We start from the raw sequence: 57,031 nt of genomic DNA, 5'->3' as shown, positions 1-57,031 counted from the left end.
TGATCGCGCTGCCGGGCCTTCGCCCGGTCCACGAGGCCGGTCTGGCTCGGTCGGGTGGTCGACTGGCAGGCCGGCGGCGAGCCAGGCTTCGAACCCACCGATCACGTCGGCGATGTGCACAAGGCCGATCTGGCGAAGTGAGTGCGCCGCCAGGCTGGACGAGTAGCCGCTCTGGCACACGATGATCCATCGAACCTCCCAGTCGACCGCTTCGGGGATCCGTGCGTCGCTGCCGGGATCCAGGCGCCACTCCAGGTGGTTGCGTTCGATGACTATGGCGCCTGGCACCTCGCCGTCACCGCGCCGCAGAGACTCCGGCCGAATGTCGACGAGGTATGTCGCCCGCTCATGCGCTGCTGCTGCAGCGGCGGCCGGGTCCAGCCGGCAGAGCTCGGCCCGGACGTGGGCCAGCGTCTCCTCGATCCCCATCTCGCCCCCACAAGTCGACCGTCACTCTCCTGCGTTCGCCCCGTAGTCGACCTTCAGCCCACGATCCTACGGACGCCCCCTCTACGCCACCCCGTCATACAATGTTTCCTTCCACCTGGCGGCGTCCAGGCGGTGCCTGGCTAGGGTCGTCCGCGGTGGAGTCGTTTGCGGCGTCGGGCTATGTGTCCGAAGGGGATTGGTCCACGACTCGGCGGTGGACGTCGTCGACGCGGCGGGTGAGGTTGGCGCGGTCCAGCAGCTGGAGTAGTGGTACGGCCACGCGGCGGCTGGTGCCGAGCGCCCTCCGTACGTCGCTGACGGTGAACGGCTGCGGAAGTTCGGCGAGCCGCTGCACAGCGATGTCGGGGGCCTCGGGGGCGAGGTAGACGCCGTCGCCCACGTGCAGGAGCGCCCCGATACGGACCGCCGCGGCGAGCTTCGCCTGCGTCAGACCCAGTGACGCGAGCCGGTCGGCGTCGGGTGCCGCGAACGGGGTCGTCGACAGGTCGACGCGGATCGTCTCGACCGCCGACGCGACCTCCGGTGGGAGGAAGTCGCGGTTCGGTGCCCGCAGCACCCGGCCCTCCATGGCAGCCAGGGGTGGCGTCACCAGCGCGTCGACGAGTCGGCGGTCGGGCAGGTCGAGCCGCTGGCGGGCGGCCTCGAAGGGCAGGCCCCGTTCCAGCGGATGGCTGGCCGCGTATGAGTCGACCTCGGCGGCGAGCCGTGCTAGCAGCTCGTCGCGGTACTCCGGGTCGAGTAGCCAATCGCCGACGACCGGGGCCACGCCCGCCGGCGCCGGGCAGCCCATCCGGCGCAGGTCGGCAACGGTGACGATCCGGCGTCGGCGCAACTCGGACACCGGGTCCGGTTGTCCGGTCATCGCTGCCAGCTCGGCTCGTCGCAGAGCGCCGTCGCCGCGGCGAACCAGCTCTGGCGGTCGTACGTCGAGCACGGTGGCGCCGACGATTCGTCTGCTGCCCGGGTCGCGCAGTAGCAGCCGGTCCCCGATCTGCAACGGCAGCGGCGTTACGAGAGTCAGCCGGGCGAGGTCCGCGCCGAAGGGTCGCACCCGGGCCGCGACGGCAGCCGATCCGATGTGAAGGAGTACCTGGTGCGGCAGCTGCCCAGAGGTCCGCACATCGACCAGACTGGTCGTGTCCCAGGCCTCAGGCGTGAGCAGCGCGCTGCCGCGCCGGATCTGGCTCACGGGCAGATGCCGCAGGTTGACGGCAACCCTGGCCACGGCTTGCACCGAGGGCACGTGGGTCTTCAGGGACTCGACGCCGCGGACGTGCGAACGGTGCTCCCCGGGCGCGATCGTGAGGGTGTCGCCGGCGGAGATCGCCCCCGCGGTAAGCGTACCGGTCACCACAGTGCCGGCACCGCGGATCGTGAACGCCCGATCCACCCAGAGCCGCACCGCACGCTCCCGATCGGGTGGCGGCAGGGCTGCGATCAACCGCGACAGCGCGGCCCGAAGGTCGTCCATACCAGCACCGGTTGTTGCGCTCACGCAGACCGTCTCGATCCCGCTCAGGGACGTCGTCGCGAGCTCGTGACGAGCGGCGGCCAGCGCGGATGCAGGCGCGGCGAGGTCGCAGCGGCTGATGACCATTACCCCGTACCGGACGCCGAGAGCGTTGAGCGCGGCGAGGTGCTCAGTGGATTGTGCCTTCCAGCCCTCGTCGGCGGCGACGACGAACATGACGGCCGGAGCGGGTCCGATGCCGGCGAGCATGTTGCCGATGAACCGCTCATGGCCGGGTACGTCGACGAACGCGACCGGATGCCCCGATTCCAGGGTCGTCCAGGCGAACCCGAGGTCGATGGTCATGCCGCGTCGGTGCTCCTCGGCCCAGCGGTCCGGCTCCATCCCGGTCAGCGCGCGGACCAGGGTGGACTTTCCGTGGTCGACATGGCCGGCGGTCGCGATGACGTGCATGTCAGGCCTGTCCGGCGGCGCGGGTGATCGCGTCGTGCAACACGTGGTCCAGCTCGGGTGGGACACTTCGCAGGTCGAGCAGGAGCCGTCCAGCGTGCATCCGTCCGATGACGGCGGGGTCGTGGGTCCGGAGTACCTCCGCGTACTCGCCCGGCACGCTCAACGCCGTACTAGCCAGCACTAGTCCTGGCGCGCCGCCGCCTCCGGTACTGGCCTGGCTCGGCACAGCTCGTACGTCGAGGTCTAGCGCGGTAAGGCCGACCAGCAAGGAACTGGCGCGTGCCTCGAGCTCGTCGGCGCTCGCGTGCAGCATGCGCGAGATCGGGGAGGTCGGCCCCCTCAGGGTCGCTTCCAGCGCGGCGAGGGTCAGCTTGTCGACACGCATGGCCCGGGCGAGCGGATGGCGACGCAGCCGCTCCACGTAGGTGCGATCACCAAGCAAGAAGCCGCACTGCGGTCCGCCGAGCAGCTTGTCCCCGCTGGCGGTGATCAGCGTGGCGCCATCAGCAAGTGTCGTCACGGCGTCGGGCTCGTCCGGCAGCGAGGGGTCCGGCGCGAGCAGACCGGATCCGATGTCGACCACGAGGGGTACGTCCAAGGAAGCGAGCTCTCGCACCGAAGCCTCGGCGGTGAACCCCCTCACTACGAAGTTCGACGGGTGCACCTTCAACACGAAACCGGTCTGCGGTCCGACGGCCTCGGCGTAGTCGCGGAGCGTCGTACGGTTCGTGGTCCCGACCTCGCACAGGCGCGCACCGGTGGATGTCAGCAGGTCGGGGATGCGGAACCCGTCGCCGATCTCCACCATCTCGCCCCGGCTCAGTACGATGTCCCGGCCCGCCGCGAGCGCCGTCGCGGCGAGCGCCAAGGCGGCCGCGTTGTTGTTCACCACATGCACATCTCCTGCCGCCGGCACGGCCGCCGCGAGAGCCTTCAGAACCTGTCGGCCGCGGCGAGCCCGCAGACCGCTGTCCACGTCGAACTCGACGTCGACGCATCCCGCTGCCCCCACCACCGCGTCGACGGCGGCCGCGGACAGCGGCGCCCGGCCGAGATTTGTGTGCAGCAACACCCCGGTCGCGTTCACGACCGGACGCATGCCGCTCGCGCGGGGTGGCAGCTCCGCCACGACGACGTCAGCCACCTGCTCGGGCGTGATCTCACCCCGGCGCGCCCGGTCCTGGACCTCGTTCACCAGCTGCCTGACCAGTGCCCGCCCCAGCCGTTCCTGCGCGTCGGCCAACCGCGGGTCCGCCAACAGACCGTCGACCCGCGGGATCCGGCGTCGTTCGTCGACCACTCCTCGACGGTACGGCGGCGCGCCCGTCTCGTCATCGACTCACGAAAGATGGCGGAGGCGGACGGGAATCGAACCCGCCGGACCGAGATCCTCGGTCCCGAACGGTTTTGAAGACCGCGGGGGCCACCAGACACCCTGACGCCTCCGCTCGCCAGCATAGGACGACCCGAAGCGGCAGGGCGATGGGTCGCGGCCGGCGTCTCCGTATACATCCTGGCAAGGTGCGGCTCTACGCTGTGGGCACTGCTTCGCCAGCGGGGAGGGTGTGACATGACGACCGGCGCGGGCACCTACCGGCTGACTCACTACGCTCACGGTGGCGGCTGCGCCTGCAAGATCCCACCCGGCGAATTGGAGCTGGTCGTTGCCGACCTGCTCGGCGGCCCCCTGGATGACGACCTGCTGGTCGGCCTCGCGGGCGGCGACGATGCGGCCGTCGTACGGCTGACCGCCGACCTGGCCGTCGTCGCCACCGCAGACTTCTTCACTCCGGTGGTCGACGACCCCTACGACTGGGGGCGCATCGCCGCTGCGAACGCACTCTCGGATGTTTACGCCATGGGCGGGAGGCCGCTGGTCGGGGTGAATCTGTTGGCGTGGCCGCGGGATGTGCTGCCGTTCGAGCTTGCCAAGGAGGTTCTGCGCGGCGGGCTCGCCGTCGCCCGCGAGGCCCGTTGCCACGTCGGCGGTGGACACAGCATCGACGACCCGGAGCCGAAGTACGGGATGGCGGTCACGGGCGTTGTGGACCCCGCCCGGCTGCTGCGCAACGACGCGGGAGTGGCGGGAGACCCGCTGTCGTTGAGCAAGCCACTCGGGTTGGGCGTGCTCAACAACCGGCACAAGCAGACCGGCGAAGTGTTCCCGCAGGCGGTCGAGACGATGGCCGCGCTCAATGAGCTCGCCTCGCAGGCGGCATTGGCCGCCGGCGCTCGCTGCGCGACCGACATCACCGGCTTCGGACTCCTGGGCCATCTCGTCAAGCTCGTCCGGGCCAGTGGTGTGACGGCGGTCATCGATGCCACCGCAGTGCCCTACCTGGACGGGGCCCGCAAGTCGGCGGCCGCCGGCTACATCAGCGGCGGCACCCGTCGCAACCTCGCGTGGGTCGTACCAAGCACTGACTTCGGATCACTACCCGAGGTCGAGCAACTACTGCTCGCCGACGCGCAGACGTCGGGCGGACTGCTGGTCGCCGCAGAGCTCCCGGGCTGCCCGATCATCGGTGAACTAGTCGAGCGGACTGAGTACGACGTCGTGATGCGCGGCTGAGCGCCCCGCCATCGCGGGCCGTGAAATCGCGACGGCATCGACGCTGGCGCGGGTTCTGGGGCGGGCGTATGGTCAAAACGAGCGACGGAGGGGGTGGCTGCGATGTTGCCGAGAACCGCTGGAGGAACCGCGATGCCGGACCGGACGCCGCGTCAGCGCCAGGGGCTGGCCAGACGTCATTTCATGGCCGGTGCCGCCGGACTCACCGGCACCGCCGTCGGCGGAGGCTGGCTGGTCGGCGCGCCCGCTGCATCCGCACAGCCGGCGCAGCATCGTCACCTCTCGACCGCTGCGGCGCGACCTATCCCAGGTGGCTTCCAGATCACCCCGGGAGGCGAGGTCTTCCATGTGTTCCTCCCCGGCGAGGGGGAGCCCAGCACGATCACCAACTTCAAGGGGAACGTCGCGGCAGCGATTATCGACGGGCGGGGAACCGGCGCCAACGCGGCCCACGCCTTCGAGGTCGACGTCCGGTTCATGGACGGCACGTTCATCGGCCTCGACGGCCGGCAGAGCGTCGGCACGTTCGCCTTCTATTGAGTCGACGTCTTCGAGGGGTCGGTCGACCCCACCTTCGCAACCCAGACCCACGACTTCAACCCCGGGATCTCCGCCGCTGGGTTGTTCTGGACGACGCGAGCGCACCCTGACAACGTGTCGGCCGACACCGCGCGCGGCCGCGCGACGTTGGTGGTGCAGGACGTGATCCTGCCTGACTTCCACGACACCATTGCCTCACTGCAGCACAAGCCTCCGATCGCGATCGGCACCTTGGCGATGAAGGTGAACTGGGAGGGCGGCGGCGAACGCGTTCGGGTCGACGACAACGAGAAGGATGTCGGCGGAACCTTTGTACGAGGCCCAGCCTCGGTCTGGTTCCACGTCGAAAGCGACGACGGATTCAGCTACACATCGGACCGGCACGGGCAGCAGACCGTCGTCGCCGAGGTGTGGAGCGAACGTAACGGCGTCTTCCACCGTTGATGCCATCGAAACCAACTGTGCTACCCAACGCCCGCAGCGTGTCCGCGGATCGCCTCGACTGCGGCATATGCCGACGTTCAGCTGAGGGCGCGTTGGCAGGTGCCTCGTCTGCCTTGCCGGGCGTTCAGACTGCGGGCTGGCCGTGATGCGTCATGACGCGCAAGATCGCTTGCAGGTGATCGGCCGGGTTGGCGCCGAGCTCAAAGGCGACGGACACGTGCCCGGCAGGACTGGGGATGATCAGCTGGTGGAAGTGGCCGTACCCGACGATGAGATAGCGCAGCCCGCCGCAGTCGATGTTGCCGCGCTGGGTGGTCAGGTGAGCAGGGTGGGGTTGACCAGGAGCTCCTCGTACAGGTCGCTGTCGCTGCTGGAGGCGTTGTGCAGATCAGGCCGCGATCGCATCTGCACTCGCTGACCGTGAGCGGCCGCGACGTAGCGAATTTCCGGCGAGATTGCGAGGACATCATCATGCAGATCGCTCATCGACTTCCCTCCGGTGGCCCGCTCGGACGGTGGTATTGGGGCTGCGGCGCCGGCGTGGCCGTCCCCGCCGCACCGAACACGATAATCTGCGTGCCCCTCCACGCGGCCGATGAAGCGGGCTGCGGCAAACAATCGGCGTTTGGTGCGGCTCTCGAGCCGAAGCGCACGACCACAGATGACGATCACCGCCACTGACCGGAGATACAGGGCAGCGAATACGTGTGCGGACGCGCAACGCCCGCTCATCGGCTACTTGTCTTATTGCCCCATGACCGGTGCTCGGCCAGGCTCGGTCTAGGCGTCCGGGCTGTCGCTCTCTTTTCGGCTGCCCTCGCGGTTTGTGTGGCTCTCATTTGGCCTGCGCTGTCCCCGACGCCGCCCCAGGGCGGGGAGAGGCTCAAGGGATTGCTCGGCTCGAAGTAGCGTTGCCCTCCCTCCCTTGCTCGACGACCCGATGGGAACGAACGACGGGAGGCGCACATGCCTGCACCGGCCAGATCCGCGGTGGTGATCGGAATGGATCCGCCCAAGCGGTCGGCCACGATCGAGGTGATGACCGGCGACGAGCAGGTGGTCGGTGGCCGGAGGTTCGCTACCGACCCAGCCGGCTATCGAGCGATGCTCACCTACGCCCAGCAGTGGCTGACCGGGTCTGGGCAGTGGAGGGATACCAGGGCAATCGGCAGACACGTCGGGATCCGCCTGGTCCGTAACGGCGAGGACGTCGTCGATGTCCCGCGGGAGTTCTTCTGGACGATGTTCAGGCGCCGCAGTTCGGTCTCGAGACCGTTGCGGCCGCCTTTCCCCGCCCGACAGCCGGGTCGTGTAGACCATCGCGTTGTCGGTGAGCGTGGAGGCCGGGATCCCCTGCTGGGTAACGGTTTCGCGGAAGGTCGCGACCACGATAGGCCCGGTGATGCGGGCGTGGGCGGTGACCGACAGGGCGCACCGAGAGTGGTCGTCCAGCCAGGTGATGATCTCCACATCGACACCGGGCCGACCGGTGGGGTGGTGAGGCTGTAGTGGGTGAAGTCGGACTACCAGCACTCGTTCGGTTGCTCGGCGGCGAACCGCAAGTACGACGACCGCGGCCGCTCGGCCGGATCCGGTGTCACCGCGCCGGCCCGGGTCAGGATCCGGTGGATCGTCGCCCGCGACAACCTGACCTGGTGATGGTGCAGCAGGTGCCACCAAGCGTGTCCGCGCCCGCGTCCAGCCCGGAGTCTCCGAGTTGCTTGCGCAGGGTTAGTACCAGCTCCACCGTGGCCGCCGGGGTCGCGCGCGGTGAGGTCTTCGGGCGTCGCGACCGCGGCTCGAGCGCCGCCTCACCTTCGGCCAGGTACCGGGCCTTCAGCTTGTGACCCAGGCCCTGTGCACGCCGTAGCGCACAGCGACCTCAGACGCCGACTGCCCCTCGACGAACAAGGCCGCGATGACCGACCGAGCCTTCGACATGCCCGACCATCCGGCCACCCCAGCCTGTCACAGAGGGAGGTCCTGGCGGTTGCTTGAACTGCTTCCAGCTGGACACCCCTTTACGCACCTCAATCAGCGCGACAGGATGGGCAACGATGAGAGCCCATGAGTGCTGCACGATGAGCGAATTGCTTACTAGCAAAGATTTCGCTCGTCAGTGACATACAACGATCACCCTGGGCTGGAAATCAGCGGGTTCGGGGTTCGAGTCCCTGGCGGCGCACAACAGCCCAGGTCAGAGCGTTGGCCTGGGCTTTGCTGTGTCTCGGACGCACCACTTACGCACCACTTTGCCGGTGTATCACCGAGCGCGAGTGGCGGCGACCACGACGGCCACGTCCGCCCAGTCTCCGGCTTCGGCAAGACCAAGGGCGACCGAGCGCTCGCTACTGAAGACGCTCCAAGACCGCGCAAACACCGGCCAGTCCGGCGACCTGCCGCGATGAACACGCCCTTTCGCTGCTTCTCGACTCGGCTCCGGCTTGACGGCCGTCGGTCAGGTCGCCTGCTTCAATGCGTCGGCGATGACGGCGGCGGTACGCTGTGGAGCCTCGTCCGGGATGAGGAACACCGCGCCGGGGATCGTCACCAGGGTCACGTTCGGAGCCGCGTCGAGTGCGGCGCGCTCGGCGTCGGTGAGGCCGCCATCCCCCTTCTCTTCGGCGTGCACGACCCACACGGGGCTGCCCGATGCAACCAGCTCGGCGGCGAAGGTCCGGTCCGCGGCGATGTAGTCGAGGTACTCGCCGCACACTCGGACCGCATCGCTCGCCCTGTTCTGCTTGAAGTCTTCGATCAGCTCTTTCTTGTGCTCCTCCGATGTCTTGGCGGATCGGGCCATCAGCGGCATCAGACGGAACAGGATGGCCATCGGCCACCTGCCCACCTTCTGTGACGCCCGTACCACGTAACGGAAGAACGTGGACTCGTCCGGGGTCGTCAGGCTGAGACCGAGCAGCACGACCGGGCCCTGGAAATGTCCTGACAGCACCATGTCCAACGCGACCGAGGCGCCGTAGGAGAACCCCACGACCACGTCGCAGGCGTTCTCTCTGGCCAGCTCCCCGGCCCTGCGAGCTATGGCGGGGATTGACACGTCTGCGGATACGGGCGCGCCAGCCATGCCCGGCAGCGTCGTGGCCACCAGGCGGACACCGGACAGCGCCGGCTCCGCCATCACCAGATCGAACGACCGCGCCGCGCAGGCGCCGCCCGGCAACAACAGGACCGACCGATCGGCATCCAGCGGCCCGACGATCAACCGCTCCCAGGCCTCCCGCATCGCCACCCCGCCCGCCCTAAGGACGGTGCCGTCCGTGCTCGTCTCGTACTGCATGTGATCGCCTCGAAATCGTTCGCTCATAGGACGCAAGCGTCGCAGCGAGGCGCACCGCCCGCATGAGGCGATCACCTCATCTTTCAGCGCCCTTCGAAGCTGCCGACGAGCGCGTGCTGCATCGCGAAGTGCGTTGCAGCCGCCCGGCTCGAGACGCCGATCTTCAGGTAGATGTTCTGGATGTGGTTGGACACCGTCTTCGGTGTGACCACCAGGCGCTCGGCAATCTGCCGACTCGAATAGCCGCGCGCGAGCAGACCCAGGACCTCGACCTCCCGGGCCGTGAGGCCTGCCGGCCACTCGCGCCGGGCGCTGACCCGGTGCCCGGCCGCCTTGAGCACGGAGTTCACTGCGTCCCCGTCGAGGCGCCCGGCCCGCACTTCGGAGCGCAGCTCGGCGGCCGCCTCGCTCTCGGGCATGGCGGCGCGGTGGGCGCGGGGCTCGGTCATCGCGTGGTAGACGTCGGCGACGGCCAGCAGCCGGTCGGCGGGCGTCAGCTGCGCCGCGTCGATGCCGCGGGGATACCCCGAGCCGTCGAGCCGCTCGTGATGATTTGCGGCCAGCTCGCGACTGCGGGCCAGCGCCGGAACGCCGGCGAGCATACGACTGGTCAGGTAGGGGTGCAGCCGGGTGTGCTCCAGCTCTGCGGGTGTCAGCGGCCCCGCTTTGTCCCAGATCGCGTTGGAGATGCCGAGCCGGCCCAGGTCGTGGATGAATCCGGCGCGGTGCAACGCAGACAGTTCGTCGTCCGCAAGCCCGGATATCCGGCCCGCCTCCCGCGCAAGGTTGGCCACGCCGCGCGAGTGCCCCGACATCCACGGCGACTTCATGTCGACGAGATCAGCCATCGCCCCGAGCACGGCATCGAGATCATCGCCGCCCACGAAGAGCGTGAGCGACGGCTCGGCACCGATCACGTCCTCCCAGCAACTGGAGGCGGCATCGATGCCGGCCACGAGTTCCTCGGCCTCGGTGATGAACAGGTCGGCCAGCGCTGGGTCGAAACTCCTCCCGCGTTGCTTGCGCGCGTACTCGCGGGCGGCGTCAAGGCCGCGGCGGCGGTACGCCACCTCGGTAAGGTCAGCGAGCTGGACGATGCGGGCGGGCAGCGAGACCTCTTCGCCCATCAGCTTCCGCGGCCCACCCTTGCCGTCCCACTGCTCGTAGGTCTCGCGCAACGCCCGGCAGGTGGCGTCGTCGAGCCCGATCCGCGCCGCGAACTGGCTCGCGAGCCTGGTGTGCGTGTCGTACATGCTCTTGAGCAGCGCGACGCCCTGGCCGGGGAACGCCGCCATTTTCCGCGCCCGCGCCAAGCCGCGCTCGCTCGCCCCGATCATGCGCACGAACTCGAAGACGTGGGGTTCGTAGGCGCCGTGTTTGACGACGATGTCATCGCCGAACCACTCGGCCTGCTCGTGGGCGTCGGCGTGACAGTAGACGTTGGCGAGCAAGCCCGTGTAATAAGTCGCCACACGGTCGCGCTCTACTACGCCGATGCGATCGGCGATCCGCAGCGCGATCACCGTCTGGCGCAGGCAGTGCTCCATCGGCTCGCCGCGGCCAAGGTCAGTGGCCAAGGACAGAGTCGCCACGAGCTCTGCGAGCCTTACGCTCCCCCGATCCACAACTGCCGCCACCGCCCCAGTCTAGATCTGCCCACCTCGATGCGCCTCGCGCGGAAATAGGCCCCGGGCTGAACGCCGGCCGGGACCGCCGCGCTGGTCTGACGCCGGTTCAGGCCGGATCACGCGCTGGCCGGCGGGACGAGCTCATTCCAGCCAGAAGGGCGCGACGCTCGATTGCAGCGGCCAGACCGCGCAAGCAAGGACACCAGCGTCGACTGTCAGGGCTTCAACAGCTGAGTTCCCGGCACAACGACCTGGACGCAGCGCTACCGGTGCGCGAGATTCGTCGGTGGTTCAGGCCGTGGCACCGCCTGGTGTCTCCGCGAGCTGGCGCATCAGCGCAGCGATGTCTTCGAGGTGCCAGGTCTCGGTAATGAAGCCGTCGTGGACTCGGTAGATGTCGATGTAGGCGAACTCGGCGGAGCGACCGGTCGGTGGTGAGCCGAAGAAGGTGCCGGTGTGCGTCCCGGTGATGCGGCCGTAGCCGACCACGCCGTCGTCGTCGGAGATGACGTGGTCGATGCTGATGCGGAGGTCGGGAAAGCCTCGACGGTACGACGCGACGGCGTACAGCAATCCGTCGATCCCCGGGGCGGCGCCGGGCGGGAGGGTGTGGTCGATGAGGTCGGGCTGGACGAGTTTTCGGAGTGTGGTGTCGTCACCGGCCTCGAACGCGGCGATGAACTGGCGCAGTAGGTCTTCGTTGTCTTGGTTCATGGTGAGCCCTTTGGCTGGTTGCAGATTCCTGGGTGGTCACGGTGCGCGGTCCGCGCGGCGCGCGGTGATCAGCCAGGCCGCCGCAGCAGCGTCAGGGTCGAGGTCTCGGACGGTCCAGGCAAGCAGATCGCGAAGTATCGCAAACCTTCGTCGGCCGCCCACTGCTCGCCCTGGTCACCGTTCCACGCTGCGAACTGCTCCACGTTGCCTGCGTCAACCGCAGTCAGGTGCTGATCACCTTGGTTCCCGATGGTGGTCATCGAGGCCTCGCCACGATACTCTCAATAGGACTATTCCTGGATACTCCTAAGGAGACTATGTGTCAAGGGTGGAGGGAACACCTGCACTGACGACCACGTCGTTCGCGGTCCTCGGTCTGCTCGCGATCCAGCCGTGGACGACCTACGAACTGGCGGTTCAGATGGAGCGGACCTTGAACCGCAGCTGGCCGCGGGCGCGCAGCCGGCTCTACGAGGAGCCCAAGAAACTGGTCGCGCACGGACTAGCGGTGGCGACCAAGGAGATGGTCGGTCGCAGGCCGCGCACCATGTACGCGATCACCGATCCAGGTCGCACGGCACTCGCCGAGTGGCTCCGAACACCCGGCGAAGGGCCGAGCCTGGAATTCGAACAACAGATCAAGCTGTTCTTCGCCGACTTCGGCACCCGAGACGACGCACTGGCCACCCTGGCGGCCTCCCGGGCTTGGGCCGCCGAGCAACTCGACGTGTTCGTCGAGGCTGCCCGCGAGTACCTGGCTGGCCAGGGCCCGTTCCCCCAGCGGTCCGCGGTGACATCGGTCGGAGCCCGGTTCATGGTCGACTTCTACGACCTGGTCGATCGCTGGGCCACCTGGGCCACCGAAGTGGTCGAGACCTGGCCTGCAGATCCGAGCCAGGCCGACCCCACACTGGAGATCGACAGGTACATCCTCGAGCTCGCCGAGCATCGGACACTCCGCACTACCCCAGACAGCAAATGAACGGGCTGAGTGTCGCGGCCCTCTGTAATCATCGGGTAACGGTTGCTGGGGTTGACCCGCTGGCTGGTGCGAGGTTGTCTCGCAAGTAATGCACGGTGGGGTGATCGGAGTATGACAACAGAGCTGATCGCCGAGGCACGGGCCGCGTTGCGAAGCGGAGATGCGAGCGCAGCGCGGGCGGTTCTCGAGCATGCCGACAGCGCTCCCGACGCACTCGAACTGCTCGCGTCCGCATCGTTCTTGTTGCTCGAGTACGAGCGGTCGCTGGCCGAGATGGAGGCGGCGTACGCCGGTTACCGCGCAACTGGCGCCGGCGCCGGCGCCGCGCGGGTGGCGCGGTTGCTCGCCGGTATGCATGGTTCCACATCAGGTGACTGGGCCGTCGCCGCCGGCTGGATCGCGCGGGCCAAGACACTCCTGGCAGACCTGCCCGACTCCGAGGAGCGCGGCTGGGTAGCCCTGACCGAGGGCATGTTCGAAGCCAACCGTGCCCGTAAGAACGCCCACTTCCAGCTCGCGATCGAGATCGGCCGCAGCCACGGGGACGCCGACCTGGCCCTCGCCGGTCTGGCGTATCTCGGTGCCAGTCTGGTCCACGACGACCGCGTCGAGGAGGGCATGCTGCTGCTCGACGAAGCCTGTGCGGCGGTCTCAGGTGACGAGGTCGAGAGTTTCATGATCGTCGAGGAGATCTTCTGCCAACTGTTCGCGGCCTGCGAGCACGCGCACGACGTACGCCGCGCCGAGCAGTGGATGCGAATCGGTCAACGGGTCGCCGAGCGGCGGCGACTGCCGACTGTGAGCGCCTACTGTCATACACACTACGGCGGCATCCTGACCGCCGCCGGCCGCTGGCCCGAAGCCGAGACAACCTTGACGGAGGCAATCCGGCTGTGGGCGCTAGGACGTCGTACCTTGAAGGCCGGTGCGCTGGCACGGCTCGCTGATCTGCGCGTCAAGCAGGGCCGGTACGACGAAGCGGCAACGCTACTCCACGATCTGACCGACGACGACGCGGTTCAGCCACGAGCCGCCCTTCTTCTCGCGAACGGCGAGAACGCGGTCGCACTGGATCTCCTCGAACACGCCGTGCGCAAGGCCGATGCCGGATCCAGTTCGTGCCTCGGGCTCCTGTCCCTGCTCGTCGAGGCGCAACTCGCCGCCGGCGAGGACCCGGGCGACACCATCGAGTCGATGGCGATGTGTGCGAAGGCCCATCCGTCGCCGTACGCGAACGCTCTGGTCGCCTTGGCCCGTGGCCGCGCGGGCGAAGGCGACCCGAAGGCATGGTTGCGGGACGCCCTCGACGGCTTCACCGCGGCGCAACTCCCACTCGAGGCGAGTCAGTGCCGCCTGGACCTCGCACGGGCCTGCAGCCGAGAGAACCCGCAGGTCGCGGTCACCGAGGCACGCAACGCGCTGCGCAGCTTCGAAATGCTGAACGCCGCACGGCATGTGGACGCAGCCACCGCGGTCCTGCGGCAGCTCGGCCAGCGCGTCGCCCCGCCCGCTCCTTCCGGTCAGTCGCTCAGCCGGCGCGAGGACGACGTACTGCGGCTGCTCGGCGAAGGATTGTCGAATCCCGAGATCTCCGACCGTCTGTTCATCAGCCGCAAGACCGTCGAGCACCACGTCGGCAACATCCTGCTCAAACTCGGGCTCCGCAACCGCGCCGAGGCCGCGGCGTACGCCGTACGCCGCGGACCCGCCACGAAATAGGGGAACTCCCCCATACCGGCTCCACATCCACCGACGACGGTGGACGCAAGCCGACTTTGGAGGAGCTATGACGTACGACGCCATCGTCATCGGGGCCCGGGTCGCGGGATCACCCACCGCAATGCTGCTGGCCCGCAAGGGCTACCAGGTCCTCGCGCTCGACCGTGACACCTTCCCCAGCGACACCCTTTCGACACACATCATCCATGCCCCCGGCGTAGCGGCCCTGCGCCGTTGGGGGCTGCTCGACCGGCTGTCGACCACCGGCTGCCCACCGATCCCGAGCTATACCTTCGACTTCGGACCGATCAAGATCAGCGGCACCACGCGGCCTGTCGACGGCATCGACGTCGCGTACGCTCCTCGCCGCACAGTACTCGACAAACTGCTGGTCGATGCCGCCCGCGAGGCCGGCGCCGAGGTGCGCGAGGGCTGCAACGTCGACGAAGTACTCACCGAGAACGGCAGAGTTGTCGGCGTCCGCTGCGGCGGGCGAGAAGAGCACGCCGAGATCGTGATCGGCGCCGACGGGCGCAACAGCCGAGTGGCCAAGGCTGTCGGCGCTGTCGACTACAACACCAAACCCCGGTTGCAATACGCCTACTACACCTATTTCAGCGGGCTCCCGTGCAACCAGGTCGAGAACTACATCCTGCCCGACCGTGGGTTCGGCGTCGCACCCACCAACGATCAACTCACGATGATCGTGATGGGCTGGCCGTACGCCGAGGCCAGAGCCTTCAAGACCGATGTCGCCGGCAACTTCTACAAGACGCTCGAACAGGTCCCGTCCTTCGTCGCGCGCCTCGCCGGCGCCACGCAAGAAGCGCCCTTCCTCGGCGGGGCCGTGCCCGGCTGGCTCCGCACACCGTACGGCGACGGGTACGCGCTGGTCGGCGATGCCGGCTACACCAAGGACCCAATCACTGCCCAAGGCATCAGCGACGCCTTCCACGACGCCGACCGCTGCAGCGAGGCGATCGACCAGTGGCTCGGCGGCGGAAAGCCCTTTGAGGACGTCATGGGCGCATGGCACCAGGAACGCGATGCGCGAGTCTCGGCGATGTACGAGTTCACCTCCCAAATGGCCACCCTGGCGCCACCACCACCCGAGATGCAGCACCTCCTCCAAGCCGTCAGCCACAACCAGGAGGCAATGAACGACTTCGTCAGCGTCATCGCCGGAGCGATCTCACCTACCACCTTCTTCTCGGAGGAGAACGTGAACCGAATCCTCTCCAGAACCGACAAGCCCGTCGCACCGATCACCGTTTGACATGCTGGATCACAGCGACGGGAGTCTTCGCGTGCTGCACGCAGTGCTGACTGGCCGAGCCCAGCAACATCCCAGCGAAGCCGCCGTGCCCGCGGCTACTCCGCGGAGTCAGCTCGCCAGCATCCGCTCGAGTTGCAGCGGATTACTCAGGTAGACGTTGCCCGCTGCCTCCGCGACGTTGTCCGGCCACACGACGCCATCGTGTGAAGCGATGGCAGCCACGACTCGCCGCGCTACGTCGGCCGGGTCGGCCTTCTCGGCGTCCACCCCGGCGAGCATGTCGGTGTCGATGCCGCCCGGATACGCCCCGATCACCTCGATCCCGCGATCACGTACCTCGGCACGCAAGGCCTGGGTGAACGAATGTGCCGCGGCCTTCGAGGCGGAGTACCCAGCCATCGGACCGACTGGCGCCAAGGCGATCAGCGTGAGGATGTTGACGATCGCGGCCGGCCCGTTCGTCCCCAGTGCCGGAACGAACGCGCGAGTGACCCGGACAGTACCCAGGTAGTTGGTGTGCAAGTCGCGCGCGAAGAGTTCGAGGTCCCCGTCGAGCGCAGTGCCGAACCCGAGTACACCGGCGTTGTTGATGAGCAGATTGACATCCGGCGCCGCCTGCACAGCTGCGTCGATGCTGTCCTGCTCCGTCACGTCGAGCACGAGAGTGTGAACTCGAGGATCGGCCGCCACGGCCTGGTCGATTGAGTGCAGGGTCCGCGCGGTGACGTAGACCTTCGCGGCCCCGCCACTGAGCAACTCGGACACGAGGTGAGCGCCGAGGCCCCGGTTGGCACCGGTAACCAGAGCGGTGCTACCCGAAATATTCATGGAGATCCCTTCGAGGAAAGCGGACGGGTCTCCGACCGTAAGTCGCACACACTGCGCGTCTCCATGCTCAAAACTCGCACTTTCTTGCCGATAGTCTCAGGTCACAGCTGCAGCGCTAGGTTTGGATAAACTCACAACATGGATCTGCTGGCGGAGATGCTGGCTGTCGCCGGAGTGCGTGGTTCCGTTGCGGCGACAGTTCACGCGGGCGAGCCTTGGGGTCTGTCTCTGGATCAGGTCCCCGGTGCGGCCTTCCATGCACTCGCGGCCGGCACAGCTTGGCTGCAGATCGCGGATCGAGATCCCTTGCGGCTGATGCCAGGAGACGTCGTGCTCCTCCCGACCGGCTCCGGGCATGCCCTCTCGAGCCAATCAGGAGTGCCGTTGGAGCCGTTCGACCATGCGGCTGCAGAGCGGGCATCGGCAGCCGGTGGGATTCTCGATGTCGGCAGCCGACCGGGTACGACGCGGATTCTCTGCGCGTCGTACCACCACGATCCCGCGGTCGCAACGCCACTGCTCTCGCTCCTGCCAGCAGTCATGCACGTACCCGCAGGCTCGGGCGGTGGGGCGCTGGACGACACCCTCCGGTTGCTCGCCAGCGAGCTCGCCAGGCCGGGCTTGGCATCGGCCACTCTGCTCGACCGGTTGGTCGACCTCCTGCTGATCCACCTGCTTCGTGCCTGGGTGGGCATGGATTCGCCAGGAACACCGGTCTCATGGCTGAGAGCGCTAGGTGATCCGGTGGTCGAGTCCGGCGAGGCCGGCGACGACTGCGCGGCCGTACTTCTGGACCAAGGCCTCTGCCGATCATGTCGTGCCCTGCTGATGCCAGCTCGGCGAACGCGAAGTGGTGGCCGCGGTGCTGCAGCGCAACCACCACCTAATCCGCCCGGCCAGGTCCAGCTTCGCCGACAAGGCTCCGCCGACACGAGCTCCATCTGTTCGCCGAGCGCCTGGGGCTGCGGCTTTCCGTCCCGACCGCAAGGACGTGGCCGACCACAATGGCAATCTCGGCGGCATCCCGCAGCGGATCGAATCGGTCAACCTGGCCCTGAAAGGCCGGCTCGACCTCGAACCGCACAGCGGCGGCACCTCACCGCAGGCTTCACCGGCGTCGCCCAGCGCGTGCTCGCCCTGGCCGAGGGATCTGGCACCACTGGAACACCGCCGCGCCACCAGCGAGCGATCACTGACCGCCTACGACCACTGACACCTTCCAGGATCCAACCACCTAATGCCCATAGATAGCGATGAAGGTGCTGGTCGCGATTGTCGAAGGGCCAGCAGCCGCCAGCACCTCTCTGGCCGGCGTGCCATACGGAAGGTCGAGCGGTTTGGACAACGCGGTCAGGGTGAAGCGGTAGTGATGTGTCTGTCCAGCCGGCGGGCACGGTCCGTCGTACGTCGCTTCGTTGAAATCGTTCAGCGCTTCGCGCGCGGCGTCGGGCTTGGCATGCTCCACGACCCCGGGTTCGGTGGGCGAGATTCTCCACTGCACCCAGTGGATCAAGGGATCGCCGTGAACGCTGATCTTGTCGTCGTCGACCATCGACAAGACGAGCTCCGTCGTTCCGGCCGGCACATGCCGGAAGGCCAACGGCGGGGAGAAGTCCCCGGCTCCGTCGCAGGTCATCCGTGGATCGAAGCTCCCGTCGGCATGGAATCCGTCGCCCGGCAGCACCGAGAAACCTCCCCTGTCCGAAGCCGGCGGCCGACTCCCGCCATTGATTGCTGGTGCCGAGCAGCCGACCACGAACAGCACGGCAAGAGCAATCGCTGAACGAGCCACACCTAAAAGTAGGACCAGTAGGGCCCAGCCGTTCCTTACGGCTCGAGAACGCCGATCTGAAAGGCCGCCGGATGCGTTGGCGAGCACTCTCGCAGACCGTTGCCTCACGCAAGGGTCCGCCCCGGGCCAGGGCGTCGCCTGGGCCTCCAATGTCCATAAGGGAACGGTAATCGCGACTGGACTAGACGGTCCAGCATGCGTCAGCTTGGCTGGGGCCATCAGCCCAGCGCGGGCTGGTGAGTCGTTCCGAGGAGAAAGCAATGATTCGAGAACTGCGGTGGCCTGCAGGCCGCCGTGCGCGGAAAGCGGCGGTGACATTCGCTGTGGTGGTGCCGTTGGCCGTTGGTGGGGGCAGTGCCTTTGCCGGTACGCACACGCGGGATCACGCAGCGACCGCGACCGCGGCGTCCAGTTTTCCGGGCCAGAAAAGTGGCCTGTTGCCGACCGAGAAACTCACGATCCACAGTGCGCTGCAGGTGGATCTGACACGCGAGACGGTACGGCTGCCGTTGTACAAGGCGCATGTGAAGGGCGAGACCGTCTGGTACGTGATCACCGAGGCGTCCGACCCAGGCATCGCCGCCGATCTGGATGTCAACCACGCCGCAAAGTTGGCCAATGTCGGGATCGGATGCGCCACCTGCGTGCAGACCGCCACTGTCGAGGCACCCACTCCCGAGGAGAACCGCTTCGGTACGGCGGTCATCGACCGTCCCGGTGCGCCTGACTTCAGCCCGACACGGGTACTCGTACCTGGACCGGACGGGTTCCCGCCCGCGAAGGCTCAACCGGGTGGGGTCGGCGACGCCGACTACAGCCCATTCATCCGGCTCGCCGGCTCACCGGTGGTCTACAACGCACCCATCGTTGCCACGGGCGACGGTCCGTTCGACGTGGTCCACCACACCAACACCGAGGACCGAGTGCTGGGCATCCACATCGCGCCGCCTGCCGCGCCGGGCAAGTTCAACCAGTCCTGGGTCGACCTGCTGCTGGTCAAGGGATTCGACGCCGGTCAGCCGATCCTCTACATCAGCACCGAGTCGAACGATCCCGGAGCTGCGACTCTCGAGCGCGCCACCTACGTACCCGCCCTCTCCAAGATCGCGTACAACGGTGGCGACGACGCCCTCGGTTCGGCCCGGGAGAGGATCTTCCCCTTCCTCAACGGCCAGACCGGAGCCAACAACCCGCAGGCGCAGGGCCTCGCGCATCTGATCCGTGACGGACACGCCTCCGAGGACGCCTCGGCCGGCAACACCGCACTCATCGACGCACTCCGCAACGGCGGCGACGCGCTCAACGTCCAGGGCGACTTCCCGACCTTGGAGAGCCCGCGTCACGCGGAGGCCTACAGCCCGATCTGGGAGGCTCAGTTCGGTCAATGGACCGACAAGGCCATCAAACTCGGCCTGAACACCCGGCAGATCGATGAGAACCAGATCTTCAACCTGGCGGCCAGTCGCCCTGACCTGATCACCGGACCCGGCGGCGCGCCGTACGGAGCCCAGGGCGTGATCATCAATTGCCCTGTCATCGGTTTCATCGACGAGGCGCCAACCGACAACCTCGCCGAGCCGCTGCCCGACTCCCAGCACTGACAACCGAGCGCGGTGGGGTGCCCGGCGCCGGGCACCCCGCCGCTTGGTCGGCTGACGGGTAGATCGCGTCGGCGACCACGCCATGGATCGGCGGTGTCTGCTGGCCCATCATCCGTCGGTGCTAGAGGTTGACTTGGTTCCGGATCCACGGTGGCGGGGTCCGGGCGCCGTCCTCAGCTCAGGCAACAGCGAGCTCTACGTCCGCCTCGCCAGCAGCAGGAGACCAGAGGTGCGACCGGTATATCCTCGAACTCGCCGAGCATCGGGGACGCGGTCGTACGCCGACAGCAACGAACAGGCCATGTCGACACTCAGCCACTGCTTACATCCCTGCGTCGGGAATGCCTCTTCTGTAGTGCTGTAACTCCGAGCAGCAGATCGACACCTACCTCGACCTCGGCGCCGTATTCGTGGCCGAAGACGACGGCGAGATCATCGGACACCTCCAGCTGATCACCGACGACGACACCACCGAACTCTAGAGCATGGCGGTCGCCGAGAGTCGACGCGGCACAGGCGTCGGCCGGGCCTTGGTTGGAGCCGCGCACGAACACTGCCGGCAGAACGCGGGTGGCTCGCCTTCTCGTCGCCACCGCGACAGCAGACACCGGCAATCTGCGCTTCTACCAGCGTCAAGGCTTCCGGGTGCTCCGCATCGAACGCGACGCGTTCCAGGCAGCGACCGGCTACCCCGACGACATCGTCATCGACGGCATCCCACTACGCCACCGGGTCTGGCGGGGCGGCATCGCCCTGAGCCGACGTGGGTACCACTTGGAGTCGTGCGAGAACGTGCTCGGCATCGCCATCGAGGAGGCGTACGACGTGATGCCCGACGGGATCGAGATCCGGCCGAGCGGCGAGGACGAGCTCGACGTCTGGCTGAACGTGATGGCCGAGGCGGTCGCCGTACCCGACACCCGGGGAGTCCCGTGGCGCGAGGAGTTTCCGCGCGACACCTACATCGACGCCGAACGCGACGCCGCCGCAGTGACCGCCGCCCCCGCGGGCGGCATCGACACACGGCCCGGCCCCCCCGGGCGGTGCGACCTCGACCAGTCGCCCGTCGGCCCAGTTTGACCAGGTCCGGCGACCCCAGACCATGATGGAGCGGCTGCATCGGCGCTGGTGGCGGTCCCCATCGTGGCTGGTGTAGAGGCGCAGGTCGGTCGCGACCAGGTAGAACCGGTCGCCCGTTACCTCTTTTCGTGATCCCACGGTGCGGGGTTCTGGTCGCTGGGCCCGGTATGACTTACTGCCCCTGTCGTAGGCATGATCCGGGGGTGTTGTCGCCGGGTCTAGTGGCGTTGGTTGACCGCTGACAGGGACGGGGCCACCCGGCTGTGGGTAGGTCTCTTCGTAACGTGGGTGCCGGCCTCCTTCGCCTGATCCAGCGACCAGACTGGCTGCGTCTGGTTGGTGAGGGAGGGGTTTGGTTGAGTCGCACCGAGTACGCCGTGTTCTCGGGGCTGGACGTCGGAAAGCAAGAGCATCACGCCCTGCGGTCTCGACGGCGACGGTCAAACGCCCGCGACGCCTACGTGATCGCCGAAGCCGCCCGATCGATGCCGCACGCGCTGCGCCGCGTCGACACCGGCGACGAGGCACTCGCCGACCTCGAAGTCATCGTCGGGTACGACGACGACCTGGCCGGCGAGGTCACCCGAGTCAGCAACCGCATCCGCGGCCTGCTCACCCAGATCCATCCTCCCTGGAACGCGTACTCGGACCCAAGATCCAGCACCCCGCCGTGCTCGAGCTCCTGACCCGGTTCGGTGGACCCCCAAGGACTCGGCGCGGCGACCCGACGCCAAGGACTGCATCAGCACAGTCGTACACACCCGCATCGTCGTTCCACGTCCCTCAGGCGCTCCTGAGTACCTGGCGCTTACTCCGACTGTCCGCATCGGGTGCGGCCCGATCAGATGGCAAATGGTTCTCGCTTTCGCGAGGGATATGTCGCCGCTGTCAGTGTTCGTGCACGTGGTCGCCGTGCTGGTAGTGCCGATGCCCGTCGTGCAGATGATCGACATGGTCCTCGTGCTGGACCGTCTCGCACCCGTCCCCTTCGGTGTGCTCGTCGCCGTGATTCGCGTGCACCTTGCTCTCCGGATGCTGTACGCCGTTGTGGACATGATCCATGTGGTCGCCGTGGGGCACTGTCTCGCAGCCGTCGTCAGGCAAGTGCTCGTGATCGAGTTCTTCGGTGTGAGTGCTCATGGACGCTCCTCCGGGTTGCCTCCCTTCCAGCTTCGCCGTGCGTCCTGACCAGGACAAGGGCCACCAGCGGCTCAGCGGGGACGAAGCCACTGATTGGACCGGCACCCCCCGACACCGGACCGTGGATCCTGGGGCGCGAGGTGCCCCTTTGCCTGCCGTCATGGTCGAGAGGATGTAGTTGTCCAGAGCAATGGGCATCGAGGGCGGGCTCCACCTTCGAGCGGGCGCGTGAATCGGTCAGGTTTCCGCTGGTTCAGACGCGAAGAGGTTGAGCCCGAGCCGCTCGGCCAGGTACTTCGTGGCGAGTTGGCCGCGCACGCTGTTTCCGGCGGCATCGAGCGGAGGCGAGAAGGTGGCCAGGCCGCCCTTGCCGGGCGATACGGTCACAATGCCGCCACTGACGCCGCTCTTGCCGGGCATCCCGATCTCATACAGCCAGTCCCCGGACAGCTCGTACAAGCCGGCGGTGGCCATCACCGCCAGCACCCGCCGGCACACCCCCGCGACAATGACCCGCGCGCCGGTCATCGGATTCACCCCGCCGTTGGCCAGCGTGGCAGCCATCACCGCGAGGTCGTGGGCGGTCACGTCGAGGGAGCACTGCCGGGTATAGACGTCGGTGGCCTCGTCGGGGTCGAAGTAGAGCCGCTCGTAGCTGTCCAGGAGATGGGCGATGCCCTGGTTGCGCATGTTGGTGGCCGACTCAGACTCGTAGACCTATTTGCTCAAGGTGAGCTCGCGACCGGCGAAGCGGGAAAGCCCGTCCCGGATCGTCTCCCATTTCTCGTCGGCCGTGTCGCCGGGAACGAGGCTGGTGGTCGCGATCGCACCCGCGTTGACCAACGGGTTCATCGTCCGCTCATCATTCAACTCGACGGCCATCAGCGAGTTGAACGGGAATCCTGTGCTGTTGACGCCCAGCCGATGTCGCGCCGCCTCATACCCGATCGCCTCGCAGACCAGCGCGAAGACGAAGGGCTTGGAGACGCTCTGGATCGAGAAGGCCGACTCCACGTCACCGACCTCGAAGAACCGGCCCCTGGCCCCCACCACGCAGATCCCGAACAGTGCAGGCGATGCGCTCGCCAGCGCAGGGATGTAGTCCGCGACGGCACCGTCGCCGTTCGACCGATAGCGCTCGTACGCCTCGGTGACGGCATCCCTGACCTGCTCGGTCTGTGGAAGCTCGCCGGTGGACACCAGCGAAGGCGCCGTCGCCTCCTCGAACGGGAGACTCTCGTGCATCGAAAGCTTGGTCATGAGATCCCCACTGGTCTTTGACTCTGGCAGCCTACGACAGACAGAACACGTCATCGAACGAGGCGGCTCTGAGCGCCGGCGTGGTCAGCTCAGCATTGCCCGCACCTCGGCAGGTCCGGTCGCGGCGAAGTACTGCGGCAGGAAGTCATGGTCCGGTGTCGCCGCGACGAGACGGACAGCTTGCTTTATCCCTGGCACCGAGGCCGGCGCAACGCTCAGCTCTCGGACGCCCAGGGCTACGAGCAGCGCCGCAGCCTTCTGATCTGCGGCCAGCTCGCCGCAGACCGCAACCAGGCATCGCTCGCCGGCTGCCCGGCAGACCGAGTCGACGAGCTTCAGCACCCCGGGATCGAGCGGGTCGCCGATCGCGGCCACCGCGGGATTGCCGCGCTCGGCTGCGAGTGCGTACTGGGTCAGGTCATTGGTGCCGATGCTGAAGAAGTCGACGTGGGGTGCGAAGGCCCCGGCCTTGAGGGCGGTGGCGGGCACCTCGACCATGATGCCGAGCTGAAGACCCGCGGGTTGACCGCGTCCGTCGAGCTCGATGACCTGCTCGAGGCGGCGCCGCGCTTCGAGCAGCTCGTCGAGGGTGCTCACCATGGGGAACATGACGCTGACCGGCGTCTCGTGCGCCACGCGGATGATCGCGCGCAGTTGGTCGTGGAGCAGGTCCCGCTGGGCGAGCGCGAGGCGGATTCCCCGCATGCCCAGGAAGGGGTTCTTCTCCGGCGGCTGGGGCGCGTACGGGAGCGGCTTGTCCCCGCCGACGTCGAGCGTTCGAAGGGTCAGGCGGCGGCCGCCGAGTGCGGCGGCCAGCGCCCGATAGACCTCCACCTGCTGTTCGACGGTGGGCGCGTCGCGGCGGTCGAGGTAGAGGAACTCGGTGCGAACCAGGCCGGCGAGGTCCGCGCCGTGCGCCCCGGCGGCCTGCGCGTCGGCGACCGAACCGATGTTCGCCCCGACCAGGATCTCGATGTCGTCAGTGGTGACGGCCGGCGAGTGGGCGGCGTTCATCGCGAGCGCCGCGATGGCGCTGGCGTGTTCGTCCAGCGCCTCGAGCTTGCGCCGCGTCTGCTCGTCCGGGTTCACGTACAGCGCGCCGGCGGTGCCGTCGAGGGCGATTGTCGAGCCTGCCGGGATGGCCAGCACGCCGGGGCCTGCGGCGACGATCGCGGGGATCGCACGCGAGCGGGCCAGGATGGCGCTGTGTCCGGTCGGGCTTCCCGAGGCGAGCACCAGACCCTTGACGCGGGTCGGGTCCAGGTCGGCCACCTGTGCCGGGGTGAGGTCGTCGGCGATGACGATGCCTTCGCCGTCGATGAGGACCTCGGGCGCTTCGACCAGCACGCGAGCCACATGCTGGCCGACCCCATGGACGTCGGCTGCCCGCGCTCGAAGGTAGGGATCCGCGACGGTTGCGAACCTCGCCTCGACCGCGGCGATGGCGTCGAGCCAGGCGCGGGCCGCGGAGAGCCCGGTGCGGATGCGAGCGTGTACGTCGTCAAGCAGCTCGGCGTCGTCGATGAGCAGGAGATGGGCATCAAAGATCCCCGCCTCGGCTTCGCCGACTTCTCGTGCCGCGGTCACTCGAAGGAGCTGGATCTGTCGTCGTACCTCGGCGACCGCTGCGCGCAGCCGTCGCCACTCGACGACCTCGTCGTCTGCGTCCGTGTCCGGTGCGTTGACGTCGACCGAGCGGATGGACAGTGCAGGTCCGATGGCGATGCCTGGCGAGGCGGCGAGTGGGCCGCCGGCGTACGGCATCGGCGCAGCCTGCTCGGTGATGGCGGGGGCGGGCTCGTCGAACCGGCGCTCGGCGAGGGCGACGACATGCTCGAGCGCCTCACGCGCCTGAGCTCCCGTGGCGCTGACCTCGACGCGGTGCCCCTGGAGGGCTCCGAGCGCAGCCACCCGGGACAGGCTGGTCGCCGGCACCGGTCCGGTTCCGGTGTCGAGGTTGCGCAGTTGCACGTTCGCGTCGTGCCGCCGCGCCTCCTGGACGAGCCGCGCGGCGGGCCGGGCATGCAGACCGTGGGGGTTGAGGATCTTGACGACCGCCGAGAGTGGTGCGGCGCCGGTCTCATCAGTCTGCGGCGAGTCGGGGTCGAGGACGTCCACGATGGGGTTGACATGTGACTGCTTGGCGGCAAGCGACCCGATCGCCTCTGCCGCGACCTGCGCGGGTGACGCTCCTCCGGCCGCGGCGACGGCCGCGACCACGAGCCCTTCGACGAGGGGCGCCGGACACAGCACCGTACGGTCGCGAACGGTGGGCTCGATCAGATCGAGGGCCATCTCCGCCGACAGGACCGCGCTGCCGAGATCCATCAGGACCACGACACCATCGCCATCGTCCGTCGCGGTGATGGCGTCGACGATGGCCGTGGCGTCGGTGCCGAATGTCGTCGCGTCCAGCCCGGCCGCGACCGCGATGCGTACCTCGGACCCGTGCAGCATCTCCGAGGCCAGGGCGACAGCTGCGTCGGCCAACGCTCGACTGTGGGAGACCACGACCAGACCGGTCACCGGGCACTCCCCTTGCCCAGGACCCGTACCAGTGTTGACACGAGCAGTGCCGACGACGTGGCCCCTGGATCCTGGTGACCGACGCTGCGCTCGCCGAGATATGAGGCTCTGCCCTTGCGCGCGAGCATCGGGAGTGTCGCGTCCCGACCTGCGTCAGCCGCCGCCACGGCTCGCTTCAGGGCGGTGGTCAGATCCAGCCCGTCCGCGAGCGAGGTCTCCAGGGCATCGCAGGCCGGCGCGAGCGCGTCGTACATCGTCTTGTCTCCTGCCTGTGCGCGTCCGCGGGCGACCACTCCGTCCAGGCCGGCCCGCAGCGCATCCGCGAGCCGAGCCGGATCCAGAGTCTCCAGGTCGCCGGCGGGCGCGGACATCCGCAGGAAGAAGGTGCCGTAGAGGGGGCCGCTGGCACCGCCCACCGTGCGTACGAGGGTCATCCCCGTGGTCTTGAGGAGGACGCCCGGCACCGCGTCGGCCAGGAGGTCGAGCGCGGCGATCACCTCGGTCAGGCCGCGGTCGAGATTGATGCCATGGTCGGCGTCGCCGATCGCCGCGTCGAGCTGCGTGAGCAGGTCGCGATTGGCTGCCACCTCCTCGGCAAAGCCACGCAGCCAGGCTTTGACCGCCGCGGCGTCGATCGTCGTCGCCACTCCTGTGAGGGCCATGTCGCTCAGGCCCCCCACCGCAGGGCCGGTGTCTTCACTGGCGCGTCCCACAGCCGCAGAAGATCGTCGTCGAGTCTCAGCAGGGTGACCGAGCACCCCGCCATGTCCAGGCTGGTGATGTAGTTCCCGACGAGCGAGCGTGCCACGGTCACTCCCGCCTTGGACAGCAGCCGGTTCACCTCGTTGTACATCAGGTAGAGCTCGATGAGCGGGGTGCCGCCCATCCCGTTGACGAACGCGAGTACGCCGTCGTCGCCTGCGAACTCGAAGTCGTCCAGGATCGGCTCGACGAGCATCTGGGCGATCTCCGTGGCGGGCGCGAGCGGTACCCGCTTGCGCCCGGGCTCGCCGTGGATGCCGATCCCCAGCTCCATCTGGTCGTCCGGCAGGTCGAACGTCGGCTTGCCGGCGGCGGGAACGGTGCAGGAGGTCAGGGCCATGCCCATGCTGCGGCCGGAGAAGTTCACCTTGCGAGCGACATCGGCCACCTCTGCGATCGGCCGGCCCTGCTCGGCTGCCGCGCCGGCCAGCTTCTCGACCAGGACTGTGACGCCGACTCCCCGCCGTCCGACGGTGTAGAGGCTGTCCTGTACGGCGACGTCGTCATCGGTCACCACCGCGACGACCTCGACGCCGCCCTCCGCGGCAGCGAGCTCGGCGGCCATTTCGAAGTTCATCACATCGCCGGTGTAGTTCTTCACGATGTGCAGTACTCCGGCGCCGCCGTCTACGCCGTTGGTGGCGGCAAGTATCTGGTCCGGCACCGGGGAGGTGAAGACCTCGCCGCAGCAGGCCGCGTCCAGCATGCCCGGGCCGACGAATCCGCCGTGCAGCGGTTCGTGGCCCGAGCCGCCGCCCGAGACCAGCCCGACCTTCCCCGGACGCGGGGAGTCGCCGCGGAACACGACTTTGTTGTCATGGTCGACGCGAAGTTCTGGATGGGCCGCCTCGAGCCCCAGCAGGGACTCGGTGACGACGTCGGCAGGCGCGTTGATGAGCTTCTTCATGGCAGCGGCTCCTTCGACTGCGAGGTCTTGTGGATGGTGGTGGTCACACGCCGGTGACGGATGCCTGCTCGGGGACGACAGCCTCCGCGTCCTCGGTCCCGCGAGTTGTCCTGACGAGGGCGGTGTAGGCCAGCGCGGCTACGACGCCGGCAAGGCACTCCGCGAACACGTAGACGGGCAGCTGTTCCCACTTCACGGTGCCGCCGGCGATCTGCTGCACCAGCATCGGACCGAACGTGCGGGCCGGGTTGATGGAGGCACCCGTGGTGGGCGCCACCGGGATGATTGCGGCGAAGACCGCCAGGCCGATGGCCAGCCCCGCGAATCCCGCTGGTGCCTTGCGATGGATCACGCCGAAGACGGTGAACACGAGGATGAAGGTCCCGATGAACTCGGCCGCGATCGCCTGCGGCACACTGACCGTCGGGCCGTACGAGGCGACGCCCAGGCCGACGTCGCTCGCCTTCTTCCCGAGCACCGCGATGATGGCGGCGGCACCGATGACTGCCCCGCCGAGTTGAGCGCCGAGGTAGCCCGGCACGTTCCTCCACGGGAACTTCCCTGTCACCGCGAGGCCGAGGGTGACCGCGGGGTTGATGTGGTTCCCACTGACGTGCCCCAGGGCGTAGACGGTGGCCACCACGATGGTCGCGAACGCCAACGAGATCATCCCGAGGTCGGCCATCGTGAACGGCGCATCACCGTTCACGATGAGGGTGGCGGGGACCGAGCCCACGCCGATGAAGACGAGGAAGGCAGTTCCGACCGCTTCGGACGCGAGTTTCTGGACGACAGACGGTTCGCTCATGGTGCTCTCCTGTACGGCGCACACGGTCACCCTGCGGTCTGCCCGCGCAGCCACCGCGTAAGATTGGAATACCATTCGATAATGTCGAATGGTGATCGGAGATTACGCTAGCCTTTCAGAGGGCACAAGACCCTGATCGAAAGTCCACCGAGGATGAGGTGATCCCGTGATCCAGTCGGTCGACCGCGCCGTGCGGATCCTCGCCCTGTTGCAGGGCGACCACAGGCTCAGCCTGGGAGAGATTGCGCAGCGGCTGGGCCTGCCGGCGTCGACTGTGCACGGCATCACCCGGACCCTGCTCGCCCATCGGATGGTCGTCCAGGAGCACGACTCGGGCCAGTACCGCCTCGGCCCCGCGGTACTGACCATGGGCAACGTGTACCTGGACACCCTCGAGCTGCGCTCGCGGGTCGCCCCCTGGGCAGAGGACCTCGCGCGTCGTACCGGCCTGGCCGTGCGAACCGCGGTCATGCTCATCGACGACGTCGTCGTGGTGCATCACGAACCACGACCTGACGGGTCTCGCCAGATGCCGGAAGTCGGGATCGTGATCCCCGCCCATGCCTGCGCACTGGGCAAAGCGATCCTCGCGTTCGACGACGAGCTGGCAGACGGCGTCCTGGAACGAGGCCCGCTGCGAGGCATGACCGGCGAGACAGTGACCGACCCTCGGAAGCTCCGGCGCCTGTTCGAGCAGATCCGCGTCACCGGTATCGCCGAAGAGGTCGAGGAGGCGGTGCTCGGCGAGTGCGGTATGGCCGCGATCCTCAGCGATCGGTTCGGCGGTGCGGTCGGCGCGATCGGCCTCGTCGCGTCGACCGAAGAGTGGCCACTCGATCCGGCCGTGGCGACGTCGCTGCGATCCGCTGCCCGGGCGGTGTCACGCGAGCTCGGCGCGACGTCCTGGCTGCCGCACAGTGAAGCACCGCGACTGTCAGACATGGGAACCCGCCGACGACGCCCCCGGCCCGCCTGACGGCAGGACGCCGTACGTGAGCCGCCCCGTTCCTCGGGGTTGCCCCCTGAGCCGGAGGGTTGCCCCCTCGGACACGCGCGATCCGCGATTCGGGAACGGTCGGCTGCTTCAAGGCCATGACCGAAGGGCAGCGTTTCTCAAGCTCCCATCTCGCCGGCCTTCTGGAGACCTGACGCAACGGTGATCCCAACCAAGACGATCGCGGACGGGATCGCCAGCGACATGCCAGGAGATCTGAGCCTCGACACAAGGGAGCACACGGAGCGACCACCTACCGCCCTCTGAACTCGCTCGCTGTCTCGGGCACGTCCCGACAACGCACCTCTTTACGCACCTCAATCAGCGCGAGAGGATGGTAAGCGATGAGAAGCAATGTGCACGACACCAGCACCGAATCCCTTGCCAGTAAGAGTTTTCACTCATCATCGACAAACGACGATCAACCTCGGACGGAAATCAGCGGGTTCGGGGTTCGAGTCCCTGGCGGCGCACAACAGCCCAGGTCACGAAGGTGTCCTGGGCTTCGTCGTGTCTGGAACAAACCACAAACTGACCACTTTGCCTCTTCGGCGGAGCGAGTTGAGCCGTCGTCTCCCCGCTCCGGTGATCCCTTCGACCTCCATCTGATCGTGACTGTGCGTCACATCACATCGCTTCGCATCGCTGCCGGAGTCTCGGTTCCCGCCGAACGCCCGGCGTTGAGCCGCCAACCATCTCTCCGGTTGGAGGCGTGACATGGCCAGGCCACCACTGCAGATCGGATGGTGGGGACAGGTACCCTTCTGAGCTTCGCTCCCGCTCCTTGCCCGATGCAGCTGCTCGCCACGAGCTGGCCGCCGGTTCTCCTGACGGCCGTACGGCGAACGAGCCGCTGACGGCGTCTAGTTGCCCGACATGCGGTCATCGCTCTCGATTAGGTACGAACTGCAGGATGCCGGCGGGTGCACGGGGAACCGGGGATCGGTGGTCAGTCGTTTACTCGTTCGACTGAGCCGCCTGGGACGAGTTGGGCGGGGAGGTATCGCACAACGGGCGACCGCGGTAGCGGGGGGCCGGAGCCATCGAGGCGTCGGCGCAGCAGATCGGCGGCGCTCGTCGCGATGTCCTGGGTGGGCTGGGCGATGACGGTGAGGCGCGGCACCGTAGCCTGAGCGAGCTCCGCGCCGTCGAAGCCCACGAGTGAGATGTCGCGTCCCAGCCGAAGGCCCGACTCGTTGATCGCGATCAGGGCTCCGAGCGTGAGCTCGTAGTTGGCGCAGAAGATCGCGGTGGGCCGGTCGCGCATGGCAAGGAAACCACTGATCGAGTCGTGTCCGGTACGGACGACCAGCGGACCGCGCGCCTCGTACTCCGGGGACAGGGCAACGCCGGCCTCCGCGAGCCGCTCGGTGAAGCCCGAGGCTCGCAGGCGCATGGTGGAGACCGAGGGATGCCCGGTCACGATGGCGATGCGCCGATGCCCGTGATCCAACAGGAGGCGAGCAGCCATCGCGCCCGCACCAGCATTGTCGAGGAAAACCCCGTCGGTATGGAGCTCGTCCGCCGCCCAGTCGATGAGCACCACCGGTACCCGCTGCATTGCCGTGCGGAGGGGCTCGATGTCGTGAGCGGACGGCACGGCGATGATGCCGTCCACCATCTGGCTCAGCAGCAGTCCCACCGTGTCCTCCTGGCCGGACGGGCTGGCGGCCACGATGACGTTGATGCCGGCGGATCTGAGCGCAGCCTCGACCCCGGCGATGATCGTCAGATGGAAATCATTGTTGAGCGCCGGCAGGACGACGCCGATGGTTCCCGATCGCCTCGACCGTAGGCCGCGTGCCATGGCATTGGGGCGGAAGTCGAGCGCGGCGGCGGCTGCCTCGATCGCAACGCGATTCGACTCGAGCACGGTTCGGCCGTTGAAGTACTTCGAGATTGTGGCGAGAGACAGACCCGTCTCGCGCTGGATGTCCTTGTAGGTGGCCATCGCCCTCCTCTCATCCGCACACGCTGTCGACCAGGAACACGAATCGTATCGTCTCGTCGTCCCCACGTGAGGCCGTGACGCGACCGCGCTCCGCACAAATCGCGCGCGATCTGATCGTAGACAGGGCGAAACGTTACGTGCTAACTTGCCTGACAAGCTGACTGGTGAGTCGAATATGCAGTCGCAAACGACAGCTTCGACGAGGAGTGTTCTGGTGTTGATCGAGTCCAATCCCGTGGCGAATGCCAGTGCCGAGGGCAACGAAGCCGATCGCGTCGAGTGGTTCCGCGACCTCGGGCTGGGGTTGTTCATCCACTGGAGTGTCGATACGCAGCTCGGCTCGGACGTGAGCCATCCGCTCGTCGGCGCATCCCAGGATTTCGTCGAGAGGTACTACCACGAGCTCCCCCGGCGCTTCCGTCCCCGGCGCTTCGACCCCACCGAGTGGGCCGAGCTCGCCGACCTCGCGGGGATCCGGTACGTCGTCTTCACCACCAAGCACCACAACGGGTTCTGCATGTTCCGCACTGCCACGACCGAGCGCCATGTGGGCAACACCCCGTTCGGCCGGGACACGACCGCGGAGATCCTCGATGCCTTCCGGGAGCACGGCATCGCCGCCGGCGTCTACTTCTCACCGGACGACTTCGCCTGGCTCTGGGAGCAGGGCATGCCGATCCAGCGGTCGATTCCGAGCGTGCAACCGGCCGCGAATCCCGGGCTGATGGAGCTGGCGAAGGCCCAGATGACCGAGCTGCTCACCGAGTTCGGCCCGGTTGATCTGGTCTTCTTCGACGGCGAGGCCGAAGGACTCCGCGAACATGCGTGGGAGACGGACCCCGGTGTCGTGGTGACTCGCGGCGCGCTGCCTACCCCCGAGCAGTACATCCCGGGCCAGCCGATCGACGGCGCCTGGGAATCCAACCTCACCATGGGCACGCAGTGGACCTACAAACCCACGAACGAGACCTACAAGTCCGGGACCCGTTTGATCGAGATCCTGATCGAGACCCGGGCCAAGGGCGGCAACCTGTTGCTCAACATCGGCCCGAAGCCGGACGGAACGATTCCGGTCGAGCAGGAGGCACGGCTCCAGGAGCTCGGACTGTGGATGTTCGTCAACCGGGAGGCGATCTACGCCACCCGCCCCTGGGTCGTCACGAACGAGGGCGAGCTCTGGTTCACGGCATCGAAGGACGCCAGGACCGTGTACGTCGTCGTCACCGGTGAGCGCTGGAAGTGGGGCGAACGGCGGGAGTTCGTACTCCGATCGGTCAAGGCCACCGACCTCACCGAGGTGTCGATCCTGGGGCAGAGCGGACAGCTGATGGAGTACCGGCCGGAGCTCGACGTGACGCCGCGCTGGGAGCAGACCGAGGCGGGTCTCGTGGTCTCGGCTGTCAACGCCCAGCGACTGTACAACGACAAGAAATGGCCCAACCCGGTCGTCATCAAGCTGACCGACGTGGAAGCGGCCGCCGAACCGACCCGGATCTCCACGGTGGACGCCTCGTGGGACGAGCTCAGCTCAACCGTCTCGGTCACTGTGGCGGTTCTGGCCCGCGGGTCCTCGGAGTCCGTGCTGCTCGGAGCGGAGTACCAGGACATCACCGGCATGGACACCATGGAACGCCCGGACGAATGGACACCCACCGAACTCGTCCCCGATGCGGGCACCGGCGTACATGCTGCATTCCCAGCGGAACCCGGCCGGCTTTATGCCGTCCGTGCGCTCGGCCGGACCGCGCTTCTCGACGTACGCGGCCCCGAGCTGAAGATCCGCACATCCGGAACAGCGAGCAATTGACGCCCCTCAGGCTCGGCAAGAACACCGTTCGACATTGTCATTGAGGAGGAATGATGCAAGTACCAAGCATTCCTGCGGGAGCGGGATTGAGCCGGCGCACGTTCTTGCGGGCGGCGGGTGCAACCGCGTTCGCGGCCACCGGGGCGAGCGCCCTCGCAGCGTGTTCGTCGTCGAGCCCGACCACGACGTCGTTGGTCGAGTCCAAGCTCTACCCTGCCGCAGGCGCCCAGAAGCTCAACGACAGCTTCGACTGGGGGAAGTCGGTCGTGGCCGACCCGAAGTCCTCGGTGACCATCACGGTGGCGCATTCGTGGTCGCCGGCGGACTTCGTGCGTCAGCAGCAGTTCGACTACTTCTTCCAGAAGCGTCATCCGAACATCAAGATCGTGGCCGAGAACGCCGGCGACAGCTCGGCCGACTACTTGAAGAAGTACTCGAGCCAGGCCGCGGGCGGCAGCCTGCCGGATGTCATGTACAACGGGTTCGGCTTCGCGCAGAACTTCATCGGTTCGGGCGCGTTCCTGGCGCTCAACGACTACATCTCCGCTGAGCCCGGCTTCAATCCCTCGGATTTCGCCGACGTCTCCACCGGGTATTACAAGCGCGACGGTCAGCAGTATTCGGTGCCGTACGACTGCGGACCCGTGATGATCTACTACAACAAGAGTATTTTCTCGAAGGCGGGCGTCGACCTGCCGAGTGCGAGCTGGAAGTTCGACGACCTGCGCAACGCGGTCCTTGCGACGACCAGCGGCCAGGGCGGGTCCAAGATCTTCGGCCTGTCCCTGCCGGTGACGCCCGCCGACACGTTCTGGGACCCGGTGCGCCTGTCTCCACTCGGTGGCCACTATCTGAGCGACGACGAGTCGCAGGTCCTGCTGGACCAGCCCGAGTCGATCGCCGCAGTGGAGTGGTGGGTGGACATGTATCTGCAGAAGGGCGTGTTCCCTTCTCCGTCGGAGTTGCAGGGGTTGTCGCAGGCCGACGCCTTCACCCTCGGCCGGGCCGCCATGAAGGTGGACGGATCCTGGGGAGCCCCGTCGCTGCGCGAACAGGCGAACTTCGAGTGGGGCATCGCGGACTGGCCGGCCGGCCCGAAGGGCCACTCCACGGCCGCTGTCGGCAGCGCCTACTCGATCACCACCAAGAGCGGGAACAAGGACGCGGCCTGGATCTACCTCAACGAGTACCTCTCGACTTCGGGCCAGGTGTTCATGTTCGCCAGCACAGGCAAGGGCAACATGACGAGGAAGTCGGCCTGGCCGGCCTATCTCAAGTCGGAGGCAGCGCCGGAAGGCGCCGACGCCATCTACCGCGCGCTCAACACCTATGCGACCAGCAAGGGCGTCGTGTTCGGTCCGGCGACGCCGCAGATCACCAATGCGGCGACCCCGATCTGGGATCAGGTGATGGGAAAGTCGCTCGGTGTCCCGGACGCGTGCAAGAAGATCGCGGCGGCGATCCAGCCGCTCCTGAAGAAGAACGCCGCAGGCTGAGACGAGAATCGGCATGGCACAGGCTGCACTCGAGACGAGGACGAGGCGGACTCGACGGCGCACCAGCAAACTGGCGCGCCGCGAGGCGCGGGCCTTCTACGGCTTCGCGTCTCCGTGGATCGTCGGCTTCATCCTGTTCGGCGGCGGCCCGGTCGTTGCCGCACTCCTGTTGAGCTTCGCCCACTGGTCGCTGCTCTCCACGCCCAGCTGGGCGGGCCTGGCGAACTACCGCAAGATGTTCGCAGACCCCTTGTTCTACAAGTCGATCGTCAACACCGTCTACTTCGGCGCGGGATCGGTCTGCCTCGGTGTGGTCACGAGCTTCCTGCTGGCGATCCTGCTCAACCAGAAGGTCCGCGGCCTCGGGTTCTTCCGCACGGTCTTCTATCTGCCTTCGGTCGTGGCCGGCGTTGCCACAGCCATCCTGTGGGTCAACATCCTGCAACCCGACTCCGGCCTGATCAACAGCTTCCTGAGGTTCCTCGGCATCAAGGGACCGGGCTGGCTGGTGGACGAGCACTGGGCGATCCCCGGTCTCATCCTCATGTCGGTGTGGGGCGCGGGCAACACCATCGTGATCTACCTGGCCGGTCTGCAAAGCATCTCCCCCACGCTCTACGAAGCTGCCCGCCTCGACGGCGCCGGATGGTGGAACCGGTTCTGGAACGTCACCGTTCCGATGATGTCGCCGGTCATCTTCTTCAACGTCGTCACGAGTCTCATCGCCAGCTTGCAGGCCTACACGCTGGTCCTGGTCATGACCGAGGGCGGACCGAACAACGCGACTCTGATGCTGGGTCTCTACATCTACCGTCAGGCGTTCGAGTACTTCGACATGGGCTACGCGGCCGCCCTGTCGTGGGCGATGTTCGCCCTCATCGGCGTTACGACCGCCCTGCAGTTCGTTCTCGCTCGCCGCTGGGTGCACTACGACGCGTGACCCGACCATGGATCGGAGCTCCACCATGACCTTGACAGCGACGCGGCCCAGCCAGGTCCGGCCGGTGCAACGCCGGCCCCACACCCCCAGCCAGACCTCCGCCGCGCGGATCCAGAAGACCAGCACCTACATCCTGCTCATCGCCGGCACCGCGGTCTTCGTCATCCCGTTCCTCTGGATGCTGACCACCTCCCTGAAAACTGCGCAGGAAGTGCTTGCCTACCCACCCAAGCTGCTGCCTGCGACGCCGCAGTTCGGCAACTATCCGACCGCGTGGACCTCGCTGCCGTTCACCACGTTCCTCATCAACTCGATCATCATCACCGGCCTGTCGGTGATCGGGAACCTGGTGTCGTGCGTGCTCCCCGCGTACGCGTTCGCCCGCCTGCGAGCCCGCGCCCGAGGCGCGCTGTTCGCCCTCATGGTCGCAACCATGGCGATCCCCGCCGAGGTGACGCTGGTGCCGACGTTCATCATGTTCAGCAAGCTCAACATGGTGAACACCTACTGGCCGCTGTTCCTGCCGGCCTGGTTCGGCTACGCCTTCTTCATCTTCCTGCTGCGCCAGTTCTTCCGGTCCATCCCGCAGGAGATCACCGATGCTGCCAGCATCGACGGCGCCGGTCACCTCCGCACCCTCTGGTCGATCTTCCTGCCGATGTCCAAACCGGCGATCGCGGCCGTCGCCATCTTCAGCTTCGTCGGCAACTGGAACAACTTCCTCACACCGCTCATCTATCTGCGGACTCAGAACAACTTCACCCTCGCCCTCGGCCTCAGCTTGTTCAAGGGCCAGTACGAGACGCAGTACAACCTGATGATGGCGGTCGGGATCATCTCCCTGCTCCCGATCCTCATCGTCTTCTTCCTCGCACAGCGGACATTCGTCGAAGGCGTGCGGCTGAGCGGACTGGGGGGCCGATGAGCACCGTGTATCTCGTCAGCGAAGTGCGGTCGCCCCTGGTGGACTTCGGTCTCGCAGAGATCCGGCAGGCTCTCGAGGCAGCCGGCCACGACGTCGTCGGTCCTTCGCCGGTACTCCGCAACGACCCACGTCTCACGCCGGTGATCGTCGTACGAACAGCCGGCTCGGCCGACGAGGTCGACGCGTTCATTGCCGGCGCCGATGGCCGGCCAGGCCCGGCGTACCCGGACGAGTCCTTCACCATCGCCGGCGCCGGTGGCCGGGTCGTCATCGCAGCCGCCCACCCCCGCGGCCTCCTGTACGGCTGCCTCGAGGTCGCCGACCTCGTCCGGGCGGAGAGCTGGGCCGATGACGGACTCGACGTGACGAGATCGCCATCCCTCGCGGTCCGCGGCGTGAAGTTCAACCTGCCTTACGAGCCCTACTCCGACGGCGATCCGTTCAAGCAGAACCTGGAGACCTGTTTCGATCTGGAATTCTGGCGCGACTACCTCGACGAGCTCGCCCGCAATCGCTACAACTGCCTGAGCTTGTGGTCGCTCCACCCGTTCCATCTGATGGTGAGCTCTCCCGAGTTCCGCGACGCGAACCCTTTCACCGACGAGGAGATCGCCGAGCACGAGAGGTTCTTCCACGCGCTGTTCGGCCACGCCCGCGATCGCGGTATCGACATCTATCTGTTCACCTGGAACATCTATCTGCCCGAACCGGTGGCTCGGGGCCTCGGCCTGCCGGCCGCCTTGGCGAACAGCAGCGAAGGCGCCGAGACCATCAATCGTTGGGATGCTGCGCGCGCCAGACAACGCGCCCCACAGGTGTCCGCCTACTACGAGGAGATGATCTATCGCCTCCTCATCACCTATCCCGAACTCGACGGCATCGGCACCAGTGGTAGCGAAGCCATGAGCGGGACGGGCAGCGAGAAGGAGCAATGGGTGGTCGACACCTACCTCCGGGGAATCGAGCGGTCCGGGCGGCGGGTGAAGTTCCTGAACCGCACCAACATGCAAAGCACCGCCGACATCATCGCCCTGGCGAAGCCGAGGATCGACCCGGGTCGCTTCTACATCAGCTGGAAGTACTCGATCGCGCACTGCTACTCACATCCCCGCCCTGCCTTCGAGGACTTGCTCCACGCGTGGGACGGGGTCGACCTCGAGGAGACGCAGCTCCTCTTCACCGTGCGGAACGACGATGTCCACACGCACCGCTGGGGCGATGTGGAATACGTTCGGGAGTACGTCCGCGGGATCATCGAGAAGACCTACGTCCACGGCTTCTACTGGGGCGCGGACGGGTACCTCTGGGGCCGTGACTTCCAGCATGTCGACCACGGCCACAAGGCGTGGCGCTGGGATTTCGAACGGCACCGCCTGCAGTTCCAGCTGTGGGGCCGGCTCGCCTACGATCCCGACACCGCTTCGGATGTCTTCGAACGCTTGGCACGAATCGACTACGGCGACGACGCCTCGAACCTGTACGAAGGGCTCCGGCACGCCTCGAGAATCATCCCCGCGGTCAATCGACTGTGCTGGCGGGACCTCGACTTCCAGTGGCACCCAGAAGGATGCCTGACTCGCGACCACGGGCTCCGGACCGTGCTCGACTTCCTCGACAGCTCTCCCATGCCCGGTGCCGGGACGATGGGTATCCGCGAGTTCGCGAAGGCCGAACGACGCGGCGAAACGTCGGCTGAGACTCCTCTCGACGTGATTGCGCTGCTGACCGAGGAGTCACGCACGGCCGAAGAGTTCGCAGCGGCGGCGGAGGACCGCAACCCGGCCTGGCGAGAACCGCTCGCCACCTGCGCGATCCTCGACCTCCGGGCCACGGCCGCACTGGGCAGGTACTACGCGGCGAAGATCGAGGCAGCCCTGGAACTCGCCCGGGCCGAGGAGCGCTGCGAGCCGGAGCGCGCCGTTCGGTCGGCCGAACTGCTCGACGAGGCAGTCGAACACTGGACAGCCCTCGGTTTCTTCTGGAGCCAGCACTATCGGCCGTACCAGATGGCACGCGTCGACCGAATCTTCGGCTACCCGTTCTACCTCGACGACGTGCGCCGCGACGTACACCTTGCGCGCGCTTTCGGGGACAACCTTCTACTGGGAGAAGTCACGCTATGACGTTCGTGCCGACCGAGGTTGATCCCGGTCTGCTGCCTTCGCGGGTGCTCGCGTCCGGAGCACCCATCCCCCCGATCGGAATGGGCACCTTCGGCTCCGACCGCTATTCCGCGGACGAGATTGCCACCGCGGTGGCGGGGGCGATCCGCAGCGGCTACCGCCTGATCGACTGCGCTGCCGTCTACGGCAACGAGTCGGAGATCGGCGTCGTGCTGGAGATCGCCATCGCGGAAGTCGTACGTCGCGAGGACCTCTTCGTCATGTCGAAGGTCTGGAACGATGCGCACGCCCCCGCAGATGCAGTGGGCTCTGTCCACGAGTCCGTGCGACGGCTTCGACTGGAGTACCTCGACGCCGTGTTCGTGCACTGGCCGTTCCCCAACCATCACCCGCCACACGCGGCGGCCGAGATGCGTGACCCGCGGGCCACGCCGTACGTGCACGAGCGGTACATGGAGACGTGGCACGCTCTCGAGAACCTCGTCGACGCAGGCCTGGTGCGTCACCTGGGCACGTCGAACGTGACGATCCCGAAACTCGCACTCATCCTCCGGGACGCTCGAATCGCTCCCGCTCTCATCGAGATGGAGCTGCACCCGTGCTTCCAGCAGCCGGAGTTGTTCCGGTACGCCGTGGACCACGGCGTCCAACCGATCGGCTACTCCCCCTTGGGCTCGCCCTCACGTCCGGAGCGCGACCGCAGCGAAGACGATCTGGTCGACGTGGATCACCCCATCGTCCGGCGGATCGCACGCAACCACGGAGTACATCCGGCCCTCGTCTGCCTGAAGTGGGCTGTCGCGCGCGGTCAGATCCCAATCCCGTTCTCTGTCAAGCCGGAGCAGTACGCCGCGAACATCGCCGCCGTCCTGTCCGACCCGCTGACGCCTGCCGAGATCGAGGACATGCGCGGAGTCGAACGCAACAACCGCCTCATCAAGGGACAGGTGTTCCTCTGGGAGGGATCGGAGTCGTGGCTGGACCTCTGGGACGTCGACGGCACGATCCCGGGCTGGAACGGCTACGGATCCCCCCGCGCCCAGGACGACCGCTGATCAGGAAGAGAAGGTCATCATGCTCAACCACGAACTCATCCACCCGCCACTGCTCGAAGCTCTGGCGGTTGCCGGGCACGGTTCACGCATCCTTCTCGCAGACGGGAACTATCCCTACCTGACGATGATCAACCCGGCGGCCCGCCTCGTGCATCTCAATCTCGCACCCGGCCTGCTCACGGTGACCGACGTACTACCGCTGATCCAGACCGCGGTGAACTTCGAGAGCGCCGTCGTGATGCGCCCCGCTGACGGAGTCGACGCATCCGTGCAGGAGGAGTACCGCAAACTGCTCGGGAACGACCTGCCGATGGAGCAGGTCGACCGATTCGACTTCTACGACATCGTCCGCTCCCCCGATGTCGGTCTTGTGATCGCCACCGGTGAAGAGCGTTTGTACGCGAACCTTCTCCTGACCATCGGGCTTCGCTCCCGCGGCAACGGACAGCCGCCTGCGGCGATCGGCCGCCGATAGAACGACTTCGGGACGAGCCTCCTGACCCGCACCGGCGGCGCCGTCACGCCGACACGATCAGGGAGCAGAAGAACGTCGATGCCTGTCTGTCAGGCACAGCTGGCCCTGTCCCGGCACCGCGAATCCGCAACGAACTGGGCGAGATATCAGCACACCTGCCAGTCAGGTTGACTACCAGTCAATTATGATGCGCATACCGACCGAGACCCGAGTCGGGTGCACAGACTCAAGGAGGCGGTAGGAGTGAGTGTCGAACTCGAGAACACCTCGCTGACCGACTCGCTGACCACAGCGCTGCGCAAGCAGATCATCACCAGTGAGATCCCACCGGGTGAAAAGCTCTCGGAGATCTGGGTCGCAAATCGTTTCACTGTCGCCCGGCCCACCGCCAAGGCCGCACTGGATCGACTCACGAACGAAGGACTTCTCCGCCGCGGCCCCCGCCGTACCGCCGTAGTGCCACAGCTATCGGCCGATGATGTCAGTGACCTCTACTTCGCCAGGGAGCCGATCGAGTCCCGGGCAGTGGTGACGCTCGCGCGCCGCGGCGAAGTGCCCGGTGACGCGGACCGCTCGTTGGTTCTGATGCGAATGGCGGCCGACCGCAACCAGCACGGCGAGCACACCGAGGCCGACATCTCCCTGCACCGCGCGTTGGTCGCCGCCACCGGCAGCAAACGCCTGCGCCGCATGCACGAAACCGTCATGGGCGAGACGCAACTGTGCATCGCACAGGTTCGCGCCCACGCCGGCGTCGACCTCATGGCCCTGACCGACCGCCACGCTGCGATCCTCGATGCCATCCGCGGCGGCAATCCGGACGAGGCCGTGACCGCGCTGCTCACCGACCTCAACAGCTGCCGCGACACCCTCCTGTCCGACCTCAGGGCCGCACAACGGCGAGCCGAGGTCGGAGCCTGAGCGCGCATGCACCATCGATCGTGCCCGTTAGATTCTCACCGGCGCGGCGTTCCAGGGCGCCACGAAGAACGCGATGACGGCGGCGCGGAGTGCACCGGGCGGTCATCGACCTGGGACCTCAGCACGGTTGAAGTTCACTGGACCATAACCACGGTGTTGTGCAGGCCGCTCGAGCCGTTGGGGCGCGGCGGGGCTTGGTCGGCGGTCTGTACCCGCCCAGCCCGTCGGCAGCCCGAACAGTCAGCTTGTGGTTACCTGACGTCGCACCGCCAACGCCTCCTCCACCTCCCCGACTGGGCCCTCGCCACACTCCGCACCCGCCACGCCTCCGCCATCCGCGTCGAGCCTCCGCGCCTCCGCCGCCAAACCGGCACGACGCGCAAACGGGTAGCGGACCACCTCAGCTGGCCCCAAACGAGAGTCGAGCTCATGGAAACCGGTCGCATCAAGGTCGACCAACAGCTCATCGCCACCCTCGTCACGACCTACGGCATCCGACTCGCGAACCACTACGCCGTACTCGCCCAAGTCCACGACGCCACCCAGCCAGCCGGATCCGACAAACTCGCCTGGATCCACATCCCACGCCCTCCGCAAAACCACCGCCACCGCCCTCGACCAAGCCGGCCACACCGCCCGCCAGATCACCGACCAACTAGGCCAAGCCAAAGTCTCCATCACCCAAGACATCTACTGCTTTGAGCGTCGTGGACGCGCTGGAGTTGCAGTTTGACTTTGGCGGCCGTCGGGGACCACCGCCCGGCTGAAGAGTCCGCCGGACCGGGCTTGAGGGACCTACGCCTCTGCCGTCCCGGACTCCCTCAGACGATGCTCGCTATCGAAGGTGCGGCACGGACGAGCACCGTTGGTGGGCGACATGACCAGGAGCGCGGTCAGCCGAGCATCACGCCGGCTGGGCAGAGTCACGAGAGCGACCGTCGCTGCGAGCCTCCTTCTTGGGTTCGCCGCGTCGTTGGTGCCTCTTGGGTCGGCCCCCTCCGACCCAGCCGGCGACGCGACGGAGACAGTCATCGCCCGGTACCGGGAGCGAATCCCCCGATTGATGGACGAGCAGGGGATCCCGGGTCTGGCTGTCGCGCTGGTGAATGGCGATCGGGCGCTGTGGGTCGAGGGCTTCGGCTACCGGGACCATGCGGGCGGTGCCCCGGTGACCGCGGACACGATCTTCAGCGTCCAATCGATGTCGAAGACCTTCACGGCTACGGCGGTCATGCAGGCCGTCGCGGCCGGCCGACTGGATCTCGACGAGCCGATCACCACGTACTTGCCCAGGTTCACTGTCCGCAGCGCGTTCGAGGAGCACCCCGAGCGGAAGATCACGCTCCGGATGCTCCTGGGCCACACCGCCGGCTTCACCCATGAGGCCCCGGTGGGTAACAACAACGAGCTCGATCCCGGCGACTTCGACTCGCACGTCCGCAGCATCTCCGACACCTGGCTGCGCTTCCCGGTCGGCAGCGGGTACGCGTACTCGAACCTCGGGATCGACCTCGCCGGCTACATCTTGGAGCGAGTCGAGAGCACACGGTTCGCGGACGTGATGCATGACTCGCTGCTCGGCCCGCTGAGCATGAACCGCAGCACCTTCGATCGGACGACGATCCGCTCGACCGCGGATCGCGCGGTGGGACACGTCTATCCCTATCCCGAGATCCCGGTCGACGTGCCGATGACCGCCGCCGGCGGCTTGTACACCAGCGCCACCGACCTGACCCGCTTCCTTCGCTTCCAGCTCAACGACGGCTCCATCGACGGTCGCGTGGTCCTCGATCCGAAGTCCATGGAGGAATCACGTACTGTCCCGGCACCCAGTGCCGGAGCACCGGCCGGCTACGCGCTCGGCGTCACGCGCACGCGGTGGAATCGCTGGGACCAACGGCCCGATCTCTTCACCCACGGCGGCGGTGGCTTCGGCTTCCTCTCCGACCTGTGGTGGCTGCCGCAGGTTCGGATCGGGATCGCCATCTTGACCAACTCCGAAGATCACCAGCTCCAGGGAAGTCTCGCGTTGTCGATTCTCACTGACGTGCTGACGGAGCCGGGTGTGTATCGCGATCGGCTGCTCGAACTGCCGTCGCGGCCGGCGGTGGTCGATCCGGGACGCTTCGAACCCCCAGCCGGGATGGCGAAGCTGATCGCCGGCACCGCCATGGTCGCGACTGGTGATGAGGCGACCCGCTGGGCGGCGTACGCCGGTCCGTACCGAGCGCCCGACTGGGGTGTGCTCGCTCCAACTGGTCCGCTGGGCCGGTTCGTCGTCGACGAGGGCGTCCCGTACTTCGAGGTCGACGACACGGAATCGCTCGTCCGCCACCAGCTCGTCGAAGTCGCACCCGGTCTCTTCCTCGCAGACAACGGCGAGACGCTAGACCTGCGAGGCGCTGTCCCGAGGTGGCAAGGGCTCAGGCTCGCCCGAGTGGCAGAAGGCCCCGCCCGGTGGCAGTGGGGCATTCTGGGCATCGCCTCCCTCGTTGCAGCCGCGTGGCTCGTCGCTGCCGCAGCTCGTGAGGTACGTCGCCATCGGTTGCGCTCGGCTTCCAGCGGGCGGCCCGCCGGCTTGCGTCGGATCGCCGCCCTCACGGCGCTCGTCACGGCGATACTGACGATCGCAAACACGGCGCTGGTCGCATGGATGCCTGGACTCGTGGACTCCGGCTTCCTCGGATGGCTCGACCTCCCCATGGCCCAACGCTTGGCGTTGCATCTGCCACTGGCGCTGGCCGTTCTGAGCGTGTCCACACTTGTCCTCATGACCGCGGGGTGGGTACTCCGCTGGTGGTCGAGTGCGCTCAGACTCCAATACGCAGTACTTGCGGTTGCCTCAGTCGCAGTGATCGCTCAGCTCGCCGCTTGGCAGCTGATCGGCTGGGGGCTCTCGTGACTTCGGCTGTCGCAAAGCCCGAGGTTGGCTCTGACTGCTGCGTGACCGTCAGTCGATCGGTCGAGGCGGCACTTGCCTGTACGGGTACTGGCCGGCCGGTGCGGCCCACGGATTGGGCATCCACCAGGGGATCCAGGGGCGGGACAGTTGAAGTCGGTTGGTCAGGGCGATGACCCGAACGCCGAGCACGGCGGATCTGTGCGAGGTTGGGCAGGTTCCGTGACCTGGTGATCAGGTGCTGTGGATGACTGCTAGCGGGCAGGTTGCGTGGTGGAGGACGCCGCGGGTGACTGAGCCGAGCAGGAACGACGTCACGCGACGGTGGCGACGACCGCCGACGACGAGCAGCTGGGCATCGCTGACCTGTGCGGCGGTGACGACGCCATCGACCGGGTGGCCACGGCGTACGTCGGTCTCCGCGATCAGTTCCGGGTGCCTCCGTCGCAACTCGTCGGCGACGGAATCGACGTACCGGCCGGCGTTCTCGGCCCACTCCGTACCGACCCCTGCGATGTTCTTCGCATCCCAGCTGTAGACGGCGGGCAGATCCCAGACGTGCACGATCCGCAGTGGCACCTGCCGCTCCTCGGCGGCGGTGACGGCGAACTCGAGCTCGGCGTAGTTCGCGCCGATGTCGTCGATCGCGACCACGACCGGACCGGCATGATCACTCGGTTTCCACGCATCTGGCACAACCACGACCGGCATCGTCGCCTGATGGACCACGGCCTCCGAGGTCGAACCGATCAACAGGCGCTTGAAGGCGCCCACACCGCGCCGGCCGACGACCAGCATCGCGCTGACCTCGGCAGCCGCGACCAGCGTGACCGCGGGCGACCCGATCAGCAGGTCGGCTTCGTGCTCCAAGCCGTTGCCTCGGCTGTCGAGATGCCGCTGGACATCGTTCACCAGGTCGGCCGCGCTGTCGTCCGTCACGATCGGCGACCAGTACGGCGTACTGTGCACCATCTTCTCGATGACGTGCAGCGCCCGGAGGGGCTCTTGCCGCAACTCGGCCTCCTGCAGCGCCCACTCCAGCGCACCGGAGCCACGCCACGAACTGTCCACGCCGACATGGATCACAGACTTGCGGGTGGTGCTCATGGTCTCGTCCTCCCCCTGGTCCGCCACCTCGATCGTCTGGCGGCGGCTGTCGGTGTCCTGGCCGTGCCGTTCAGCGGCGTCCCTGGTTTACGCCTTCACGTCGTCCTGCCGGAGTAGGCCGATCATGTTGCCGTCGGGGTCGGCGAGCATGGCGAACTGCCCGATGCCGGGGATCTCCGTCGGTTCGACGACGGTCTTCGCGCCGAGCACGCCGGCCCGATCGAGGGTCGACCGCAGGTCGTCCACCGCGACGTACACGGTCACGTAGGAAGGCATCCCGTTCCGGGTCTGCAGCAGTCCGCCGCCGATACCGTGCTCGCCGGCCGGCACGAGTGAGTACTCCGGTCCCGCAGGCTGCAACTGCCAACCGAACAACTCTCCGTAGAACGACGCCATCCGACCGAGATCGCGGCCGCCGATCTCGAAGTGGATCACCGGACTCGTCATGCTCCCCACCTCCGTTGTGTGCTCGTCCCACCGGACAACTCAATCGCTACTTGTCCAGCGAACGCCGACCGCGCCACCCGGCCCAGGGACCAAGTCCCCACGTGGCTGCCCCGAAGGTCCCTGACCCGCACGCCCCGGCTTGGGCGGACCGTCGACCAGCTGAAGGCAGCACAAGCTTTGAGCCGAACAGACCGCCGGGACAGCAGGCGCAAACGCAGTACGACGCCCCCGCCTCTACCGCTGAACACAAGTCCCGGGCCGACCGGGTCCTTCGTCTCTGGGATCACCTTCGCAGTCCGGACATCGTGGAGATGGACGCAGGAACCACTGGGGTTGTGCGAGGTGATGACGATGTTGATCCGGGACCTGATGACCGCACCCGCGGTCACCGTGACGGCGGAGACACCGGTCGGCGTGGCGCTGCGGCTCCTCGACGATCGAAAGATCACCGCCATGCCCGTCGTCGACGCGACCGGCGTCCTCGTCGGCATCGTCAGCGAGGCCGACCTCGTCCAGGACGCCGCCCCGCTGGACGACCACGCGCCAAGGGCCGCCGTCCGGACGACCACCGACACGCCACCACGCCGGATCGCCGACGTGATGAACCACCTGGTGGTCACCGTCCACGCCGACGACGACCTGGACATCGCGATCGACCTGATGGCCTCGACGATGATGAAGAGCCTGCCGGTGCTGGATCACGCCCGCGTCATCGGCATGATCAGCCGCAGCGACATCGTCCACCTGCTGGCCGGCCGTGACGAACGGATCCGCGCCGAGGTGCAGGAGATCATCCAGGCCGAGAACCCGGACTGGCAGGTCGACGTCCACGACGGCGTCGTCACAGTCATCGGCCCGGCCGACCCACGCGAACGCAACCTCGCCGGCGTCCTGGCCGGCACCGTCCGCGGCGTCGTCGCCGTCCGCAGCCGCTGACATGACGTACCTGGCGACCGCACAGGTGACGGTGCGATGACCGACCTCGTTCAGCTGCCGGCACACCCCGGCCTGACGGAGTTCGAGGCTGCCCGGAAGCTCTCTCAGCACGGTCCCAACACCACGGCCTCCCCCAAGCCTCCGTCGGCCCTCCTCCGGGTCATGGCACAACTGCGGGACCCGATGATCCTGCTGTTGCTGGGCGCAGCCGTTCTCACCGCGACGCTGCACGACCTCGCCGACCTCGCGGTGATCCTGATCGTGATCGTGCTCAACACCGCCGTCGGCGTGGTTCAGGAACTCAGGGCCGAACATGCGCTGGCCGCGCTGAACCGCCTTGCGGCACCACAGGCGACCGTACGCCGTTCCGACCGGACGATGGTGATCCCCGCGGCGGACGTCGTCCCCGGCGATCTGGTCCTGCTCGAAGCAGGCGACATCGTCCCGGCAGACGTCGAGCTCGAAGGAGCAGTACGCCTGCAGACCGACGAGTCTGCCCTCACCGGTGAATCGTTGCCTGTCGAGAAAGCCACCGGCAACGAGGTATTCGCGGGCACAGTGGTGACGCGCGGCCGGGGTTCCGGAGTTGTCTCTCGCACGGGCCCGGACAGCGCGCTCGGCCGGATCGCGGGCTTGCTCTCCAATCAGCGACCACGACCTACGCCACTGCAGCTCCGGCTCAGGTCACTCAGTCGCATCCTCAGCGTGGTCGCACTGCTGTTGTCCGGTGTTGTCGCCGTGGCCGGGTTGCTTCGGGGTCTTCCGGCCGCAGACATGATCGTGACCGCGGTGAGCCTGACTGTGGCCGCCGTACCCGAGTCCCTGCCCGCTGTCGTCACCCTCGCCCTCGCCATCGGTGCCCATCGCATGGCCCGCCGGTCGGCCGTCGTCCGCCGCCTGCCCGCCGTCGAGACCCTCGGCTCCGTCACAGTCGTGGCGGCGGACAAGACCGGCACGCTGACCGAGGGAGTCATGCTGGCCGAGCGCCTGTGGACCGAGGACGGCGAGTTCATTGCCAGCGGCAATGGTTACGCGCCGGCCGGCGAGCTGGCCGCGCTCGGAGACGCCGAACCACCGCAGCAACTGCTCCGCGACATCGTGCTGTGCAACGACGCGGATCTGAAGCCGCCCGGACCAGACCAACCTGTCTGGCTGCCGCTCGGCGATCCCACCGAGGCAGCGCTGCTCACGCTGGCCCGTCGCGGCGGGTTCGACCCAGAACCGCTGCGGGCGGCCCACCCGAGGGTCGCCGAACTACCCTTCGACAGCGTCCGCAAGCGGATGACCACCTTTCACCGGATACCCGGCGAGGACGGCACACTGGTGGTCGGCAAAGGTGCACCCGAGGTGATCCTCGATCCAGCGGTCACGTCGTACGGCGACATCGCGACAGCGCGGGCCATCGCGGCCGAACTCGCAGCTGACGGTTACCGCGTACTGGCGGTCGCCGATCGGCTGCTGCCACCCGGTACACCTCGTACCGAGGACGGCCTGCGGCTCGTCGGCCTGGTGGCGCTCACCGATCCGGTCCGCCACAACGCCGCCGAGGTGACGAGCGCGTTGGGCGACGCCGGCGTCGACCTGCTCCTGATCACCGGTGACGCGCCCGGCACAGCACATGCGGTGGCCGAGCGGGTCGGCCTGCACACAGCCGGCGTCGTCACCGGCGCCGACATCGACGAAGGCGCCGACCCGGCCGTCGGACGGGTGTTCGCCCGGATCCGGCCCGAGCAGAAGCTCGACATCGTGCGCGCCTGGCAGCGCGCCGGACAGGTGGTCGCCATGACGGGCGACGGCGTCAACGACGCACCGGCCCTGCGGTGCGCCGACATCGGGGTCGCGATGGGCAAGGACGGCACCGAGGTGGCCCGGCAGGCGGCCGACCTGGTACTGACCGACGACGACCTCGGCACGGTGGTGGTGGCCATCGAGGAGGGGCGCCGGATCTACGCCAACGTACGGACCTTCCTGCGCTACGCACTCAGCGGCGGTCTGGCCGAAGTCCTGGTGATGCTGATCGGCCCGATGCTGGGACTTGCCGCGCCGCTGGTCCCCGCGCAAATCCTTTGGATCAACATGCTCACCCATGGGCTGCCAGGCGTCGCCATCGGCGCCGAACCCGCCGATCCGCGGGCGATGCGGCGCGGTCCACGATCCCCGCGCGAGCAGGTCCTCGGTGCTGGCCTTTGGCAACGAGTCGCCTGGACCGGGGCACTGATCGCCGCTGTCACCCTCGCCGCCGCCCTGTGCATCCGCGCGACCGGTGGGCCCTGGCAAACGACGGCGTACGTCGTCCTCGGCCTGGCCCAACTGGGCGTCGCTCTTGCACTCCGCCGACCGCGGCCGACTGGTGAGCGTCGGCTCCGCTTCCTCGACGTCGCCGTCGTGGGCGCCCTGCTGGCACAGATCGGGCCGCTGTTCGCACCGCCTCTGCGCGAGCTGCTCAGCCTGCACACGCTGTCGGCTTCCGAGCTCGCCATCGCCGCCGCGTTCGCGATCCTCCCCGGCCTGATCGTCGCCCTGCGGCGTCGACTCGGAGGCTGGCACGAGCCGTGAGCCGGTAGCAGATCAGCTGCTCGTGCGCTGATCGAGCGAGGGTCCCGCCTGGTTCAGGACTGTCGGCCCTGCTGACCGCGCGCCGCTTGGCGTGTGCTGGAGATGACCAGCAAAGGAGCCCGACAATGCGCACAGCTCTGATCGAGACGCGAGAACTCACTCAACAGCCCACGGTGGTGCGCCGCGAGACGATGACCGTCCCCGAGATGGCGACCTGGTTCCCCAAGGCGTACGGCGAGGTCGCGGAATCCCTGCGGCTGCGTGGCGTCGTTCCGATCGGTCCCCCCTTCGCGCGGTACCACGTGAGGCCCGGTGGCTCGTTCGACGTCGAGGCCGGCTTTCCGGTGGCTGAGCCGATGAGCCCCGATGGGACGACGCAGCCGTCCACCCTGCCCGGCGGTCCAGCGGCCGTGACCGTTCACGTCGGCCCGTACGACCAGCTCGGCTCCACCTACGCGGCGGTCACCGACTGGCTCAGGTCGCGCGGCGCCACGCCCACCAGTGACCCCTGGGAGATCTACCACGATCCGCCCGACGGTGACCCCGGCACTTGGCACACCGAGATCGTCCAGCCGTACTGCGCGGCGCAGGACCTCTCGTAGTCAGCCGCACACAAGGAGGACGCCCGTGAACACCCCAGCCCTGACCGACGACGAGGTGGGCATCCTGCTCACCGCCGCGGTCCACGCTCCGTCGATGGACAACACCCAGCCCTGGCGGTTCGAGGTCGCCGGACCGGTGATCGACGTCCGGCTCGACGAAGACCTGGTCCTGCCCGCCGCCGACCCGGCCGGCCGCGCGATCCGGATCGGTCTGGGCGCGGCGGCGTTCAACCTCCGGGTGGCCGCCGCCATGCTCGGGCACGTGTCGACGTTCGCGGCTGCCCCCGACCCGGCCGAGCCGAACGTGGTCGCCCGGATCTACCTGTCCGATCGCAGCGGCCTGGTGCCGGAGTTGTCCTCCCTGTACGGCGAGATCTCACGCCGGCACACCTATCGCGGCCCGCTGCTCGACCACGCCATACCGGGCACGGTGACGAGCGCACTGACCCGGGCCGCCGAGGCCGAAGGCGCCGAGCTGCACTGGTTGAACGATCAGGCCACCCGGAAGCTCGGACAGCTGCTGCGGCGGGCCGACGACCTCGACCTGCACGACGAGGACCGCCTGCACGAGCGCGAACGATGGATCGGCGGCGAGCGCCAGGACGATGGGATCCCCGGCCCCGCGCTCGGGCCGGCCCCCACCGGTCCGGCCATGGTCCGGGACCTGGCGGCGGGGTTCGCCGTACCCGGACGAGAGCACGCGGTGTTCGAGCGACAACCGCGGATCGCCGTACTCGGCACCGTGGACGAGGACGAGCGCGCGTGGGTGCAGGCCGGCCAGGCTCTGGAGCGAGTGTTGCTGACAGCAACTTCCTCGGTGCTGGCCGCGTCCTTCCTCAACCAGGCACTCGAGTACCCGGCGCTGCGGACACAGGTCCGGGACCTGGCCGGCGGACGGACCTGGCCGCAGATGATCCTCCGGATCGGCTATCCGGCCCACGCCGAGGAGCGCACCGGCCGCCGGCGGTGGTGGGAGACCGTCGATCGTCTCGGCGTCGAGCCATGAACGACTGGATCCACCGCTTCGGTGGCTACGATCCTGCCGACGAGCGGCGGCGCGAGGCGCTGTGCACCGTCGGCAATGGGTACTTCGCCACCAGAGGAGCCTGGGCCGGTGCGGTAGCCGGCGAGCACCACTACCCGGGGACCTACCTGGCCGGCTACTACAACCGGCTGACCGATCAGGTCGACGACCATGTCGTCGAGAACGAGAGCCTGGTGAACCTGCCGGACTGGCTGCCACTGACAGTTGCCATCGACGACGGCGACTGGCTCTCCCCCGACACCTGCGAGGTGCTCGAGCACGACCAGGAGCTGGACCTGCTGCGCGGCGTCCTGACCCGGCGGTTCCGGCTCCGCGACCCGCACGGCCGTGAGGTCCGTGGCGTGGAACGGCGCTTCGTCAGCATGGCCGAGCCCCACCTGGCCGGCCAGACCCTGGCCGTCACCGTCGTCAACTGGGAGGGCCGGCTACGGCTCGGGACCGCGGTGAACGGAGCCGTCCGGAACACCGGCGTCGAGCGCTACCGGAAACTGTCCGGCCGGCACCTGACCGACCTGTCCGCCACGGTTGCCGATGGCAACCTCATGGTCACCGCGACCACGTCCCAGTCACGTCACCGGGTCGCCGTCGGGACGCGCACCGTCGCCGGCCACAACGGATCCCCGGTCACCGGGTGGACCTCGCGGACGGACGCGACGTCCGCCTGCGCAGAGGTTGTCATCCCGGTCCAGAGCGGAGACGTCGTCACCTCCGAGAAGGTCGCCGCAGTCTTCGGCTCCAGGGATCCCGGGATCTCCGAGCCGCTGCTGGCCACCCGCACCGCGCTCGCGAACGCACCCGGCTTCGACCAGTTGCGCGAAGCCCAGGTGCTGGCCTGGTCACACCTCTGGCGGCAGTTCTCACTCGAGCTCGAGGAGCCGTTCGACGGCACCCTGGCCGCCGTCCGGCTGAACATCTTCCACCTGCTCCAATCGGTCTCGCCGCACAGCGCCGACACCGATGCCGGCGTCCCCGCTCGCGGCCTGCACGGGGAGGCGTACCGAGGCCACATCTTCTGGGACGAGCTGTTCATCTTCCCCGTCCTCACCCTGCGCAGCCCGGCGCTGACCCGGGCGCTGTTGCTCTACCGGTACCGGCGGCTGCCCGCCGCCCGACAGGCGGCTCGACAGGCAGGCTATCCGGGAGCGATGTATCCGTGGCAGTCCGGCAGCGACGGCCGCGAGGAGAGCCAGCGACTGCACCTCAACCCGCTGTCCGGTCGATGGAGCGAGGACGCCACCTTCCGGCAACGGCACGTCGGCCTGGCGGTCGCGTACACCATGTGGCAGTACGTCGAGCTGACCGGCGATCTCGCCTTCCTCGGCGACTACGGTGCCGAGGTCATCGTCGAGGTGGCACGGTTCTTCGCCGGTCTCGCCGAGTACGACCAGGGCCGCGACCGTTACCTCATCCGCGGTGTGGTCGGACCCGACGAGTTCCACACCGGTTATCCCGATCAGCCGGGTGCCGGGATCGACAACAACGCCTATACGAACGTGCTGGCGGCCTGGCTGTTCGGCGTGGCCGCCAAGGCGCTGGACCGGCTGCCGGACTGGCGACGTACGGAACTGACCGAGTCGCTCGGCATCCGATCCGAGGAGCTCAGCCACTGGGACGAGCTCACCCGCCGGCTGTACGTCCCGTTCCACGACGGGGTGATCAGCCAGTTCGAGGGATACGAGCGACTCATCGAGCTCGACTGGCAGCAGTACCGGACCACGTACGGCGACATCCGCCGGCTGGACCGGATCCTCGAAGCCGAGGGACGCGACGTGACGACGTACCAGGTCTCCAAGCAGGCCGACGTCCTGATGCTCCTGTACCTCCTGCCCGGCCGGGAACTGCACGATCTGATGGACCGGCTCGGTTACCCGCTGACAGGTGAGACCCTGCGCGCGACGGTCGAGTACTACCTGGCCCGCACCTGTCATGGATCGTCGCTCAGCGCGGTCGTGCACGCGTGGGGGCTGGCGATGCTCGATCCCGATCGGGCCTTGGGCTTCCTCGAACAGGCGCTGCACAGCGACGCCGGCGATCCGAGCCAGACCGGCACGACCGCGGAGGGCATCCACCTCGCCGCGATGGCCGGCGGCGCCGACCTGATCCAGCGCTGCTTCACCGGTCTGGGCACGACGAACGGCGTACTCCGCTTCGCGCCGCACTGGCCGGGCAAACTCGGCACGCTCCGGATGGTGCTGCGCTACCGCGGACACCGGCTCGTCGCCGAAGTGTCCACCACCGGAGTGACGCTCACCGTCGATCCCGGCCCGGGCGCCCCGATCGCCGTCCGATGCTTCGGCCGGACACGGCACCTGAAGGCCGGTGAGTCCCGCACCTGGACCCGCTACGGAGTCCGGCCATCGACCTGATCAGTTCCGCGGTCGACGGCCGTAGACGAAGTAGGCGATCGGCACCGCACCGACCGAGTTGATCAGCGTGATGGCCACCGCCCAGCGCGCCTTCGGCCCCCTGACTTCCGCAGCCGGCCGACGCGCGAGATCGACCAGGGCGGCGAGCTTCAGCGCGCCGTCGACAGCGCCGCCGGCGATGATCAGCCGGCGACTGCGAGGACTGAGTTCGTGCCACGTCATCCTGCCCACCCGTCCACCATGCGCCCGGCCGGCCTTCCCGGCAAGGGAGGTCGGCCGGGCCGCGGGGCCGCGCTCAGCGAGTGTCGCTCTCCACCGAGGTGGGTGCCACGGCCACGCGTCCTGCTTCGAGACGGGCGATCGGGAGGCGGTACGGGGAACAGGAAACGTAGTCCAGCCCGGCGTCGGCGAAGAAGGCGATCGACGCCGGGTCGCCGCCGTGCTCACCGCAGACACCGATGACCAGATCCGGGTTGCCGCCGCGTCCCTCGGCGACAGCGATCCGGACGAGGCGGCCGACGCCCTCCACATCGAGCGACTCGAACGGAGAGACCGCGAAGATCCCGGCGTCGAAGTAGCGCGGGAAGATCGACGCCTCCACGTCGTCGCGGCTGAAGGCCCACGTCAACTGGGTGAGATCGTTGGTGCCGAACGAGAAGAAGTCGGCGGACCGGGCGATCCGCTCGGCACCCAGCGCCGCCCTCGGTACCTCGATCATCGCACCGATCCGGGTCGGAACCGTGCGGCCGGTGCGAGTCGCCACCTCGGCGAGGACACGCTCGATCTCCTGGCGCATCAGGCGCAGCTCTGTCTCTCCGGCCACCAACGGCACCATGATCTCCGGCAGTACTGTCGTGCCTTCCCCCGTCACGATGACCGCGGCCTCGGCGATCGCCCTGGCCTGCATGGCGACCAATCCCGGGATGACGATTCCCAGCCGAACGCCGCGCAGTCCCAGCATCGGGTTGCTCTCGTGCATCCGCTGGACCGCCGGCAGCAGGCGCTCGGCCTCGACATCGGGAGTGCCGGTGGCCCGGCCGACCGCTGCCCGCACCGACAGGTCGGTGAGGTCGGGCAGGAACTCGTGCAGCGGCGGATCGATCAGTCGCACCGTCACCGGTCGGCCGGCCATCGCACGGAAGATCCCGGCGAAGTCATCCCGCTGCAGTTGCAGCAGTTCCTCGAGCACCGCCTGCTGCGCCGCGGCATCTTCGGCGAGCACCAGCCGCTCGACGAATTTGCGTCGCTCGCCGAGAAACATGTGCTCTGTGCGGCACAGCCCGATACCCCCGGCGCCGAACCGCCTGGCGCGCTCGGCGTCGTCCGGAGTGTCGGCGTTCGCGTGTACGCCGAGCTTGCGACGGGCGTCCGCGTGCCGCAGCAGCCGGTGGACGGCGCGAACCAGGTCATCCGCCTCGGAGAGCTCCAGACGGCCCTCGAAGTACTCCACGACGGGCGAGGCGACGACCGGAACCTCTCCGCGGTAGACGACTCCCAAGGTTCCGTCCAATGACAACACGTCGCCTTCCTCGATGACGACACCCTCGGCGGTGACCGCGCGGCACGCCACCGGGTCCACTGACAGACTCTCCACGCCACACACGCACGTCTTGCCCATGCCGCGAGCGACGACCGCGGCATGGGAGGTCTTCCCACCTCGGGTGGTGAGGATTCCCGCGGCCGCCACCATGCCAGGCAGGTCATCGGGATTCGTCTCCCGGCGAACGAGGATGACATGCCGCCCATCGGCGGCGAACCGCCGTGCGGCTTCGGAGTCGAAGGCCGCGACACCTACCGCGGCGCCAGGCGAAGCGCCGACACCGCGGGCCAACTCCGGTACGCCGTGCCGCTCACCGAACCGGGGGAACATCAGCTGCCCGAGCTGGGCGCCGGTGACGCGCAGCAGCGCCTCGTCGAGGCTGATGAGACCCTCGTCGACCAACTGAGTGGCGATCCTGAACGCCGCTCCAGCGGTACGTTTGCCGACCCGGGTCTGCAGGATCCACAGCCGGCCACGTTCGATCGTGAACTCGATGTCGCAGAGGTCCCGGTAGTGCCGTTCCAGGGCCGACATCGCGGTCAGCAGCTCGGTGTGGCTGACCGGATCGATCTCGGCCAGCTGAGCCAGCGGCACGGTGTTGCGGACACCGGCGACAACATCCTCCCCCTGAGCGTCCTGGAGGTAGTCGCCGTACACCCCCGTCGCACCGGACGCCGGGTCGCGGGTGAAGGCGACACCGGTCCCGCTGTCCGGGCCGCGGTTGCCGAAGACCATCGCCATCACGTTGACCGCCGTGCCGAGGTCGTCCGGGATGTGCTCCTGGCGCCGGTACAGGCGTGCCCGAGGTGTCGACCACGAGCGGAAGACGGCGCGGATCGCAAGGTCGAGCTGCTCCGGCGGGTCCTGCGGGAAGGGTCGGCCGGCGTGGTCGGCGATCACCCGCTTCAACGCCGCACAGGCACGTTCGATCGCCGCGGCCGGCAACTCCTCGGGGGTTCCGACCCCCCACTGGGCGTACTCCGTGGACACCGCTGCCTGTAACAGGTCGTCCGGTACGTCGAGCACGGTACGCGCGTACATCTGCAGCAACCGCCGGTAGGAGTCCCACGCGAAGTGCTCGTCACCCGAGTGCTTCGCCAGCCCGTGCACCGACTCGTCGGTCAGCCCGATGTCGAGGATCGTCTCCATCATTCCGGGCATCGAGAACTTCGCGCCGGAGCGCACAGAGATCAGCAGCGGGTCCGCCGGGTCCCCCAGCCGGCGGCCCATCGCCTGCTCGAGCCGGCCGAGGTGCGCCGTGATCTCGCCGGCCAGTCCGGCCGGCAGGTCGCCGGTCGCCAGATAGGCACGGCACGCCGTCGTACCGATCGTGAACCCCGCTGGAACCGAGAGCCCCAACCGGGTCATCTCCGCGAGATTGGCGCCCTTCCCCCCGAGCAGCTCCTTCTGGTCCATGCTCCCTTCGGCGAAGTCGAAGACATAACGGCCGGTCGTCGGCGTTGTGGTCATGTGTATGCCACCTCCCTCTCCCACGCTCCCGTCCCTCACCCCGCGGGCACAGGGCCGAAGGTCCCGACCCAGACCAGATGGTGGTCAGCCGGCAAGGCCGCGACGACGGTGGGGAGCGTGTACGCCGTACCGGACATCGAGAACGATCACGCCGACAATCGTTGCCACAGCCAACAGCCAGTACGGCGGCCAGCAGTGCTGTGGTCGACTCCGGGACCTTCGGCCCTACTCCGATCGGTCACGCCTGGCGATCGTTGGCGGATGGACAGGGCACGGCGACTGTCCACTGCTCTTGGAGGCACCGATGACCACGCAACTCCGCATCGACCACACCCGGCTGGAGGTCCTCAGCAACGCCGACTGCCTGCGTCAACTCGCCTCCTTTCCTCTCGGCCGCCTCCTCTACACCTGCGGTGGCCTCCCCGCGATCCGGCTGGTCAACTTCGTCCTCGACGACGACACCATCGTGTTCAGCACCGGACCGGCTGACACGCTCCGCGCGGCCGAACGTGGCGACGTCGTCGCCTTCGAGGCCGACGACGTGGACCTCGAGCGCCATGCCGGCTGGACCGTCACGGCGATCGGCCACCTGTCCGTCGCCACCGCTGACGAAACCGCGACGCTCCGCGCCACCCTGCCGCGGCATTCGTGGCTGCCGTTGGACTACCCCCAGGTGGTCAGGCTGGGCATCAAGTCTCTTCACGGGCGGCGCCTCGTCCCGTGGGAGCAGCGTTCGTCGGCAGGTGCCTAGTTCTGGCCGATCATTTCCAACGAACGTGGCAGTCCGTATGGTTGCTCCGTGGCGGAGGACTCGGGGGCGGGGCGGGGAGGCTGGGACGAGGGGGCGTTGGAGTTCTCCGGGTTGTCCCGGGTGCGTCTGGATGCGCTGTTGCAGGAGTTGCTCGGCCGTGTGGACGAGATCATGGAGTACCAGGAGCGGCTGCGGGCGCTGCTGGACGCGGTCGTCGGTATCGGCGCGGACCTGGACCTGAACAGCACCCTGGACCGGATCGTCACCGCGGCCTGCGAGCTGGCCGGCGCCCGCTACGGCGCGCTCGGCGTCGTCGGCCCGGACGGCCGGCGCCTGGTCCGGTTCATCACCCACGGCGTCACCCCCGACCAGAT

50 protein-coding genes, 1 tRNA gene and 5 pseudogenes (1 of these 56 cut by a window edge) are annotated in these 57,031 nt (G+C 67.8%); 31 read left to right on the top strand and 25 right to left on the bottom strand.

Annotated features, from left to right (window positions below; translation table 11 throughout):
- The 4 genes from ACZ6O0_RS43060 to ACZ6O0_RS43045 all read right to left on the bottom strand — a co-directional run.
- On the bottom strand, window positions 1-429 hold the 5' portion of the coding sequence (locus ACZ6O0_RS43060) for a rhodanese-like domain-containing protein (RefSeq protein ID WP_465770897.1). Its footprint begins 33 nt before the window's first position; the window shows 429 of its 462 coding nt (coding positions 1-429); its start codon is at window positions 427-429; its stop codon lies beyond the left edge, outside the window.
- A 178-nt stretch (window positions 430-607) separates the two neighbouring features.
- Window positions 608-2,374, bottom strand: a complete 1,767-nt coding sequence (selB, locus tag ACZ6O0_RS43055) for a selenocysteine-specific translation elongation factor (protein ID WP_465770896.1) — start codon at window positions 2,372-2,374, stop codon at window positions 608-610.
- A gap of 1 nt (window position 2,375) precedes the next feature.
- Complete coding sequence (gene selA / locus ACZ6O0_RS43050) at window positions 2,376-3,674, bottom strand: L-seryl-tRNA(Sec) selenium transferase (protein WP_465770895.1); 1,299 nt, start codon at window positions 3,672-3,674, stop codon at window positions 2,376-2,378.
- A gap of 49 nt (window positions 3,675-3,723) precedes the next feature.
- Window positions 3,724-3,820 (bottom strand) — tRNA-Sec (locus ACZ6O0_RS43045).
- A gap of 124 nt (window positions 3,821-3,944) precedes the next feature.
- Here ACZ6O0_RS43045 and selD point away from each other — a divergent pair.
- The 3 genes from selD (at window position 3,945) to ACZ6O0_RS43030 (ending at window position 5,930) form a co-directional block, all read left to right on the top strand.
- Entirely contained in the window at window positions 3,945-4,946 is a 1,002-nt protein-coding gene (gene selD, locus ACZ6O0_RS43040; RefSeq protein ID WP_465770894.1) for a selenide, water dikinase SelD, read from the top strand.
- A 132-nt stretch (window positions 4,947-5,078) separates the two neighbouring features.
- A complete protein-coding gene (locus tag ACZ6O0_RS43035) occupies window positions 5,079-5,486 on the top strand; it encodes a hypothetical protein (RefSeq protein ID WP_465770893.1) in 408 nt (135 codons plus the stop codon).
- A 114-nt stretch (window positions 5,487-5,600) separates the two neighbouring features.
- Window positions 5,601-5,930: a hypothetical protein gene (locus ACZ6O0_RS43030; RefSeq protein ID WP_465770892.1), complete on the top strand. Its 330-nt coding sequence runs from the start codon at window positions 5,601-5,603 to the stop codon at window positions 5,928-5,930.
- A 315-nt stretch (window positions 5,931-6,245) separates the two neighbouring features.
- Here ACZ6O0_RS43030 and ACZ6O0_RS43025 read toward each other — a convergent pair whose 3' ends face one another.
- The gene (locus tag ACZ6O0_RS43025; RefSeq protein WP_465770891.1) at window positions 6,246-6,608 is read right to left on the bottom strand and encodes a hypothetical protein; all 363 of its coding nucleotides are present in this window, start codon (window positions 6,606-6,608) and stop codon (window positions 6,246-6,248) included.
- A 324-nt stretch (window positions 6,609-6,932) separates the two neighbouring features.
- Between ACZ6O0_RS43025 and ACZ6O0_RS43020 the strand changes: the two genes are divergently transcribed.
- Together ACZ6O0_RS43020 and ACZ6O0_RS43015 are read left to right on the top strand one after the other, a co-directional pair.
- Window positions 6,933-7,439, top strand: coding sequence for a hypothetical protein (locus ACZ6O0_RS43020; protein ID WP_465770890.1), 507 nt, complete (start codon window positions 6,933-6,935; stop codon window positions 7,437-7,439).
- 3 nt (window positions 7,440-7,442) lie between these two features.
- A complete protein-coding gene (locus tag ACZ6O0_RS43015) occupies window positions 7,443-7,589 on the top strand; it encodes a hypothetical protein (protein ID WP_465770889.1) in 147 nt (48 codons plus the stop codon).
- Window positions 7,590-8,388: 799 nt separating this feature from the next.
- On the opposite strand, the gene ACZ6O0_RS43010 is transcribed toward ACZ6O0_RS43015, so the two are convergent.
- From ACZ6O0_RS43010 to ACZ6O0_RS42995, 4 genes are all read right to left on the bottom strand, one after another.
- Window positions 8,389-9,228 carry an alpha/beta fold hydrolase gene (locus ACZ6O0_RS43010; RefSeq protein ID WP_465770888.1) on the bottom strand — a complete coding sequence of 280 codons (840 nt, stop codon included), beginning with the start codon at window positions 9,226-9,228 and terminating at the stop codon, window positions 8,389-8,391.
- A gap of 83 nt (window positions 9,229-9,311) precedes the next feature.
- Entirely contained in the window at window positions 9,312-10,805 is a 1,494-nt protein-coding gene (locus ACZ6O0_RS43005) for an HD domain-containing phosphohydrolase (protein WP_465770887.1), read from the bottom strand.
- A gap of 342 nt (window positions 10,806-11,147) precedes the next feature.
- A complete protein-coding gene (locus ACZ6O0_RS43000) occupies window positions 11,148-11,570 on the bottom strand; it encodes an ester cyclase (RefSeq protein WP_465770886.1) in 423 nt (140 codons plus the stop codon).
- Between the two features lie 68 nt (window positions 11,571-11,638).
- Entirely contained in the window at window positions 11,639-11,830 is a 192-nt protein-coding gene (locus ACZ6O0_RS42995; RefSeq protein ID WP_465770885.1) for a hypothetical protein, read from the bottom strand.
- Between the two features lie 59 nt (window positions 11,831-11,889).
- On the opposite strand from ACZ6O0_RS42995, the gene ACZ6O0_RS42990 reads away from it, so the two are divergent.
- From ACZ6O0_RS42990 to ACZ6O0_RS42980, 3 genes are all read left to right on the top strand, one after another.
- Window positions 11,890-12,552 (top strand): PadR family transcriptional regulator, encoded by a 663-nt coding sequence (locus tag ACZ6O0_RS42990; RefSeq protein ID WP_465770884.1) that lies wholly within the window; start codon window positions 11,890-11,892, stop codon window positions 12,550-12,552.
- Window positions 12,553-12,663: 111 nt separating this feature from the next.
- Complete coding sequence (locus ACZ6O0_RS42985; protein WP_465770883.1) at window positions 12,664-14,271, top strand: helix-turn-helix transcriptional regulator; 1,608 nt, start codon at window positions 12,664-12,666, stop codon at window positions 14,269-14,271.
- Between the two features lie 67 nt (window positions 14,272-14,338).
- Entirely contained in the window at window positions 14,339-15,547 is a 1,209-nt protein-coding gene (locus ACZ6O0_RS42980; protein WP_465770882.1) for an NAD(P)/FAD-dependent oxidoreductase, read from the top strand.
- Here ACZ6O0_RS42980 and ACZ6O0_RS42975 read toward each other — a convergent pair.
- Window positions 15,537-15,659, bottom strand: coding sequence for a universal stress protein (locus ACZ6O0_RS42975; RefSeq protein ID WP_465770930.1), 123 nt, complete (start codon window positions 15,657-15,659; stop codon window positions 15,537-15,539). The two genes, ACZ6O0_RS42980 and ACZ6O0_RS42975, sit on opposite strands and share 11 nt — an antisense overlap.
- Window positions 15,656-16,375, bottom strand: coding sequence for an SDR family NAD(P)-dependent oxidoreductase (locus tag ACZ6O0_RS42970; RefSeq protein WP_465770881.1), 720 nt, complete (start codon window positions 16,373-16,375; stop codon window positions 15,656-15,658). Before ACZ6O0_RS42970 ends, ACZ6O0_RS42975 begins: the two co-directional genes overlap by 4 nt.
- 138 nt (window positions 16,376-16,513) lie before the next feature.
- Here ACZ6O0_RS42970 and ACZ6O0_RS42965 point away from each other — a divergent pair.
- Window positions 16,514-17,053: pseudogene (locus tag ACZ6O0_RS42965) on the top strand (cupin domain-containing protein); the annotation flags it as partial.
- 184 nt (window positions 17,054-17,237) lie between these two features.
- Complete coding sequence (locus ACZ6O0_RS42960) at window positions 17,238-17,588, top strand: hypothetical protein (protein ID WP_465770931.1); 351 nt, start codon at window positions 17,238-17,240, stop codon at window positions 17,586-17,588.
- 21 nt (window positions 17,589-17,609) lie between these two features.
- Here the strand turns inward: ACZ6O0_RS42960 and ACZ6O0_RS42955 are convergent, their stop codons facing one another.
- Complete coding sequence (locus ACZ6O0_RS42955; RefSeq protein WP_465770880.1) at window positions 17,610-18,140, bottom strand: YbhB/YbcL family Raf kinase inhibitor-like protein; 531 nt, start codon at window positions 18,138-18,140, stop codon at window positions 17,610-17,612.
- Window positions 18,141-18,604: 464 nt separating this feature from the next.
- Here ACZ6O0_RS42955 and ACZ6O0_RS42950 point away from each other — a divergent pair, with 464 nt between their 5' ends.
- Window positions 18,605-19,768: a DUF7482 domain-containing protein gene (locus ACZ6O0_RS42950; protein WP_465770879.1), complete on the top strand. Its 1,164-nt coding sequence runs from the start codon at window positions 18,605-18,607 to the stop codon at window positions 19,766-19,768.
- Between the two features lie 311 nt (window positions 19,769-20,079).
- Here the strand turns inward: ACZ6O0_RS42950 and ACZ6O0_RS42945 are convergent, their stop codons facing one another.
- On the bottom strand, window positions 20,080-20,322 hold the full coding sequence (locus ACZ6O0_RS42945; protein ID WP_465770878.1) for a hypothetical protein: 243 nt from the start codon (window positions 20,320-20,322) through the stop codon (window positions 20,080-20,082).
- Window positions 20,323-20,338: 16 nt separating this feature from the next.
- On the opposite strand from ACZ6O0_RS42945, the gene ACZ6O0_RS42940 reads away from it, so the two are divergent.
- On the top strand, window positions 20,339-20,848 hold the full coding sequence (locus ACZ6O0_RS42940) for a hypothetical protein (RefSeq protein WP_465770877.1): 510 nt from the start codon (window positions 20,339-20,341) through the stop codon (window positions 20,846-20,848).
- Between the two features lie 437 nt (window positions 20,849-21,285).
- Window positions 21,286-21,611: pseudogene (locus ACZ6O0_RS42935) on the top strand (IS110 family transposase); the annotation flags it as partial.
- A 125-nt stretch (window positions 21,612-21,736) separates the two neighbouring features.
- Here ACZ6O0_RS42935 and ACZ6O0_RS42930 read toward each other — a convergent pair.
- The 7 genes and pseudogenes from ACZ6O0_RS42930 to ACZ6O0_RS42900 all read right to left on the bottom strand — a co-directional run bounded on the left by ACZ6O0_RS42930 (window position 21,737) and on the right by ACZ6O0_RS42900 (window position 28,251).
- Window positions 21,737-21,988 (bottom strand): hypothetical protein, encoded by a 252-nt coding sequence (locus ACZ6O0_RS42930; RefSeq protein WP_465770876.1) that lies wholly within the window; start codon window positions 21,986-21,988, stop codon window positions 21,737-21,739.
- Between the two features lie 237 nt (window positions 21,989-22,225).
- Window positions 22,226-23,233: pseudogene (gene glsA / locus ACZ6O0_RS42925) on the bottom strand (glutaminase A).
- Between the two features lie 99 nt (window positions 23,234-23,332).
- Window positions 23,333-25,366, bottom strand: coding sequence for a phosphoenolpyruvate--protein phosphotransferase (gene ptsP, locus ACZ6O0_RS42920; RefSeq protein ID WP_465770929.1), 2,034 nt, complete (start codon window positions 25,364-25,366; stop codon window positions 23,333-23,335).
- Window positions 25,367-25,372: 6 nt separating this feature from the next.
- Window positions 25,373-25,774: pseudogene (gene dhaM / locus ACZ6O0_RS42915) on the bottom strand (dihydroxyacetone kinase phosphoryl donor subunit DhaM); the annotation flags it as partial.
- Window positions 25,771-26,436, bottom strand: coding sequence for a dihydroxyacetone kinase subunit DhaL (gene dhaL, locus ACZ6O0_RS42910; RefSeq protein WP_465770875.1), 666 nt, complete (start codon window positions 26,434-26,436; stop codon window positions 25,771-25,773). The gene dhaL and the pseudogene dhaM, both read right to left, overlap by 4 nt.
- Window positions 26,437-26,441: 5 nt before the next feature.
- A complete protein-coding gene (gene dhaK, locus ACZ6O0_RS42905; RefSeq protein WP_465770874.1) occupies window positions 26,442-27,443 on the bottom strand; it encodes a dihydroxyacetone kinase subunit DhaK in 1,002 nt (333 codons plus the stop codon).
- A gap of 43 nt (window positions 27,444-27,486) precedes the next feature.
- Window positions 27,487-28,251, bottom strand: coding sequence for an MIP/aquaporin family protein (locus ACZ6O0_RS42900; RefSeq protein WP_465770873.1), 765 nt, complete (start codon window positions 28,249-28,251; stop codon window positions 27,487-27,489).
- A gap of 166 nt (window positions 28,252-28,417) precedes the next feature.
- Here ACZ6O0_RS42900 and ACZ6O0_RS42895 point away from each other — a divergent pair, with 166 nt between their 5' ends.
- Window positions 28,418-29,227: an IclR family transcriptional regulator gene (locus ACZ6O0_RS42895; protein ID WP_465770872.1), complete on the top strand. Its 810-nt coding sequence runs from the start codon at window positions 28,418-28,420 to the stop codon at window positions 29,225-29,227.
- Between the two features lie 967 nt (window positions 29,228-30,194).
- Here the strand turns inward: ACZ6O0_RS42895 and ACZ6O0_RS42890 are convergent.
- Window positions 30,195-31,196: a LacI family DNA-binding transcriptional regulator gene (locus ACZ6O0_RS42890; protein WP_465770871.1), complete on the bottom strand. Its 1,002-nt coding sequence runs from the start codon at window positions 31,194-31,196 to the stop codon at window positions 30,195-30,197.
- A 214-nt stretch (window positions 31,197-31,410) separates the two neighbouring features.
- On the opposite strand from ACZ6O0_RS42890, the gene ACZ6O0_RS42885 reads away from it, so the two are divergent.
- From ACZ6O0_RS42885 to ACZ6O0_RS42840, 10 genes are all read left to right on the top strand, one after another.
- Window positions 31,411-33,003, top strand: a complete 1,593-nt coding sequence (locus ACZ6O0_RS42885; protein WP_465770870.1) for an alpha-L-fucosidase — start codon at window positions 31,411-31,413, stop codon at window positions 33,001-33,003.
- A gap of 86 nt (window positions 33,004-33,089) precedes the next feature.
- Entirely contained in the window at window positions 33,090-34,499 is a 1,410-nt protein-coding gene (locus tag ACZ6O0_RS42880) for an ABC transporter substrate-binding protein (protein ID WP_465770869.1), read from the top strand.
- 13 nt (window positions 34,500-34,512) lie between these two features.
- Window positions 34,513-35,439: a carbohydrate ABC transporter permease gene (locus ACZ6O0_RS42875; RefSeq protein WP_465770868.1), complete on the top strand. Its 927-nt coding sequence runs from the start codon at window positions 34,513-34,515 to the stop codon at window positions 35,437-35,439.
- Between the two features lie 25 nt (window positions 35,440-35,464).
- Window positions 35,465-36,364 (top strand): carbohydrate ABC transporter permease, encoded by a 900-nt coding sequence (locus tag ACZ6O0_RS42870; protein WP_465770867.1) that lies wholly within the window; start codon window positions 35,465-35,467, stop codon window positions 36,362-36,364.
- Complete coding sequence (locus ACZ6O0_RS42865; RefSeq protein WP_465770866.1) at window positions 36,361-38,487, top strand: hypothetical protein; 2,127 nt, start codon at window positions 36,361-36,363, stop codon at window positions 38,485-38,487. The genes ACZ6O0_RS42870 and ACZ6O0_RS42865 overlap by 4 nt, the downstream gene beginning before the upstream one ends.
- Window positions 38,484-39,542, top strand: a complete 1,059-nt coding sequence (locus ACZ6O0_RS42860; RefSeq protein ID WP_465770865.1) for an aldo/keto reductase — start codon at window positions 38,484-38,486, stop codon at window positions 39,540-39,542. Before ACZ6O0_RS42865 ends, ACZ6O0_RS42860 begins: the two co-directional genes overlap by 4 nt.
- A gap of 19 nt (window positions 39,543-39,561) precedes the next feature.
- Complete coding sequence (locus ACZ6O0_RS42855) at window positions 39,562-40,017, top strand: RbsD/FucU family protein (RefSeq protein WP_465770864.1); 456 nt, start codon at window positions 39,562-39,564, stop codon at window positions 40,015-40,017.
- Window positions 40,018-40,260: 243 nt separating this feature from the next.
- Window positions 40,261-40,938: a GntR family transcriptional regulator gene (locus ACZ6O0_RS42850; RefSeq protein WP_465770863.1), complete on the top strand. Its 678-nt coding sequence runs from the start codon at window positions 40,261-40,263 to the stop codon at window positions 40,936-40,938.
- Window positions 40,939-40,944: 6 nt separating this feature from the next.
- Window positions 40,945-41,640 (top strand): helix-turn-helix domain-containing protein, encoded by a 696-nt coding sequence (locus tag ACZ6O0_RS42845; protein ID WP_465770862.1) that lies wholly within the window; start codon window positions 40,945-40,947, stop codon window positions 41,638-41,640.
- Between the two features lie 175 nt (window positions 41,641-41,815).
- Complete coding sequence (locus ACZ6O0_RS42840) at window positions 41,816-43,840, top strand: serine hydrolase domain-containing protein (RefSeq protein ID WP_465770861.1); 2,025 nt, start codon at window positions 41,816-41,818, stop codon at window positions 43,838-43,840.
- A gap of 231 nt (window positions 43,841-44,071) precedes the next feature.
- Here the strand turns inward: ACZ6O0_RS42840 and ACZ6O0_RS42835 are convergent, their stop codons facing one another.
- Together ACZ6O0_RS42835 and ACZ6O0_RS42830 are read right to left on the bottom strand one after the other, a co-directional pair.
- Window positions 44,072-44,944 carry a universal stress protein gene (locus ACZ6O0_RS42835; RefSeq protein WP_465770860.1) on the bottom strand — a complete coding sequence of 291 codons (873 nt, stop codon included), beginning with the start codon at window positions 44,942-44,944 and terminating at the stop codon, window positions 44,072-44,074.
- Window positions 44,945-45,031: 87 nt separating this feature from the next.
- On the bottom strand, window positions 45,032-45,391 hold the full coding sequence (locus ACZ6O0_RS42830; protein WP_465770859.1) for a VOC family protein: 360 nt from the start codon (window positions 45,389-45,391) through the stop codon (window positions 45,032-45,034).
- A 351-nt stretch (window positions 45,392-45,742) separates the two neighbouring features.
- Between ACZ6O0_RS42830 and ACZ6O0_RS42825 the strand changes: the two genes are divergently transcribed.
- From ACZ6O0_RS42825 to ACZ6O0_RS42805, 5 genes are all read left to right on the top strand, one after another.
- A complete protein-coding gene (locus tag ACZ6O0_RS42825; protein ID WP_465770858.1) occupies window positions 45,743-46,327 on the top strand; it encodes a CBS domain-containing protein in 585 nt (194 codons plus the stop codon).
- A 36-nt stretch (window positions 46,328-46,363) separates the two neighbouring features.
- The gene (locus ACZ6O0_RS42820) at window positions 46,364-48,883 is read left to right on the top strand and encodes a cation-translocating P-type ATPase (protein WP_465770857.1); all 2,520 of its coding nucleotides are present in this window, start codon (window positions 46,364-46,366) and stop codon (window positions 48,881-48,883) included.
- Window positions 48,884-49,008: 125 nt separating this feature from the next.
- Window positions 49,009-49,485, top strand: a complete 477-nt coding sequence (locus tag ACZ6O0_RS42815; protein ID WP_465770856.1) for a GyrI-like domain-containing protein — start codon at window positions 49,009-49,011, stop codon at window positions 49,483-49,485.
- 25 nt (window positions 49,486-49,510) lie between these two features.
- The gene (locus tag ACZ6O0_RS42810) at window positions 49,511-50,491 is read left to right on the top strand and encodes an Acg family FMN-binding oxidoreductase (protein ID WP_465770855.1); all 981 of its coding nucleotides are present in this window, start codon (window positions 49,511-49,513) and stop codon (window positions 50,489-50,491) included.
- Window positions 50,488-52,896 (top strand): glycoside hydrolase family 65 protein, encoded by a 2,409-nt coding sequence (locus tag ACZ6O0_RS42805; protein ID WP_465770854.1) that lies wholly within the window; start codon window positions 50,488-50,490, stop codon window positions 52,894-52,896. The genes ACZ6O0_RS42810 and ACZ6O0_RS42805 overlap by 4 nt, the downstream gene beginning before the upstream one ends.
- Here the strand turns inward: ACZ6O0_RS42805 and ACZ6O0_RS42800 are convergent, their stop codons facing one another.
- Window positions 52,897-53,118, bottom strand: a complete 222-nt coding sequence (locus ACZ6O0_RS42800; RefSeq protein ID WP_465770853.1) for a hypothetical protein — start codon at window positions 53,116-53,118, stop codon at window positions 52,897-52,899.
- A gap of 73 nt (window positions 53,119-53,191) precedes the next feature.
- The gene (gene ppdK / locus ACZ6O0_RS42795; RefSeq protein ID WP_465770852.1) at window positions 53,192-55,906 is read right to left on the bottom strand and encodes a pyruvate, phosphate dikinase; all 2,715 of its coding nucleotides are present in this window, start codon (window positions 55,904-55,906) and stop codon (window positions 53,192-53,194) included.
- Between the two features lie 304 nt (window positions 55,907-56,210).
- On the opposite strand from ppdK, the gene ACZ6O0_RS42790 reads away from it, so the two are divergent.
- Window positions 56,211-56,657 (top strand): pyridoxamine 5'-phosphate oxidase family protein, encoded by a 447-nt coding sequence (locus ACZ6O0_RS42790; protein WP_465770851.1) that lies wholly within the window; start codon window positions 56,211-56,213, stop codon window positions 56,655-56,657.
- Between the two features lie 48 nt (window positions 56,658-56,705).
- A pseudogene (locus ACZ6O0_RS42785) lies at window positions 56,706-57,031 on the top strand (hypothetical protein); the annotation flags it as partial.

This window comes from Kribbella sp. NPDC048837 (genome assembly GCF_055586945.1).
The sequence above is the reverse complement of the archived record's forward strand: the minus strand, read 5'-3'. Positions and strand labels throughout refer to the sequence as shown.

Excerpts from the sequence above, each read along its gene's own strand:
- selB (WP_465770896.1), bottom strand. The coding sequence starts at position 2,374 with ATGCACGTCATCGCGACCGCCGGCCATGTCGACCACGGAAAGTCCACC.
- selD (WP_465770894.1), top strand. The coding sequence starts at position 3,945 with ATGACGACCGGCGCGGGCACCTACCGGCTGACTCACTACGCTCACGGT.
- ACZ6O0_RS43035 (WP_465770893.1), top strand. The coding sequence starts at position 5,079 with ATGCCGGACCGGACGCCGCGTCAGCGCCAGGGGCTGGCCAGACGTCAT.
- ACZ6O0_RS43020 (WP_465770890.1), top strand. The coding sequence starts at position 6,933 with ATGGATCCGCCCAAGCGGTCGGCCACGATCGAGGTGATGACCGGCGAC.
- ACZ6O0_RS43010 (WP_465770888.1), bottom strand. The coding sequence starts at position 9,228 with ATGCAGTACGAGACGAGCACGGACGGCACCGTCCTTAGGGCGGGCGGG.
- ACZ6O0_RS43000 (WP_465770886.1), bottom strand. The coding sequence starts at position 11,570 with ATGAACCAAGACAACGAAGACCTACTGCGCCAGTTCATCGCCGCGTTC.
- ACZ6O0_RS42995 (WP_465770885.1), bottom strand. The coding sequence starts at position 11,830 with ATGACCACCATCGGGAACCAAGGTGATCAGCACCTGACTGCGGTTGAC.
- ACZ6O0_RS42985 (WP_465770883.1), top strand. The coding sequence starts at position 12,664 with ATGACAACAGAGCTGATCGCCGAGGCACGGGCCGCGTTGCGAAGCGGA.
- ACZ6O0_RS42980 (WP_465770882.1), top strand. The coding sequence starts at position 14,339 with ATGACGTACGACGCCATCGTCATCGGGGCCCGGGTCGCGGGATCACCC.
- ACZ6O0_RS42970 (WP_465770881.1), bottom strand. The coding sequence starts at position 16,375 with ATGAATATTTCGGGTAGCACCGCTCTGGTTACCGGTGCCAACCGGGGC.
- ACZ6O0_RS42930 (WP_465770876.1), bottom strand. The coding sequence starts at position 21,988 with ATGAGCACTCACACCGAAGAACTCGATCACGAGCACTTGCCTGACGAC.
- dhaL (WP_465770875.1), bottom strand. The coding sequence starts at position 26,436 with ATGGCCCTCACAGGAGTGGCGACGACGATCGACGCCGCGGCGGTCAAA.
- dhaK (WP_465770874.1), bottom strand. The coding sequence starts at position 27,443 with ATGAAGAAGCTCATCAACGCGCCTGCCGACGTCGTCACCGAGTCCCTG.
- ACZ6O0_RS42900 (WP_465770873.1), bottom strand. The coding sequence starts at position 28,251 with ATGAGCGAACCGTCTGTCGTCCAGAAACTCGCGTCCGAAGCGGTCGGA.
- ACZ6O0_RS42890 (WP_465770871.1), bottom strand. The coding sequence starts at position 31,196 with ATGGCCACCTACAAGGACATCCAGCGCGAGACGGGTCTGTCTCTCGCC.
- ACZ6O0_RS42875 (WP_465770868.1), top strand. The coding sequence starts at position 34,513 with ATGGCACAGGCTGCACTCGAGACGAGGACGAGGCGGACTCGACGGCGC.
- ACZ6O0_RS42870 (WP_465770867.1), top strand. The coding sequence starts at position 35,465 with ATGACCTTGACAGCGACGCGGCCCAGCCAGGTCCGGCCGGTGCAACGC.
- ACZ6O0_RS42865 (WP_465770866.1), top strand. The coding sequence starts at position 36,361 with ATGAGCACCGTGTATCTCGTCAGCGAAGTGCGGTCGCCCCTGGTGGAC.
- ACZ6O0_RS42860 (WP_465770865.1), top strand. The coding sequence starts at position 38,484 with ATGACGTTCGTGCCGACCGAGGTTGATCCCGGTCTGCTGCCTTCGCGG.
- ACZ6O0_RS42855 (WP_465770864.1), top strand. The coding sequence starts at position 39,562 with ATGCTCAACCACGAACTCATCCACCCGCCACTGCTCGAAGCTCTGGCG.
- ACZ6O0_RS42845 (WP_465770862.1), top strand. The coding sequence starts at position 40,945 with ATGCACCATCGATCGTGCCCGTTAGATTCTCACCGGCGCGGCGTTCCA.
- ACZ6O0_RS42840 (WP_465770861.1), top strand. The coding sequence starts at position 41,816 with ATGACCAGGAGCGCGGTCAGCCGAGCATCACGCCGGCTGGGCAGAGTC.
- ACZ6O0_RS42835 (WP_465770860.1), bottom strand. The coding sequence starts at position 44,944 with ATGAGCACCACCCGCAAGTCTGTGATCCATGTCGGCGTGGACAGTTCG.
- ACZ6O0_RS42830 (WP_465770859.1), bottom strand. The coding sequence starts at position 45,391 with ATGACGAGTCCGGTGATCCACTTCGAGATCGGCGGCCGCGATCTCGGT.
- ACZ6O0_RS42825 (WP_465770858.1), top strand. The coding sequence starts at position 45,743 with ATGTTGATCCGGGACCTGATGACCGCACCCGCGGTCACCGTGACGGCG.
- ACZ6O0_RS42820 (WP_465770857.1), top strand. The coding sequence starts at position 46,364 with ATGACCGACCTCGTTCAGCTGCCGGCACACCCCGGCCTGACGGAGTTC.
- ACZ6O0_RS42815 (WP_465770856.1), top strand. The coding sequence starts at position 49,009 with ATGCGCACAGCTCTGATCGAGACGCGAGAACTCACTCAACAGCCCACG.
- ACZ6O0_RS42805 (WP_465770854.1), top strand. The coding sequence starts at position 50,488 with ATGAACGACTGGATCCACCGCTTCGGTGGCTACGATCCTGCCGACGAG.
- ACZ6O0_RS42800 (WP_465770853.1), bottom strand. The coding sequence starts at position 53,118 with ATGACGTGGCACGAACTCAGTCCTCGCAGTCGCCGGCTGATCATCGCC.
- ppdK (WP_465770852.1), bottom strand. The coding sequence starts at position 55,906 with ATGACCACAACGCCGACGACCGGCCGTTATGTCTTCGACTTCGCCGAA.
- ACZ6O0_RS42790 (WP_465770851.1), top strand. The coding sequence starts at position 56,211 with ATGACCACGCAACTCCGCATCGACCACACCCGGCTGGAGGTCCTCAGC.